The following is a 57671-nucleotide window of genomic DNA, read 5'->3' as shown; positions in this document are numbered from 1 at the left end:
TCGTCCGGCAGGCTAGCCACATACGCCGCCAGTTCGTGGTCCATGAAGGGCATGCGCGCTTCCAGCGACGCGGCCATGGTCATGCGGTCGCCCCGCTCCAGCAGGTTGTCGGGCAGCCAGCTCAGCTGATCGAAGCACAGGATGCGGCGCAAGGCGCTGTTGCCGGCGCTGCCGCAGCCCAGCGAGGGATCGCGCTGGCGCGCCGGCGCCGGCATGGCCACCAGGCGCGCGCGTTCCTGATCGGACATCATGCCGAACCAGCGCGGCATGCGTTCGTGGAACGCTTCCAGGCCCAGGTTGACGATGGCCGTCTTGGCGCGGCGGAAACGGTACGGCAAGGCGCCGATGGCCGGCTCGATCAAGCCCCGGCGCAGCAGGCCCGGCAGCATCTGGTAATTGCCCGCATAGCGCTCGTACACGTGCTTGGGGTAACCGCCGAGGATTTCATCGGAGCCTTCGCCCGTCAAGACCATCTTGACCGTCTTGCGCGATTCCTTCGCCAGCAGGTAGATGGGAATGTCGGATGGCTCGGCCACGGGGGCGTCGCGGAAACGCACGAGGTCGGGCAGCAAGGCGATGACCTGGTCGACGGACACTTCCAGCTCATGGTGTTCCGTGGAAAATTGCCGGGCGATATCGGCAGCATACGCCAGCTCGCTGAAGCCGCCCTCCTTGAAACCGACGGAAAAAGTCTTCACGGGCACGCCCGCATGGCGCGACATCAGCGCCACGACGGCCGACGAATCGATGCCGCCGGACAGGAAGGCGCCGAAGGGCACGTCGGAAATCATGCGGATGCGCACCGATTCATCGAGCTTGTCGAGGAAGGTGGCGACGGGGTCCGCCGGTAGCGGGGCCGCCAGGCGGGGCCGGCTGTCGGGCGGCGTGTAATACACGCGCTCGCGCAGCACGCCGTTTTCCCACGTGGCCGTGGAACCGGGCGCCAGCTTGCGGATGCCCTGGAACAAGGTGGCCGGGCCCGGCACGTAGCGGTAGGCGAAATAATCCCAGATGGCGGCCTCGTCCGCTTGCGGCGCCACGTCCGGCAAGGCCAGTAGCGCCTTGATTTCCGAGCCGAACGCCAGTTTTCCCTCGTGCTGCCACAGGAACAGGGGTTTCTTGCCGAACGGGTCGCGCGCCATGAACAGGCGGTCGTTGCGCGCATCCCAGATGGCAAACGCAAACATGCCGCGGAAATGCTGCACGCACTCCTCGCCCCATTGCACGTAGGCATGCACGATGGTTTCCGTGTCGGATGCCGTGCGGAAATGGTGACCCAGCGCGATCAATTCGTCGCGCAGGGGCTGGAAATTGTAGATTTCGCCATTGAAGATGATTTGCACATCGCCCGTCTCATTGCCCAGCGGCTGGTGGCCCGTGGCGATGTCGATGATGGACAGGCGGCGGTGCAGCAAGCCCACCTGCCAGGCGCCGTCGGCCGTGGCCGCGTTGAGCACGCCCGTGTCATCGGGACCGCGGTGCGCGATGGCGCGCCCCATGGCGTCGAGCGCCGCGGGCAAGCCGGCGACGGACGAGGGGAAGATCAAACCGGCAATACCGCACATATAGGCTCGCTTAAAAAAGGGTTCGGCTAGACTGCCGGCGGCGCCAGCAAGGCGCGGTAGACGCGGCGAAAATCCTGCGCCAGGCGCTCGACCGTATAGGCGCTTTCGATGCGCTCGCGGCACGCTTGTCCCATGCGCCGCAACAGGGCGCGGTCGCCGTCGAGGCGCGCGATGGCGTCCGCCAGCGCCTGGGGATTGCGCCGCGGCAAGAACACGCCATGCACGCCATCCTGCATCACGTCGGCTATCGCGCCCACGGGGCACACCAGGACGGGCGTGCGCGCGGCCATGCTTTCCAGCAACGCATACGGCAAGCCTTCCTGGTGCAAGGTGGGAAAACCGAACAGGTCGGCCTGGCGCCACACGGCTTCCTTTTCCGCGCCAAAGACGGGGCCGAGAAAGCGCACCGCCTCTTGCAAGCCGAGTCCGGCGACGCGCTCGCGCAGCGCCGCTTCCTGGGGGCCGCTGCCGGCCAGCGCCAGCGTGGCTTGCACGCCTGCGGCGCGCGCCAGGCGCAGCCCTTCGAGCAAGTCGAACAGGCCCTTGCTTTCCGCCAGGCGCCCAACGTACACGAGTGACAGCGGACGCTGCGGCACGAGCGGCCTGTCGCCAGGGTCGCTGCCCGCATCGATGGCGTTGGGTATCACGTCGAGCGCCAGCGCGGGATCGAAATCGCGATAGCCCTGCAGTTCGCATTGCGCCAGCAACACCACCACATCGGCCGCGCGCAACACGCGCCGCAGCAAACCCGTCAGCAATGGCTTGCCGTTGAAAAACACCTGCGGCAAGGCGCCACCATGCACCTGGTACACGACGCGCTTGCCCATGGCCTTGGCCAGCAGCAGATACACGATGTCGCGCCAATAGCTGCGCCACTCCATGGACGTGTTGATATGCACGATCTGCGGACGCTGCCTGCGCATGGCCTGCACGAACTGCACGGGGCTCCAGGCAAAACGCAGCAGCTTGTGCAGGCGCGACTCGTTGCGGCCCTCGCTGCCGACCTGGAAGTGCACGAGCTTGTAGTCTTGCGACAAAGAACTATGAAATAGTTGATTCAAATGGGTGGTTACCCCGCTCACCGCATTAAGTGCAGGTCCTAGCAGCATTATCGTAGTCATATTGGTATTATATGTTGTACTTTTGTAATTTAGACGCGAAGACAAATATATTTGCTGCATTGCGCTAACATCTACAACAATTTTCTTCCAGGGAACACCACTCATGGTGCATTCTGAGCGCCGTTTACGTGTTCGGCAACAATTTCTTGCCTGCGCTTCCAGCCATGGGCATCAACGGCGCGCGCCGGCCAGATCCAGGTAGCGCTGCGCCAGTGCCTGCGCCAGCACGCGGTAGCTGCGCTGCGCCTCGATATAGGCGACGCCGGCCTGGGCGCGGGCGCGCGCTGCGGGCACATCGGACAAGATGGCCGCCATCGCCGCGGCCATGGCGGCCGGTTCGCTGGCCGTCAGCCAGCCTGCGCCGCTGGCCGTCAGCACTTCGGCCTGGTCCGGACTGTCATTGCCCACGGCCGGCATGCGCAAGGCCAGGTATTCGAGCAGCTTGGTGGGCGAACTGACGTCGAACAGGGCGCCACGGGGAATATACGACAGCGCGGCGTCGGCCCCGGCCAGCAGGGGCCAGGCCTGGTCCGAGGGCAGCCAGCCCGTCACGCGCACGGCCCCGGCCAGGCCGGCACGCTGCGCATAGGCAAGCAAGTCATCGACGTCGGATGGCGTATCGGAAGCGCCGATCAGCAACAAACAGGCCGCGGGGATGCGCTGGCGCACGATCAGTAAGGCGTCCAGCAAGCGTTCCAGCTGGCGCGACTGGTCGAGCGTGCCCAGGTAAGCCAGCAAGGGCACCTCCTCCCAGCCCTCCGGCCGGACGGGCGCGATGGCTTGCGCCTGCAACACTTCCATGTCGACCCCCATGGGCACGGCAGTGAGGCGCTGCGCCGCGATGCCGCGCGCCTGCATCATGCGCAGCATCGCGTCGCTTTGCACGAACACATGATTGGCGCGCGGCAACACAATGCGGTACAACAACCATTGTTCGAGCAAGCCCTTGCACAGCACCAGGCGCGCGCGCAAGGTGGGGCGCTGCGCCAGGCTGCTGCGCGCCCGTTCGATGCGTCCCTCGCTGATCAGGTATGACACCCAGTAATAGAACGGTATGCCCTTCAGGCGCGCCACCAGCAAGGCGAGCAGGCCCGTGGGCACCATGTCGCGCACCTGGATCGCATCGCAACCGGCGCGGCGGGCGCCCGCCAGGGCGCGCAGGCAAAGCCACTGGAAAGCCAGTTCGCGCAACAGGCGGCTGCCCAGGAAACGCCCGTGGCGTACCGAACGGAAACCCTGCGCCTGCGGCGGCTGTTGCGACGGCATGCCGACGATATCGCATTCGACGCCGTGGCGCGGCAGGTATTTGCCGAACAGCACCGCGACATCGGGACGAAACGTGGGCAGGCTTTCCGGCACCAGTTGCAAAATCTTCAGGGACATAGGCGGTTCGACGACAAAAAAAGGTTGAGGCAGATACAATACGCCATGCGCCGAAGCATATCATGCCCTTACGAAATAATTAATTATATTGCATTAGTAGCATCAAACCAAGCTTGCGCCATTGATGAGCGGCAAGCTGGCCGCAGCGTGACAGGTCTCACACTGAAACAATGCATAAACGTCCATTTTAATGCTATTGTAACAATGCAGTCGATTGCCAATCATTAATTGTGTGACAACGAGCGCCGGAACGGCCCTGGCTGTTGTTTTAATGTGATAATGTTCATTTTTAATAAGGCGCAACAATGATCCACGTGCTGCTGTCGGAAGCGGGAACCTACCACGACATCGTCGAGCATCTAGCGGCGGGCGGCGCGCGCGTGACGCATATCGGGCCGGACGCGCAGGCGCACATGCGCAGCAAACTGTCCATCCTGGCCGCCATGCTGTCGCCGTCGCTGTTGCGCACGCGCAAATTATGGCGCCAGCAAGACCGCCTGCTGGTCGTCGGCTGGCAGGCGCTGCCCGTGCTGGCGCTGATACGCCTGGGCCTGCTACCGCGCCCGCAACGGCTGCTGGTGATGGCTTGTTTCATCCATGGCACGCGGGCCCGCAACGTGATCAACCGGGCCTGGCGCCTGCTCAATTTCCCCGGACTGGAATTCATTACTTTTTCCAGCGGCGAAACGCGCAACCTGACCGACAACGTCGGCATCGCACCCTCCGCCGTGCATTTCCACCTGTGGCGCCAGCATCTCGACGGTGCCACCACGGCGTCCCAGCGGCAAGATGACGGCAGCATCTTCTCCGGCGGCTTTTCCAACCGCGATTACGACCTGCTGCTGGAGGCGGCGCACGGGCTGGAAGCGCACCTGGTGATCGTGGCGTCGGCGCAAAACCAGATCCCCGCGCAAGACCCGGCGCAGACCACGGTCCATCTCGACTTGCCGGAAGCGCAGTTTGAAAAGCTGCTGGCAAGCAGCCGGGTGGTCGCCATGCCGCTGAAAAGCCAGGGCGAAGCCTGTGGCCAGAGCGTGCTGCTGCGGGTATTGCGCAATGGAAAACCGCTGATCGCCACACGCCACGAAGCCATCGAAGCGTACCTGGGACGCGATTACGCCGGCTTCGTTGCCGCCGGCGACAGCGGCGCCATGCGCGAAGGCTTGCGCCGCGCCCTGTCCGACGAGGCATTCCGCGCAGGCTTGGCCGCGCAGGTGTCGCGCGCCTGCGCCCAAATGGAACAGCGCGGCGGACCGGGCCAGGAAATCGAACAATTTCTGCTCGCCAATTAAAAAATCCACTGCCGCAACGACGACAGTGGATTTTCCTTGAACCGGCGGTCAGTTAGGCAATGTCACCACTTGCTTGCCGACCGTCAGCGTGCGGGCCGTGCCGCTTTTGCCCAGCTTGATCAGCGGCTTCTTGCAGCCGACATCGAGCACCGTGAGGAATTCGCCGCTCAGCGCCGCGGCCGACTTGATGAACACCCCATGCTCTTCATAGGTACCGGGCTGCGGCGGAGGTCCCGTGCGCTTTTCGAAACGCGCGCCGGTGCTGACCGGCACCACGCACACCTTGCGGCCCTGATTCGTCACCGAGATGGCGCCGCCGGCGTCGACCACGATAGGCGCATACGTATGGAAGTTCCACTCGAACACGCGCGGCGTGGCCGAGGTCACCTGGTCCTGCACCACCACGGCATCCGTGGTGCGCAGGAACCACAGCTTGCGCAGCGCCGACGTCAGCTGGCCGCCGTAGGCCAGCGTGGCGTCGCCCGCCACATAGTCGACGGTGGCCTTGGGAGCAAAGGCGGTGATGCGGCCGTTGCGCGCCATGGTCGTCTCATAGCCGTCGACCAGCTGGCCCTGGCCATTGTCGAACGTCAAGGCATTGTGCGCCTTGGTCTGGCGGTACCAGGAACTCCACAGCGGCGAATCGTACCAGTCGTACCAGCCGCTTTCCGTCAGCAGGGGCACGCCCGCGCTGGCCAGCACAAAGCCGTTCTGGTCGCCGTGGCTGTGATTGAACGAACCGTAGGGACTCGATTTGAAATACACCGAGGTGCGTTGCAGATTGCCGATGTCGCTGTGCATGGCTGCCCAGCCGATGCTGGGGTAATACGCCGAGTTGCCTGGCGGCGCGGGCGTGGCCACCGTCGCCACCGGCAACGGGTATGGCGCCTGCAAGGTGGCCAGCGAATCGTCGGTGCGGATCAGGTTCTTGTAATACCACGCCGCGGCAGGCGTGGCGAAATGCGCGGCGAAACCCTTCATCATGCGGATTTCAGGCAGCGTCTCGTGCCCGTCGCCAAACACGTGGGTCTGCGAACCGGGCGGCACGAAATGCATCAGGTAATCGAGGAAGCCGCTGGCCCAAGGCTTGGTGAACAGGTCGACCTTGGTCGCGTAGGCAAGCGCCGGCCAGATCTGCAGCGCATAGTCGGCTTCATACTCGGCATACGCCGTGCCGTTGGCAAAACCGCCCTCCGGACCGCTCCACACGCTGTAGGAACTGACAAAGGCGCGGAACGAGAAATCGAACCAGTCCTTCGCCTCCGGGATATCGCCCAGGGACAGCGTTGAAATCAGCGTCAGGAAACCGATATTGCTGGCGGCGTGGGAATCGTAGGGATACTGGTCCAGGCGCCCCGTCTGCGCAGCCAGGTCGAGGTACATCGCATTGGTGCGAACGCGTACCATTTCCAGCCACGCGGCGCGGCGCGGCGCATCGAGGGCGCTGCCCAGGTTGTCGACCGCCTTGATCAGGCTTTGCGCAATGGCGCGGTTGCCCTGGTCATGGTTGACAAAACTGGTACCGCCGTTCGGGCTGAGCGCGGCTTCCTGGTCGCCGCGCGCGATCGCCTCCACCAGATACTGGTTCTCGCCCGTCACGCGATACAGCAGCGAGGCCGCTTCGAGCTGGCGTGCGCTCTGATTCGTGCGCGAAATGACGCGCGCATTCTGCGCCTCGTTGGCGGCCGTGCGCACCTTGCCTGGAGACAATGGCCACTCGGCGTCGGAGACGGGCGCGATCGCCGTCATATTACGTATCACCTCGGTGCTCAGCCAGGTCAGCACCTGGCTGCGGTCGGCGCGCTTGGCCGCGCTCCAGCTCGCAAAAAAGGTCGCGTTATCCTCCAGGCCGCGCGGGCGCGGGCGCAAGACGATGGCGGCGCGCAAGGTGCTGCTTTCCGGCACTTCGAACACTTTCGACGTGGCGTCGATCACAAAGGTTCGCGGGCTCGACCATTCATTGCTCGTGCTGGGACGCACGCGCCAGCTATAGGTGCCTGCCGCAAATTTCTTGGATGGCAGATACCAGTTGCGCGCCGACGTGAAGGTGCTGACCACGGCGCCCGCCAATTTGACTTCAATGACATACGACGCCGGCGACAGCGGATGGCGCGACCAAGTAAAACTGGGGGGATTTTGCGGCTGGATCTGGCGGTTGTCCGGCAAGGTGCGGACGGCCAATGGGTCGGTCGCCAGGGCCCAGTCGGCCTGGGCCTGGCCGCAGGCTGAACAGACGAGCAGCAGCGCCACTTTGACCAGCGTATATTTAGCGAATTTCATAGATTACCTTCTTAACATCAACTATCGAGCAAGATACCGCCGCTGCGTGGGGCATATCATACGCCTCCTGTCGAGGCTGCTTGCGAGACACAGGACGGCCCGCCGTACAAAATCGGGCAAAAGGCGAAGACACTGCTGAAGGCACTGCGAATACCTGTAAGCATATACCTAAAGTATTCTTCCGAACATTAATATTAGTTGCAGCTCAGCTATTAATGTGCGTTTCGCGCCACATTTGCCATTTGACGGCGAGCCGGGTCGGCAGCAAACAAGACAAGGCCAGGGCCACCCACCAGTGGCGCGACATGCCGCCGCCGGCGGCGCGGCGCAACCCGGCCAGCGCCTCGCCGCGGCGGCCCCGCGCCAGGACCGCGCGCGCCACGCTGACGCGCGCATCGGACACCAGCCGCAAGGCGGAACGCCGTGCCGGATTGGCCGCCGGCCAGGCCAGGGCGCGCCGTTCCAGCCGTTCGAACGTGGGCGCCAGCACATCGGCCGACTCGATCGCGCACAGGCTGCCGGCCACCTCGACACGATAGGCCACCAGCTGTGCCGGCGTAAACACCAGGGTCAGGCGCTCGGCCAGCCGGAACCACAGATCCTGGTCTTCGCCAGCCGACTCGCCTTCCGGGAAGCATGGTTGCAAGGGCAACAAATCGCTGCGCCGGATGGCCACCGAATTCGTGCAGAAAAATGGTCCGCCACGGCGGCGCCGCTCGAAAAAGTCGTCGAGCAGGCGCGTCTCGCGCACGGCCCCGCCCTGGTAGCTGAGCGCCGCGGCGCGGCTGTCCGGTATGCGTTCGAAGCCGCAGGCGAAAAACGAGCCGGACGGATGGGCGCGCGCCATGCCCACCATGGTTTCCAGATACACGGGACCATACCAGTCGTCCGCATCGAGAAAGCAGATCAAGTCGCCGCGCGCTTCGAGGATGCCGCGGTTGCGCGCGCGCGAGACGCCGCCATTGGCCTGGCTGACGAGGCGCACGCGCGCATCGGCGCAGGCCCGCACGCGCTGCGCGCCATCATCGCTGGAACCGTCATCGACCACCACCACTTCCCAGTCGGCATGGGTTTGCGCCAGCACCGAGGCCAGCGCCGCTTCGATATACGGCCCCTTGTTATACAGGGGCACGATGACCGAGCACAGCATCAAGCCATCCCCGGCACGCGCACCTTGCGCGCCCTGACGGCCTGCTTGTCGGCCACCGGGAAATACGCCGTCACGATAATGAGCAACAGCAAATGCGTCATCGCCTCGGCGGCAAAGCCCGTCAGCGACAGCGGCACTTCGCTGATCGAGCGGATGGCGATGAGAACGAACAAGGCCATCGACAGGCCCTGGCTGGCCCGCGCCGTGCGCGCGCACGCATACAGCAGCGCCATGGCATACAGCACCAGGCCGATGGCGCCGATGGTGCCGGCGCTGGCCAGGCTCTGGTAAAACTGGCTGTGCGCATGGGTGGCGTATGGCATGCCGATGCTGATGCGGAATGCGTCATCCCACAGCGGCAAGCCGTAGCCGAACACGGGATTCTTGTGCCATTCCTGCAGCGCCACCTGCCAGATCACGTCGCGGCCCGTCAAGCTGATCAAGTCGGAGCCTTCGCTGCTGGTGGCAAAGTGCGCCAGCTTGGCATCGATATTGCCAAACATCACATACAACATGCCAAGCGTACACAGCAGGATGAAGCAGAAGATGCCGACGATCGACAATTGCGGGCGGCGGTAATCGAACAGCCGCTCCTTGATCTGTTCGCGGAAACCGAAATAGGCGACGCAGGCAAAGCACAGGAAGCAGGCGATCCAGCTGGTTTTCGATTGCGCCAGCAGCAGGCTGCCCAGGCCCAGGCCCCAGGCGAACAGGTTCAGCGGGCGCCAGCCATAGGGCTTGCGCCACAGGCACAGCAGGAACACCACCACCATCGGTCCCAGGCTGTTGGCGTGATTGGCCAGGCCCGTATAGCGGATGCTGAGGAAGGGAATCAGACCGTGGTAATTCCGGTTGACGACCATGTTCGGCTTCCAGGCAAACACGGCTGCGCTGAGCACCAGGAACAGCAAGGTGGCGTTGCGCATCGAGATGACGCTCAGGTCGACCTCCTTGTGCGTCATCAGCAAGGCCGCATAGCCGGCCAGGAACATGTACAGGTATTCATGCGATACATTGGTATGGCGCCCCAGCACGGCCGGACTGACGATATTGCTGAGGAAATACACGAACAGCGCCCAGAACAGCAGCATCGGTATCGGCTGCAGCTTGTCGCGCGTAGTCAGGCGGTGCAGAATGCGCTCGCCGCAGGCAAAGATCACGAACAGGGACGTGAGCCGGCCAAACCAGGAGCTGGCCGGGTGCCGCGCCAGCGCCTGCATGCCCATCTGGAGTTCATCGCCCGAGACATCGCGGTTCGACAGGATGGCCGCCACGGCGATCGACAGGAAGACCGGATAGAACACGTACGGCACCAGTCCCGTCTCGCGCTTGCTGCCCCAATGGATGCTCAAGGCGATCACGAACACCACCACCAGCGCGGCGACCACGGCAAACAGGCCAAACAGTATTTCACTCATGTAGTTCTCGCGTATCCAGTAAGTTGTCGCGCGCGCCACAGCGGGCGCGCAAATAGGAGACCACCCTGGCCGGCAGCGGCGGGCTGAAGCGGGCAAGCATGCCCACCGCGCGCGTGCCCAGCAGTTCAGGCCAGGCCAGCACGGCCAGCAGCAGGGTCAGGCCGCCGAACAGCGCGCCGCCCAGGAATGCCGGCAGCGGATGGCTGCCGCCCAGGCCGCCCAGCATGGCGCCGCCCCAGCTGCCGGCGGCGGCCAGCAAGCCCATGGCCAGGCCGCGCGCGGCCAGCGGCGCCAGATCGCCCGGCCCCACCTGCAGGCGCAGGCACGCCACCGTGCCCACCACCAGCGCCCGCGCCAGCAAGGTGCCGGCGGCGATCATGGCGACCACCGCCCCGCCCTGCCCCGCCCACAGCACCAGCGCCGCGCCGGCCAGCACGATCAGCGGCAGCTGCAGCAGGCTTTCCAGATGCTTGCCGCCCGTATTCCATAAGATCGGCGTCGACATGCCCCACGTGATGTACGCGGGCATGGCCAGCGCCAGGATGCTCAGCACGATGCCCGACTCTTGCCACACCTTGCCGTACAACACGCCGATCAAGTCCGGCGCCGTCATCGCCAGCAGCACGAACAGGGGCAGGATGATGATCCAGATGGTCGCCAGCACCGACAGATACGTGTCGCGCAGGCGCGGCAAGTCGTCCTGCAGCTTGGCGCCCGTGGCCAGGAAGGCCGGCTGCAAGGCGCTCAGGAACAGCGAGTTGGGCGTATTGGCCAGGTTGTAGCCGACCGCATACACGCCCACCGCGTGGGCATTCAGGAAGCGGCCCAGGAACACGCGGTCCATATTGTTCAGGCACCAGTTGCACAGATTCGTCACGAACACCGTCACGCCCACATTCGTCGAGCGCCGCGCGCCCTCGTACCACAGCAGCGGCTTGAGCGAGAAACGCGTGCGCGCATACGTCAGCACCAGCGCCGTGGAAGCCTGTCCCAGCCAGGCGCACACGAGGGTCCACACGCCGGCGCCCGCATACGCGAGCGGCAAGCCCACCAGCAGGTAGCCGACGATGTAGCTGATCACCTGGATGATGTTGAGCCAGCGGAAATCGAGGGCGCGCCGCAGCAGGCTGCTGCCCGGCGCCGTCAGCGCATTCAGCAGGCAAGTCAGGCTCATCCAGGCGATCACGGGCGCGATGCGCGGTTCCTTGAAGTACGCGGCGATCCACGGCGCCATGAAAAACAGCAAGCTCATGGCCGCCAGGCCCGTCAGCGCCTGCCACGTCACCGTGAAGCGCACGTCTTCCTCGCTGAGCGTGCGGTTTTGCACCAGCCCCCAGGAAAAACCGAAATCGGCCAGAAAGTTGCTAAATGTCAGCACAATCAGTCCCATCGCAAACAAGCCGTAGTTTTCCGGCCCCAGCAGGCGCGCCAGCACCACTTGCGTGACCAGCTGCAGGCCAAACATGAGGACCGTGCCCATCGCCGCCCACTTGACGGCGCTGACGCTTTTCTTGTTGATGTCGCTGCTCATGATTCTCGCTGTCCGCCACGCCGTGCCGCGCCCGCCGGCGCTTTGTCATCGTTCAAGCCATGCCTCATCCGGGCGGCGCGCCGATCAGGCGGCTGCGCTGCGCCGCCGGCATGCTGGCCAGCAAGCCGGTGACGAAATCGGCCTGCAAGCGGTAGGCGCGCGGCAAATCCGTATCGATGCTCGACACGCGGAACAGCATGGCGTCGGCCACGGTGCCCGTCAGGCCATAGCGCAATTGCTCCAGGCGCTGCTGCATGCCCACCTTGCTGATCTTGTCGCCGATGGTGATCCAGTACGTGATGGGCTCGCTGCGGTTGCCATTCACGGCCAGCAAGCGCTTCACGGGCAGGCTGCCGTAGGCCGAGGCCAGCTCGCCGTATTCGTCGCGCTCGACCTGGAAACCCTGCGCCGCGTAGCACACTTCCGGCTTGTGCACGCCCATGTTGTCGCTCTGGTCGCCGCCGTACGCGATCGACAGCATCACCCGTTCGCCGTGCCCATTGATGTAGGTGCGCGACAAGGTCTGGTTGTAGATCTTGTTCAGGCGCTCCTGGGTTTCCGGATCCACCTGCAGCGGCACGATGGAACTGTCGACGCGCCAGTCGCCGAACGCTTGCGGTATCGCCGCTTCCAGCGAAAAACTCGGGCGCTGGTCGGCCATCTTCACGCCCGGCGCCACGCCGTGGCTGAGGACGGCTGCGCCCAGCAGCAAGGCGCCCAGCAGCATATTCATGCGCAATGCAGCGTTCATGTCGACGCTCCCACGGTTGGTGCGCGGCCCGCCTGGCGCTTGCGCACGATCCACTGCAGCAAGCTGTCGACACTGAGGATCAGCAGCAGCGCGGAAATGAACAGCACCATGCCGGCGAAGCCATGCAGGAAGCCCTGCCCGGCCGCGTCGCCGAAGTAATACGTGATCAGGGTCAGCACCATCACGCGGATGACATTGGCAGTAAAGGAAATCGGCACGATCAACAGGGCCAGCACGATGTTGCGGAACGGCGAGGTATGCCGCACCAGGTTCAGGTAGAACAAGCCCAGCGCTTCAAGCGTCAGCAGGGTCTGCAAGCCGGCGCAGGCGTCGGCCACCAGCAGCTGGTACTGGCCGATCTGCAGGATCACGCCATTGCGGGCGATCGGATAGCCGGCCAGGAAAAGCAGGTGTTCGGTCACATACGAAACCGCCATTTTCATCGGCATGGTCAGGGTCGTCACCAGCGGCAGCGGCAGCGGCACCATGAACAGCATGAAAAAGAAGGGAAACCACAGAATGCGCGCGGCAATCCAGCCGCGCTTGAGCAGCAGCAGGGCCAGGCCGGTGCCGATCAGGGCGAGGATTTCCAGCGACAGGATATGCTGCGAACGGCCCAGCACATACAGCAGCAGCGAAACGGCCAGCAGCGGCCAGCCGGCGCGGGCCGGACGGGCGCCGGCGCTCTGCGCCAGCATCTCGGGCCATTTGCGGTAGATCAACCACAGCGACAGGGCCAGGATGATGGGGCCGTGCGCCTGCTCTTCGGTGGACCAGATGCCGCGGAACAGGCCGACCAGGCTGGGCGCGAGCATGGCCAGGAAACCCAGCGCCAGCGGCAGCCAGTCCGGCACGGCGGAGCGGCCGGCCTGCGCCGGCGGCATGGCGTGGCCTGGCGCAGCCATCAAAAGTCGACCATCACGGAACCGACCACCTGGGCGCCGCTATGCGTCATTTGCTCGGCCATGGCCGCCACTTCCGCCATCGGCGTCTTGTTCTTGCGCGCCACCAACAGCACGCCGCCCGCACGCGCCGCCACGGCCAGCGCATCGGAACCGGTGGCATACGCCGGCACGTCGTACAGCACCACGTCGTAGCGGCTTTCCAGCTGCTTGTTGAGCGTGACGAAGGAGGTACGGCTGAGCAGTTCCTGCGGATTCGGCGGCAAGGTGCCGGCGGACAGCACCGACAGCGCGACAAACGATTCCACCTTGGCGATGATATCGAGTTCGGCGCGGCCGGCCAGCACGTCGGACAGGCCCTGGCGTGTCTTCAGGTCGAAGATTTCCTGCTGGCGCGGCGCGCGCAGGTTGGCGTCGACCAGCAAGGTGTGCTCGCCCAGCTGGGAAAACACCACGGCCAGGTTGGCCGCGAACAGGCTGGCGCCGTCGCCCGGCTCCATGCCCAGCACCACCAGCGATTTGCTGCCGCGGGCGAACCAGCGCAGCATCAGCTGGCTGCGCACGGCGCGCAGGGTTTCCACCTGGTGGCTGAAAGGCTGGTAGGCGGCCACCAGTTCCTGCGGATACTTGCCGGCGCCCGGCTGCAGGTACGGATAGTCGAACTGGCGCGCCAGCACTTGCTCGATATCGGCTTCCGTGATCAGGCCCAGGCGCAGGGCCGCTTCGCCGAAGCGGATGCCCAGTTCCTTTTGCATGCGCAGCACGCGTTCGGCGTTTTCCGGCGTGATCTTGCCCGATTCGAGCAACAGGCCGCCAATGCTGGAATCGGTGCCGCGCGCCAGCGGCGCAGTGGTATTGAGGAGGTGTGGACTTGAAGTCATGATAGGTTCCATCTCAGTTCAGGCGCAAACGGCGCGGCAGCATGCCGCGCATGCGACGCTGTTTAGGTTTCCAGTCGACCACGCCGAACACGGGAATCTGCAGCACTTCGCTCAGGTCCTGGTCGGAACGGATACGGCGGTCCAGCAATTCGGCCAGCAGCGCGATGCCGCAGCCCAGCATGAGGCCGAGGAAGATCGACAGCAGCACGTTGCGGAGAATCTTCGGGCTGTCCGGCTCGATCGGCGCCGTGGCCGGATTGAGCATGGCGATATCGGACTGCTCCGCCTGGCCTTCGATGCGCGTCTGCGACAGGCGCTGCGAGGTCACGTCGAAGGCGCGCTGGGCGCTTTCCACATCCTTGCTCAGCACGCCCATTTCATCGCGCGTCCGGTTCAATTCCAGCACCTTGGCTTTTTGCGCCGCCAGTGCGGCGCGGATCGCGCCTTCGCGCTGCTGCAGGATCTGCGCATTGTTGCCCACGCTTTGCGAGGTGGCGCGCGTCTGCTCGGCCAGGTCGCGGCGCAGCTTGTCCACTTCCGCCTTGGCGCTCTGGTATTGCGGGTGATTGCGGTCCAGGCGCTGGCCCAGTTCGGCCAGCTTGCCCTCGGCATTGCCCAGGCCCAGCTTCAGGCTCTGGATCAGCGGATTCGACGCGACGTCCGGCGATTCGGACAGGTTGCCGCCCTGCGCCATGCGCTGGCGCGAATTGGCTTCCATGGCCTGGCCCTGCGCCAGCACCAGTTGCGCCGACAGGTCGTTCAAGCGGTTCGATTCCACATCGAGGCGGTTGTCGACGCTGACGATGCCATTGTCCTGCTGGTATTTCGACAGGCGGCTTTGCGCGCGCTCGACGTTGTCACGCAGCAATTTGGTCTGGTCATCGAAGTACGTCGTCGCCTTGCGCATCGGGTCGACCTTCAGCTGGATGCTGACCTTTTGATACTGTTCCGCAAAGGCGTTCGACACGGCCGCGACGAATTGCGGGTCGGCGCCCTTGAAGCTGACATCGACCACGCTGCTTTCGCGCGACGGCATCACTTCGAGTTTCTTCAGCAGCAAGTCGGCCAGCCAGTCGCGCACCGTGCCCTTGCCTTGCGCCGCGTCATTGAACTGGGCGATCACGGCGGGGCTGCGCGCCAGTTCCAGCTGGTCGACGACGCGCAAGGCCACGTTCTTGCTGCCGATAATATCGACCTGGGTCGCCATGTAGCCAGGCAGCAACTGCCCCGGCATGGTCATGCCAGTCAAGGGATCGACGCCCTTGTAGTTCAGCAGCAGGGTGCTGGTGGCCTTGTAGGTCTTCGGCAGCACCAGGCTGACGCCCAGCGCCAGCGCCACGGTGATCATCAAGGTCAGCAGCACAATCTTCTTGCGCGCCCGAAGGATCAGCAATAGTTGGGTGAGGTTCATTTGGAAACTTTCAATACAAAAAGGTAGGGAGCCAGTTGCTCTTAGAACAGGCTTTCCTGGACATACACGACATCGTCGACGCGCAGCAGGTCGTCATGCTTGACCGACAATACTTCCATCTGGCCTTCCGCATTGCGGCGCTTGACGCGCACGCCCCGTTCGGTGCCGCGCAAGGTCAGGCCACCGCCCACGGACAGGGCTTGCAGCACAGTCATGTTGCGTTCCAGGCGGAAGGCGCCCGGACGCTGGACTTCGCCATAGATGTAGAACCGCGGCGCGCGTTCCACGTAGATGATGTCGTTGCCGCCCACTTCCATGTCGCCCTTCAGGTCGCCGTTGCGCACGATGTCGAGAATGTCGGCCACGTCGCGCGTGGCAGTGCCGCCGCGCTTGCGGATCACGGTGATCTGGTCGGCGCCGTCAGGACTGACGCCGCCGGCCATGGCCAGCATGTCCATCACGCTGCGCTTGCCTTCCACCGGGTAGCGGCCCGGACGGTTGACCTGGCCCAGCACGGACGCCTGCTGGCTTTGCAGGCTGGTGACGATGATGTTGACTTGCGCCTTGCGCAGGAAGCCGCCGCTCTCGAGCAAGCCGCCCAGTTTCTTTTCCGCTGCCGACGTCGACAGGCCGCCGACGGCCACCGCGCCCACCAGCGGGAAGGTGATTTCCCCCGCTTCGCTCACGCGCGTCTCCAGGCCCAGGTCCGGGTTGCCGTAGACGGAGATTTTCAGCACGTCACCAGCCCCAAGGGGGACATCGGCTGCACCGGCCATGCCTGCGGCGAGGGCCAGAAAGGCCGCCATCATCCAGTTTGCGAGTCGTTTCATGATTACAGATTCCCGTTGGTAGATTGCTGATGTTTAACTACTTGTCGATAAGTCACTTATTTCAAGCCCGCCACGCCGCGCTCGTTGGCTTCATGCGCGCTGTTCGCCGGCGCCGCTGCCGCAGGTGCGCTGGCCGTAGCCGAGGCCGCAGCCGCCGCATCCTTGTTGAAATACTCGATCTTGGCGCTGGCGCGCAGACGCTTCAGCTCCGCTTCGGCCGCATCCTTGTTCTTCTTGTTGGCCAGGAACTGCTCGATTTGCGGCGCCGCCGCGTCCAGGCCCACCGGGCTGTCCTTGATATCGGCCAGGGCGATGAGCAGGCTGCGCTCGCCTTCGCGCACGATGAACAGCTGGCCCTTCGGCATCGATTGCAGTTTGCTGCTCAGTTCGGGCGCCAGGTCGGCGCTGGTGCGCGACACCTGGGTGCGGCCGAACGCGATCTTGTGCTCCTCCAGCCATTGCGCCACGTCTTCCAGCGACTTGGCGCGGTCCATGACGGCTTTGAGCTCATCGTTCAGCGCCGCCGTCGGGATGACCAGCTCGCGCAGATCGAATTGCTTGCGCTGGCTGAAGAACAGCGGGTTTTTCGCGAAGTACTCTTCCACTTCGGCCTTGCTCGGGCGGGTGGCCGCGCCGATGCGCTTTTGCATGTATGCCTGGGCAACGATCAGCGCCTTGGCGCGCTCGATGGCCTGCATGACTTTCGGATCGCGGTCGACCTTTTCCTTGGCCGCTTCGTTCTGCAGCAACTGGCGGTCGATCAGCGACTCGAGCAACTGCTTGCTGGCCGCGGCCTGCTGCGGCGCCTGCACGCCGGCGCGCTGCAACTCTTCATTCAACTGCAAGACGGTGATTTCTTCGCCGTTCACGCTGGCCAGCGCCTGGCCAGCCTTTTTTTCCTTGTTGCCGCAAGCGGACAGGCCAGCAGCGGCCAGCAGGACCAGGGCGGCGCACAACAAACGTGGCGCGGGGCGGGAGTGAATAAAATGATTCAAGCGTGCTCCTTCGGATGACAGGTATGACGGGGGTGGAAAATCCGGCGCAGTATAACGGGCCATGGCCAGGCTGCACTGCACGGATGCCCCGAAAAATAGTTATTCGTCAAATAATTAACAATATTGTAAACATAATACACATAATGCATGACGACAAGCAAAATATTTGCTTAAAAATCTACTAATGAGATATAAAAACAACTATTTCCACAGTCTACTTGATTGCAAAAAATTATGTATTGCGTGGTTCAGACCGACTTTAAAATCGATAGTTGGCGCGTGCCGTCCCGGACGGCCTCCCGTCAGGGTGACGCACGTCCGGCAGGGGCAAGGCCGGATACTGCTCACATCGTGAACCCTTTCCAAGAGGAAAGTAATGGCGCATGGCCGGCACGACTCGTGGCAAGGTGAGCGCGGAGTGGTCGCGTAATGCGCTGGTGCTCTATAGATGCTCCATTTTAACGCGTATTGACTCCGTGCAAAGTATATTCAAACGCTATTTTTTCCTGCGGGCAGCATACTGACGCTCAATGGGCGTTCTCGCGCGCCAGCACCACTTTGACCGTGCGCGCGATAATCCACAGATCCAGCCACAGCGACCAGTTGCGCAGGTAATCGAGGTCGAAATGGATGCGCGCCTCCATCTTGTCGAGCGTTTCCGTCTCGCCCCGCAAACCGTTGACCTGGGCCCAGCCAGTAATGCCGGGCTTGACCTTGTGGCGCAGCATGTAGCCCTTGATCAGCTTGCGGTACTGCTCGTTGTGCACGACGGCATGGGGGCGCGGTCCGACGATGCTCATGCGGCCCTGCAGGACGTTGAGGAATTGCGGCAGCTCGTCGAGCGAGCTGCGGCGCAGGAAAGCGCCGACGCGCGTCACGCGCTGGTCGTTCTTGGTGGCCTGCACCACCGTGTCGCCATCCTCGCCCACCGTCATGGAGCGGAACTTGTAGACGACGATTTCCTCGCCATACAGGCCATAGCGGCGCTGGCGGAAAATCACGGGGCCTTTCGAAGTGGTCTTGACGGCGATGGCGATGACCAGCATCACCGGCAGCAGCAGGATCTGGATCATCAGCCCCAGCACGATATCGCTGCCCCGCTTGACCATGCTGTTAAAGCCCGTGAACGGCGATTCGCGGATGGCGATGACGGGCATGCCGCCCACGTTGTCGAAACGCGCCTGCATCAGGTCGAAGATATAAATATCCGGCAGGAAATACACGGAAGCCGTCGTATCTTCGAGCTCGTCGAGCATCTTGCGGATGCGCGGCTGGGCCGAAATCGGCTGGCTGATGAAGATCATCTTGATGTTGTGTTCGCGCACATAGGAGGCGATATCATCCATGCGCCCCAGCATGGGCTCGCGCATCTTTTCCGGCCAGCGGTCGTCCGTGCGGTCATCGAAAAAGCCGTGCACGTGCATGAACAGGTTGGCATTGCGCTCGACGGTGGCGGCAAACTTCAGGCTGGCGTCGTTGGCGCCGATGATGACCACCGAGCGCACTTCGCTGTCGCCGTCCGGGCGCAGGCTGAACCTGCGCCCGGCCAGGTGCCCGGCCAGCAGCACGAAGGGCGTGAGGACAAACCAGGCCAGCACCACTTCGGTATCGAAATGATAGGCCAGGCCCGTGGCCGAGCCCAGGAAGGTGAGGATCAGCGCGACGATGGTCCAGCCGACGAGGATATCGCGCGCATACGCCAGCATGCGGCCGCTGCGCCAGGTACGGTAGGGGTCGACATGCTGGTAGACCGTCGATGAAATGAAGACGGCCAGTATCATCAGCACCAGCGTATAGCCGGTGAAGGTCGAACCCGACAACACCGTCATCAGGTACAGCAAGCCCATGATGATGATCGGGTCGAGGACGCGCTGGAAAAACGAAATCAGGGGTATATCATTGACAGTCATGTTGATCTTTAAAACTGTACGCTGCCATTGAAGGAAATGCCCTTGGCCCGGTAGCTGCCGCTATCGATGATGGCGACGCCTTCGCGCCGCTCGTGGAACACGCGCACGCCAAGCTGGATTTTCCGGTGCGGTGCATACGTCGCGCCCAGCGAGGCCGTGCGCGTGGTGTCGCGCCCGTCGCCGGGCAGCACCAGGCCGCTGACGGCCTCGAAATCGCGCCGTTCCTGGCGCAGCTGCGCATCCACGCGCACCTTCGACGTGGCCGTCCAGGTCGCGCCCAGGCTGGCGCCCGTGTTCAGGCTGCTCGTCACCAGCGAATTGTCGACGGAACCGAATTCGCGCCAGACGATGCCCGTGAAATTGACCTTGCCCAACGGCTTCCAGTACACGCTCAGCCGGCCATTCGTGCCGCTGGTATCGCGCCCGGACAGCAAGTTGTTGCGGTGGCGCACCCAGCCACCGAGGAATTCCATCTGCGTGATATCGCTGAAATCCCAGAGGACATTGGCCTTGATCTCGTCCTGGCTATAGCCGTTGCCGTACACACTGGCGTCGAACGCGCCGCGGTTCGGATACTTGCCATTCAGGTGGCGCAGCTGCACGCCGACGCGGCTGTTGCTGCGCGCCAGGTAGTCGACGCCAAATTCCGTCGCGTCTTCCACCCAGTTGGAAAACGCCTGCGACGGCAGGTCATACGAGTAGCGGTCGCGCGACAGGCCGCCGCGCACGCGCCAGCTGGGGTGGAAGCGCCACGCGCCATTCACGTACTCGCGGCGCTGCGTGCGCAGATTGCGCACCGAGCTCTGGAAGTCGCTGAACGGCGTCAGGGTCTGCGAATAACTGGCGCCCACATGGCCTTCCAGGTGGTTGGCGATGTGCCATTCCAGGTCGGCCAGGTAATCCTTGCCATCGTAGTCGAACTGGCTGAAGCGGTTGAAGCTCACCTTCGACCACTTGGCCTGGCCCGTCAGTATCTGGCGGCCGATGGGACGGTTGAACAGGAAGCCCGCCTGCAGCATCCTCGACGTATCCGAACGGGGGCCGGAAAAACCCCGCACATCGTCCGGCAGGCGCATCAGGTTGTCGTCGTACGAATAGGACGTGGCAACGAAAGGCTTGATGGTGTCGCTGATATCGGCCACGGCGGCGCCGCTGGCCAGGGTGCCCAAGAGTAACAGCGCAACCGGCAAACGTGGGCTGGCCATGAAGGCGGCGGCAACGGCTTTTTTACGCAAGGAATTCAACATGGATTTTGTCTTTGAAAGATCACACAGTTGATAGGCAATACTACCAGTAAATCCAGTGCCCACCAGAAATAATCCAGAGGCCCAGCACACCGTTCGTCACGCCGTGCGCGAGGATGGGCGACCACAGGGACTGGCTACGCATGTACAACAAACTATAGACCGCACCGGCCACCATGCCGGCCAGCCATAAATTATGCTCAAAGCCAAACAGCAACACGCTGATGGCGAAGGCCTTGGCGCTGGCCAGGCGCGGATCGGCCCGCAAAAAATCCGGCTTGTCGATCCAGCGCAGCAGGAAGGAGCGCCAGAACAGCTCTTCCATCAAGGGCACCACCAGCGCCGCGCCGGCGATGCGCAGCAGCACCAGGCTCCACTCGATGCGGCCATCGGTGCGGGGGTCGAAACCGTCCGGCTTGCCGATGCTCATCCAGCTGGCGTCGAGATTGATCCACAGCAAAAAAACAACAACACCGCCTGCCAGCGCCCCGAGAATGGCACGCGCGCCCAACGGCGTCCACCGTAATTCCGTGTAACTGCGGCGCCAGTACAACAACAAGCCCAGCACGACGCCGATCTTGACGACATACAGCCAGCGCAAGTCCTGCGCGGCAACGCCCAGGCGGCCGAGCATGTCGGCAATGGCAATGAAGGAGAGATAGGCCAGGAATGGCGCTACCCGGGGCAAGGCGGCGCGGTCAAACATGCTGCCACGCATCGGAGGAGGAGCTGCGCGCCGGACGCGGTGGTCCGGAGCGCATGTTTTTCATGACAAACATGCATCCCCCGATGTAATAAATATAATTATATAATTATATCAAGCAGAACCGTTGCCGTGGCAAATAATCCTGACTTAATTACAACAGGGTATGCAAAAAAGCATCAGCTATTCGCGCGCACCTCGATCTGCTCCCACTTTTCCAGCGCTTCCAGCAGTTCGCCTTCGATCTCGGCCACGCGCGCATTCAGGCGCTTGCCTTCGGCTGGCGTCTTCTTGTAGAAGTCCGGATGCGACAGTTCGGCGGCCAGCACCGATTGCTCGTCTTCCAGCTTGGCGATCAGTTTCGGCAACTCTTCCAGCTCACGCTGTTCCTTGTAGCTGAGCTTTTTCTGCTTGGCGGCCGGCGCGGCAGCCTCGACCTTCACGGCCGGCTTGCTGGCTGGCGCCGTGGCGATCGGCAAGGTGCGCACGCGCTCCCAGTCCGTGTAGCCGCCGACGAATTCGCGCCACTTGCCCTCGCCTTCGGCGACGATCACCTGCGTGACCACGTTGTCGAGGAAGGTGCGGTCATGGCTGACGAGGAAGACGGTGCCCGTGTATTCTTCCAGCAACTCTTCCAGCAATTCCAGGGTATCGATATCCAGGTCATTGGTCGGTTCATCGAGCACCAGCACGTTGGCCGGCTTGGCGAACAGACGCGCCAGCAGCAAACGGTTGCGCTCGCCACCGGACAGCGACTTGACGGGCGAACGGGCGCGTTCCGGCGCGAACAGGAAGTCGTTCAGGTACGTCATCACGTGGCGGCGCTGGCCGTTGATCTCGACCCAGTCGCTGCCCGGCGCGATGGTTTCCATCAGGTTCGCCTCTTCGTTCAGCTGCGTGCGCATCTGGTCGAAATACGCCACTTGCAGCTTGGTACCCAGGCGGATGGTGCCCGTATCCGACTGCTCTTCGCCGAGGATCATCTTCAGCAGGGTGGTCTTGCCGGCGCCGTTGGCGCCGATCAGGCCAACCTTGTCGCCGCGCAAGATGGTGGCGCTGAAATCCTTGACAATGACCTTGTCGCCGTAAATCTTGGAGACGTTTTCCAGGTCCGCCACGATCTTGCCCGAGCGTTCGCCGGCCGAGACGTCCAGCTTGACTTGTCCTTGCTGTTCGCGGCGCGCATTGCGCGTCAGGCGCAGCGCTTCCAGGCGGCGCACGCGGCCTTCGTCGCGCACGCGGCGGGCCTTGACGCCCTTGCGTATCCACACTTCTTCCTGCGCCAGGAACTTGTCGAACTTGGCGTTTTCCACTTCTTCGATTTCCAGCTGCTCCGCCTTGCGCACTTGATACGCCGTGAAGTTGCCCGGATACGACAGCAAACGGCCGCGGTCGAGCTCGATGATGCGCGTGGCAACGTTGTCGAGGAAGGAGCGGTCATGGGTAATGAACAGCACGCTGCCCTTGAAGTCGCGCAACAAGCCTTCCAGCCACAGGATGGAGCTGAAGTCCAGATGGTTGGTAGGCTCATCGAGCAGCAGCACGTCGGGCGCCGACACCAGCGCGCGCGCCAGCGCCACGCGCTTCTGCATCCCGCCGGACAGGGTTTTCATGGCCATGTCGCCCGTCAGGTTCAGACGGTCGAGCACGGTTTCCACCTTGTTCGGCAAGCTCCACGCATCGGCCGCATCGAGTTTGACCTGGATGTCGTGCATGCGTTCCATCAGTTCGTCGTCATTGCCCTGGCCAAACTGGCCCGTCAACGCATCGTATTCCTTCAGCCACGCCTGCGATTCGCCCATGCCGGACGCGACGGCGTCGAACACGGACATTTCCGGGTCGAATTGCGGTTCCTGCTCCACATACGCGATCTTGATGCCTTGTTGCATTACCAATAAGCCGTCATCGAGCTTGAACTTGCCCGAAATAACCTTCAACAGCGACGATTTACCCGTGCCATTGCGGCCGATCAAGCCGACCCGCTCCGAGGTTTCCAGTGAAAATTCCGCGTGATCGAGCAGCGCGACGTGACCGAACGCAAGTTGCGCCGATGAAAGAGAAATGACAGCCATAATGAGTAAGAGTGCTCGGGCGCCGTCTCGCGCACACCGCGTGGTGTGCAAAACAGCCGCCGATTGGATGAATGAAGCACGCATTGTACCGATAACTCGGACTTCAATCGCCATCGACCAGTAATTACCGCCTGGATGATCACAGGCTGCCGACGCGCGTTGCGTGGAAACGTGGTGTCGCCAGCAGGAATCGAACCTGCATTTAAGTCTTAGGAGGACCTTGTACTATCCATTGTACGATGGCGACACGCGCAGCGGCATTATACAGGCTAGTTCCTGCCATTGACAGTCCGGCAGCACGTGCGTGGGACAGGCGCCTCAGTGCCCTGCCACCTGGCGCAATGGCGCCGGCAACGCAGGCGATGCCGAAGGCAACAAGGGCAGGATTTGCTGCGCCGCCAGATCGTGCGCCACCGGGTTCCAGTGGCCGTCCATCGGCAGGAAATCCATGCGCTCGCGCTGTTGCGCCCAATGGCGCGCGAATACCGGCTGCATGTCCACCACCTGATGGCCGTGTCGCAGGGCAGTCTCGATGAAAAATGCGCGATCGCCCGCTTTCCAGTTGGGTACCGCCTTCTGCGGCGCATACAGCATGTTCCGGTCCGCGTCGACCAGGAAGATAAAGCGCGTATCGTCAGCGCCGCCCAGCGCGCGCAATTGCGTCATGTAGTACTCGAGCGCAGCGGCGCGGCGTGCATCAGGTGCGCTGGCGGCCGGCTCCTGCGCCACGACAGGAGGACTGCGGCGCAACTGGCTCATCAACCAGTCAGGAAATTTCAAGTTGTAATAGATATAACGGGCCAGGGCCGAATAGGCGACCAGCCGCTTGGCCTTGGACTCGACATAGGGAACATGCACCATCCTGATATCGTTCCCTTCGCTGACAAACATGCTATGGCCCCGCTGCGCCGGCGCCAGGATGTCGAGCATGTCCATCGGCTCGACAAACATCACCACCGTGCGCGGATGCAGCTGCGCACGCGTATGACGGAACACTTCCAGCGCGTCGGCAAAGCCGTTGCCCGAGGCAGAGGCGGCATACACGCCGCCGCCCAGGGCTTGACTCAGCCGGCCTTGCAGGGTTTCCGGGTATTCCAGCATCAGGCTTTCGATAAAGCTGTCGCCGATGACAAGCACGGCCGCGCCATCCTTGAAATCGGGGGAGTTGGTAAAGCCCTGCCGATTCGTCCGGCCATGCCGGGCATTCGCCATGGCCCAGCCGTGCGAATACACGTAGTCCTGCTGCGGCAGATAACGGGCATACGGACGCTGCTCGCTGCTCTGCTCCATGCGCAATCCGGACACCACCGGCATGCATTGCAGGAACGCTTCCAACGCCAGTGCCGTGACCAGCACACCCAGGCCTATCGCAAATATGGAGCGCATATGATTTGTCAGAAATTAAAGTACAAGAATTCAGAAACGCCACGCGTCTCGCTAATTGCCAGCAAGACCAGGCAAAGCATCAACATGGCCCCCAGCAAGACGCTGCCCCGGCCACTGTCCAGGCGCTGCTCCGTCGACAGGCGCAAGCCTCGCCCCAGCAGCTCATACACGTTCGGCAGGAAGAAAACGATGGCGGCGCAGACGCCCAGCCACCACAGGCAGGAACTCAGCTGCATGATGCGGTTCACGCCCAGCATGCTTTCCTGCATGGCGGGCGTCAGCGTGCCGCCGCCCATGGCTTGCAGCACGTCCAGCGCCACCTCGAGGGAACTGGCGCGAAAAAACACCCAGGCCAGCACCACGGCAAAAAAGGTCGCCAGTGCGCCGCCGGCCCGTATCGCCAGGTTGCTGCGCTGGCCCAGCAGATGGCGCAAGGCATGGTTGACGATCAGATAAGCGCCGTGCAAGCAGCCCCAGACCACAAAGGTCCAGTTGGCGCCGTGCCACAGTCCGCCCAGCAGCATCGTGATCAGGAGGTTGCGGTAACGCAAGAATCCGCCCTTGCGGTTCCCGCCCAAGGGGATATACAGATAATCGCGCAGGAAATTGGACAGCGTGATGTGCCAGCGGCGCCAGAAATCGATGATGGAGGTCGCCTTGTATGGCGAGAGAAAGTTAATCGGCAAGATAATGCCGAACATATAGGACAAGCCATACGCCATGTCGCAGTAGGCCGAAAAGTCGAAATACAGCTGGAACGTATAGGCCAGCGCACCGGCCCATGCCTCCAGCATGCTCAAATGGGCGTGATGGAGGTCGAAGACGGGTGCGACGTAGCGCGCGATGCCATCGGCCAAGATGACTTTCTTGAACAGGCCAATCGTGAAGAATGTTAGGCCGACGATCAGGCGCCCGCGGCTGAAGACATGCGATTCGGCCTGCACGAACTGCGGCATCATCTCCTTGTGATGCAGAATCGGACCGGCGATCAGGTGCGGAAAGTAGGTGACGAACAAACCATAGCTTTCTGGCTGGTAATCCTTGACCTTGCCGGCGTGGCAATCGACCAGGTAGGCGATTTGCGTAAAGGTGAAAAACGAGATGCCGATCGGCAGGGTAATCCCCAGCGGCTGGAATGTCGCCCCCGTCAGGGTGGCAATATTGCTGATAAAAAAATCAAAATACTTGAAAAACACCAGCAGCGACAAATTGAAGGCGAGTCCGAGCCACAGCCAGTGCTTTGCCTCGCGCTTGCGGCCCGTCTCTTGACGTTTCGAAACGACTCGGCCAATGCTGAAGTTACAGCAGATTGACAGCAGCAACAGCGGCAGGTAGGCGACATCCCAGTAGCTATAGAATGCAAGCGAGGCCAGCAACAGGAAAATTATGGATAGCCGCAGCGAGTATTTTGACAGGAGAAAGTATCCCAGCAACGCCAACGGCAAGAACACCAGAAAGAACGGAAATGAATTAAATAACACGGTGCAATTCCATAAAGTTGCTTATACGTAACGCGTTGGCAGCCAGCAATGGCAAGTTTATGCTTTTAACGCTGATATTTGTTTATTATTATTCTGAACATGGTGACGAGACGAACTCTTGCCCGCACAACGTGCGGGCATGCGCCGGACTGCCACGGCCAGGCGCGCCGTCGCCGTCAGCCATTCCTGCACACCATTTCCCGCCACGCTGCCGAACCCGTACCAGCGTCCTGCCTTATTTGTGACCCATGGTGGCAAACGGCGGCACGCTGAATTTCCTGCGCCGCGCGACGCCTGCACCAACCAGCAACAAGCCGGCCAGCATGAGTTGCAACATCGCGGGCTCGGGCACGGCGCTGACGCTAAATACTTGCATGGCGCCAAACGTGACGTTCGGATAGGAGCCATACGGCGCGCCATCGAGCAAGCTTGCGCCAAAGATGCCATTGACCGGGTCGATGTACGAATAGCGCGAAGAAATGCCATTGGTGCTCAGGTCCGCCGACATGCCCAGGTCGGCGCCGATGCCGAACGTGGGGCCGGCGTCGATATCATTGAAGGTTTGATACGCCCCCACCGAGTCCAGCGCATAGGTTTTCGGCGTCTGCCGGAAGTACTGGCCCGACGTCAGGTTGAAGATGAAGGCCGTGCGGTCGCGGTCTTCCGGCGTCATGTTGTAGGTACCCGACGAATTCCAGCTTTGCGGGTTGTAGCCGCCCACCAGCCAGGTCTGGCCGGCGGCGTTGCTCGCCTGCATCACGGAAAACGTGCGTCCCTTGCCGTCGGCGGCCAGGTGGAAGTCGCGCGAGGTGTCGCCCGCCGACTTCGTGTAGATGGCCGTCAGCGCCAGCGGCCCTTCGCCCAGCCAGGCGGACAGCTGCGCTTCCTGCGCGCCGTTGAGCAAGGATTGCGCCGAGGCGACAGGAACGCTGCCGATGCACAGCAAGGCACCGGCGAGCAAGGTGACGGGCCGCACCGCCTTGATTTTCAGCATGATTTGTTGTTGCATCGCTCCCCCTGTATATATGCCGCGAATTTTCGGCATATCAATATAGCACAGGGTGATATATTAATTGCATTAATTTATTTCCATTGAAATGCAGTTAAGGCAATAGTTTATTGTAGCCATCATGGCGGCAGCACCGCCGTCACCTCGATTTCCACCCTGGCGCGATCCTCGATCAGGCCAGCCACCTGCACGGCCGTCATGGCTGGAAAATGCTTGCCGATCAGCTCGCGGTACGCCACGCCGATTTGCGGATACGCCGCCACATACTCCTTCTTGTCGAGCACATACCAGTTCATGCGCACGATATGCTCGGGCAAGGCGCCCGCCTCCGCCAGCACGGCGACGATATTCTGCAAGGCCTGGCGCACCTGCCCCGCAAAATCGTCCGTATGGAACCGGCCCTGCGCATCCCAGCCTATCATGCCGCTGACGTACACCGTGCGTCCGCTGGCGGCCACGCCATTTGCATAGCCGCGCGGCCTGGCCCATCCCGGTGGTTGCAGCACTTGCATTGCGTTCTCCTGGTTATTCATACATGTCCCGCCTCGCGCAGCAGTTCGCGCGCGATGATCAATTGCTGTACTTCGCTGGCGCCCTCATAGATGCGCAAGGCGCGGATTTCACGGTACAGGCGCTCGACCGGATGATCGCTGACCACGCCCATGCCGCCGAACAGCTGCACGGCCGCGTCGATCACCTGCTGCGCCGTTTCCGTGGCCGTCAGCTTGGCCATGGCCGCTTCCTTCGTCACCTTGCGGCCCTGGTCGCGCTGCCAGGCGGCGCGGTAGGTCAGCAAGGCAGCCGCCTCGATGCCGGTGGCCATCTGCGCTAATTTTGCCTGCGTCAGCTGGAAGTCCGCCAGGGTCTGGCCGAACATCTGGCGCGCCATGGCGTGGCGCAGCGCCTCGTCAAGGGCGCGCCGCGCAAAGCCCAGCGCGGCGGCGGCCACCGACGTGCGGAACACGTCCAGCGTGGCCATCGCCACCTTGAAACCCTGTCCCGCCTCGCCCAGGCGCTGCGTGGCGGGCACGCGGCAGGCATTGAAACGCAGGCGCGCCAGCGGGTGCGGCGCGATCACCGCGATGCGCTCGGCGATTTCCAGGCCGGGATTGTCCGCGTCGACGATGAAGGCGCTGATGCCGCGCGCGCCCGGCGCCTCGCCCGTGCGCGCGAACACCACGTAAAAATCGGCGATGCCGCCGTTCGAGATCCACGTCTTTTCGCCATCGAGCACGTAGTCGTCGCCATCGCGGCGCGCCGCGCACGCCATGGCCGCCACGTCGGAGCCAGCCTGCGGCTCGGACAGGGCAAAGGCGGCGATGCGCTTGCCGCTGGCCACGTCCGGCAAATAGCGCGCCTTGTTGTCGGCGCTGCCGAACAGGCCGATGGCGCCGGAACCGAGTCCCTGCATGGCGAAGGCGAAATCGGCCAGGCCGTTGTGGCGCGCCAGGGTTTCGCGCATCAGGCAAATGGCGCGCGTGTCGATCTTGCCATCGGTGCCCGTGGCGTATGCCAGCCAGCCGCCCTGCCCCAGTTGCGCCACCAGCGCGCGGCAGGCGGCATCGACATCGGCGCCATGGGCTTCCTGCAGGTGCTGCGCGGCCCAGGCATCGAGTTCGCGTTCAAGTTCGGCATGCCGCGCTTCGAAAAACGGCCAGTCCAGGTAAGTTATATCACGCGTGCTGCTCATGTCAGTCGCCCTCGAATTGCGGTTTTTCTTTCGCCACGAAGGCGTGATAGGCGCGGTGGAAATCGTTGGTGGCCATGCAGATGGCCTGCGCCTGGGCTTCCGCCTCGATGGCTTCATCGACGCCCATGTTCCACTCCTGCTGCAGCATTTTTTTCGTCATGCCATGCGCGAAGGTGGGCCCGCCGGCCAGGCCGGCGGCGAACAGCTGCGCCGCCTCGGCCAGCTCCCCGGGTTCGACCAGGCGGTTGAACCAGCCCCAGCGCTCGGCCTCGCTTCCAGGCAGGGAGCGCCCCGTGTACAGCAATTCTGCGGCGCGGCCCTGGCCAATCACGCGCGGCAGCAAGGCGCAGGCACCCATGTCGCAGCCGGCCAGGCCCACGCGGGTAAACAAAAAGGCCGTCTTGCTGCGCGCCGTGCCGATGCGGATATCGGAGGCCAGCGCCAGCATGGCGCCGGCGCCCGCACAAATGCCGTCGATGGCGGCGACGATGGGTTGCGGACAGGCGCGCATGGCTTTCACCACGTCGCCCGTCATGCGGGTAAACGCCAGCAGGCCGGGCATGTCGAGCTGCGTCAGGGGACCGATGATGTCGTGCACGTCGCCGCCCGAACAGAAATTGTCGCCGCTGCCCGTGATGACCACAGCCTTCACATCGTCCGCATGCGCCAGCGCGCGGAACAGCTCGCGCAGCTCCGCATACGAATCGAAGGTGAGCGGATTCTTGCGCTCGGGCCGGTGCAAGGTCAGGGTGGCGACGCCTGCGTCGACGGAAAATAGAAAATGCCGCGCGGCGTACCCGGCCAGGCTGGCGCGGTTGCCTGGCAGGTCTTGCGGCTGGCCGGGTAGATGGCGCATGCTCAATCCTTTAGGGGGGTGTTATTCAACTGCTGCTTCATGTGCGACAGCAGGTCGATTAATCGGGTTTTGTCGTCCGGTGTCACGCCGTGCAGCAGTTCGGCGATCCAGCCTTCGTGCACGCGCGCCATTTCGTCGAACGCGCGCCGGCCCGCCGGCGTCAGCTTGACGCTGTACGAGCGGCGGTCCTTCGGATCGACCACGCGCGCCACCAGTTTTTCCTGCTCCAGCTGGTCGGTGATGCCCGTGATATTGCCGCCCGTGACCATCATGCGCTTGGACAGTTCGCCCATGCGTAGACCTTCGGGAAAGCGTTCCAGCTGCGCCATCAAGTCGAAGCGGGGCAAGGTGATGCCGAAGGTGGCGCGCAGGCGCGTGCGCACCTCGTTTTCAATCTTGACCGTGCACGAGAGCATGCGCAGCCACAGCTTGAGCGACTGGTGGTGATCCTGCGTCAACCGGCTGGCCAGATCCAGCACGGGTTCGTCCTGCACATTGTCGGGTTCTTTATCCATGGTCTTCATTCCGTTACATGACTTCACCGCCGGCGACGGCGATCGATTGTCCATTCATGGCGGCCGACGTGGGCAGGCATAGCCACGCCACCGCATCGGCCACTTCGCGCGGCTGCACCAGCCGCTGCTGCGGATTGCTGGCCGCCAGTTCCGCGCGCGCCGCATCTTCGCCGCACCCCGTCTTGCGCACGATATTCTGCACGGCCTGGGCCACCATGTCCGTTTCCGTGTAGCCGGGGCAGACGGCGTTGACGGTGACGCCGCGCGGCGCCACTTCCAGCGCCAGCGCGCGCGTCAGGCCGATCACGCCATGCTTGGCGGCGACGTAGGCGCTGACGTAGCGGTAGCCTTTCAAGCCCGCCGTCGACGCCACGTTGACGATGCGTCCCCAGCCCGCTTCCAGCATGCCCGGCATGGCCGCCTGGCAGCAGTGGAACACGCCCGTCAGGTTCACGGCCAGCATCTGCTGCCAGATGGCGGTATCCGTCTTGCCGAAAGGCGCCGCATGCGCCTGGCCCGCGTTATTGATCAAGATATCGATGCGGCCGAAATGCGCGGCGGCCTGCGCGAAACCCGCCTGCACGGACGCTTCCACGGCCACATCGAGCACACAGATGGCCACCCTGCCCGCATGGCCCTCTTCTTCCAGCTGCATGCGCGCGCGCGCCAGCCGCGCGCCGTCGCGCCCGGCCAGGGTGACGCGGGCGCCCGCGTCCAGCAACGCGCCCGCGCAGGCCAGGCCGATGCCGCTGCCGGCGCCCGTCACCAACGCATGCCTGTCGATTATCGCTTGCGTCTTCATGTCATCCTTCCAGCAGCCGCGCGGCTACCTGTTGCGGGGTGAGACCCGTATTGGCGGCCGCCAGCTGGCGCTCGCGCTGCAGATTGCGTTCCAGCTGCTGCTGGCCCGGCCGGTACTGTTTCGGCCAGACAGCTCCGGCGCCGCTGTAGCCGATGCGCGCCGTCTCCGTCAGGGTCCAGGCCGGGTTGGCCAGGTGCGGCCGGCCCACGGCGCACAGGTCGGCGCGCCCGGCGGCGATGATGCTGTTGGCGTGGTCGGCTTCAAAAATCGAGCCGACGGCCATACTGGCGATGCCCGCCTCGTTGCGCACGCGGTCAGCGAACGGCGCCTGGAACATGCGCCCGTAGACTGGCTGTTCGAGCTTGCTGACCTGACCCGAGGAGCAGTCGATCAGGTCGGCGCCCGCCTGCTTGAACAGGCGCGCGATGACGACGGCATCGTCGGGCGTGATGCCGCCATCGACCCAGTCGTGGGCCGAGATGCGCACGCTCATGGGTTTATCCTGCGGCCAGGCGGCGCGCATGGCGCGGAACACGCGCAGCGGATAGCGGCAGCGGTTTTCCAGGCTGCCGCCATATTCATCCGTGCGGCGGTTGGTCAGCGGCGAGATAAAACTCGACAGCAGATAGCCGTGCGCGCAATGCAGCTCCAGCCAGTCGAAACCGGCGACGGCCGCCGCCAGGGTGGCGCGCACGAAATCCTGCTCGATGCGCGCCAGGTCGCTTTCCGTGGCCGCACGCGCCACCTGCGACACGCCGGCCAGGTATTGCTGCTCCGAGGCCGAGATCAGCGGCCAGTTACCCTCTTTCAAGGGCAGGTCGATGCCATCCCACATGGGCCGCGTCGAGCCTTTCGCCCCCGCGTGGCCCAGCTGCAGGGCGATCTTCGCATCGCTGTTCGCATGCACGACATCGACGATGCGGCGCCAGGCCTGCGTGTGCGCTTCGCTGTACATGCCCGGGCAGGCGGGCGTGATGCGCGCATCGGCCGACACGCACGTCATCTCGGCAAATACCAGCCCCGCGCCGCCCATGGCGCGTGCACCCAGGTGCATCAGATGGTAGTCGCCCGCCACGCCATCGACGGCGCTGTACTGCGCCATCGGCGAGACGGCGATGCGGTTTTTCAGCAGCACGCTGCGCAAGCGGAATGGCGTGAGCATGGGCGGCAAGGCCTCGTCCAGCATCGCCACGCCAGCCTGCTCGCCCGCGCGCCGCGCCAGCCATCGCTCGTAATCGGCCACGTAGGCAGGGTCGCGCAGGCGCAGGTTTTCATGCGAGATGCGCTGGCTGCGCGTGAGCATGGAATAGGCGAACTGCGGCGCTTCCATGGCGCTGTAGCGCTCGACGTTTTCAAACCATTCCATGGAATTGCGCGCCGCGCTCTGGATCTTGAGCACCTCGATGGTGCGCAGCTGCTGGTAGGCGGTCAGCGCAGCATCCGTACCGGCAGCGGCGTCGGCATGCTGGCCGAAACAGCGCGCCAGTTCGATGGCGTCTTCCAGCGCCAGCTTGGTCCCCGAGCCGATGGAGTAATGCGCCGTGTGGGCCGCGTCGCCCATCAGCACGACGGGCACGCCATCCTGGCGGTGCACCCATTGGCGGCAGACGATGCGGGGGAAGGTGATCCACTGGGCCGAGCCGCGCAGGTGCGGCGAATTGCTCAGCAAGCCGTGGCCATCGAGTTCCTCGGCGAACAGGGCTTCGCAAAAGGCGATGCCCTCTTCCTGGCTCATGGCATCGAGGCCCGCCGCACGCCACACATGTTCGGGTGTTTCGACGATGAAGGTCGAGGTCTCGCCGTCATACTGGTAAATATGCGCCTGGAACCAGCCGTGCGGCGTCTGGCGGAAGGCAAACGTGAAGGCCTCGAATTTCTTGCGCGTGCCCAGCCAGACGAAGCGGCAATGGCGCTGGTCGATCTCGGGCTGGTAGCTGGCCGCATAGCGCGTGCGGATACGGCTGTTCAAGCCGTCGCTGGCGATCACCAGGTCGGCGCCGTACTGGCGCGCGATGGCCTGGTCGTCCTGCACTTCCGTCTCGAACACCAGCTGCACGCCAAGTTCCTCGCAGCGCGCCTGCAGGATGTTGAGCAGGCGCTTGCGGCCGATGCCGCAAAAGCCATGGCCGCCGGAGCGCACGGTCTCGCCCTTGAAGTGGATCTCGATATCGTCCCAGTGGTTGAACGCCTGCAGGATGGCGCGCGCCGTCGGCTCGTCCGCGTTGGCCAGGTTGCCCAGGGTCTGGTCGGAAAACACGACGCCCCAGCCAAACGTGTCGTACGGGCGGTTACGCTCGATGACGGTGATGCGGTGCGCGGGGTTCTGCTTTTTCATGAGCAGGCTGAAATACAGGCCGGCGGGGCCGCCGCCGATGCAGACAATATTCATGGAGTGTCCGTACGAAGTTTGAAGCGCTGCAGCTTGCCCGTTTCTGTGCGCGGCAGGGAAGGCAGGAAATGGATGGCGCGCGGGTATTTATACGGGGCGATCTGCAGGCGCACGAAGTCCTGCAGTTCGGCTACCAGCGCATCGCTGGCCTGGCAGCCCTCCTTGAGCACCACGTGCGCCTCGACGATCTGGCCACGCTCGGCGTCGGCGCGCCCGACCACGCCGCATTCGGCCACGGCCGGGTGGCGCAGCAGCGCCTCTTCCACTTCCGGGCCGGCGATGTTGTAGCCGGCCGAAACGATCATGTCGTCGCTGCGCGAGCGGTAATAGAAATAGCCGTCGGCATCCATCTCGAAGGTGTCGCCCGTCAGGTTCCAGCCATTTTGCACATACTCGCGCTGGCGCGGGTCGGACAGGTAGCGGCAGCCGGTGGGGCCTTTTACGGCCAGGCGGCCCGTCACGCCGGGCGGCTGCGGCACCCCTGCGTCATCGACGATGCATGCCTGGTAGCCGGGAATGGCCTTGCCGATGGCGCCGCGACGGATGCCCTCGCCCGTGGCGGAAATGAAGATGTGCAGCATCTCGGTGGCGCCGATGCCGTCCGTCATGGCCAGGCCCGTCGCCGCCTGCCAGGCGTCGCGCGTGGCCAGCGGCAGCGCTTCGCCGGCCGAGACGGACAGGCGCAGGCTGCGCAAGTCGTGGCTGGCCGCCAGGAGCGCCATCTGGCGGTAAAAGGTGGGCGCCGTGAAGCAGATGGTGGCACCGTACGCCTCGATGGCGCGCAGCAAGGCGTCGGGCGTGAGTTTTTCCAGCAGCACGGCGCATGCGCCAAAGCGCAGGGGGAACAGCAGCAAGCCACCGAGGCCGAAGGTGAACGCCAGCGGCGGCGTGCCGATGAAGATATCGTCGGCGCGCACCTGCAGCATGGAGCGGGGAAAGCAGTCGCAGATGGCCAGCAGGTCGCGGTGCATGTGCATGGTGCCTTTGGGGACGCCCGTCGTGCCCGAGGTAAAGCTGATCAGGCAGACGTCGTCGGCCGCCGTATCGCATGCGGCAATGGGCGCATCGTGGGCCGCCATGCGCTGTTCCAGTTCGGCGCCGTCGGCGCCAAAGCACAGCATGGGCGGCAGGGACGCTAGCGCGTCAAGTTCCGCGCGCAAGCCTTGTGCGCACAGCACGGCGTTCACTTCCGCCTTGGCCAGGATGGTGGACAGTTCACGCGCGCGCAGCAGCGGCATGGTGGGCACGGCGATGCAGCCGGCTTTCAGCACGGCCAGCAGGCAGGCGGCCATCATGGGCGTATTCGCGCCGCGCAGCAGCACGCGGTTGCCGGGGATCAGGCGCAGGTCGCTGCGCAGCACGTGGGCGATGCGGTCGACCTGCCGCGCCAGCTGCGCGTACGTCCAGCGCTGGCCGTCGGCAAGGATAGCGGTGCGCCCGCCGCCGCCATTGGCCACGGCGGCATCGAGCAGCGCGGCGACGCAATTGAGGCGCGCCGGATACTGCAGTTCGGGCAAGTCCAGGCACAGCTGCGGCCAGAGTGCGCGCGGCGGCAAATGCGTGCGCGCAAAGTCGTCCTGGGGAGATGCGGTGGTAGGCGAAGGGTCGCTGCTCATGCTCATCCTGGCTGGTAGCGGGCGCGTGCACAAGGCCCGGAAGCAGATACTTTAAACCTAAAGTATTTTCCCGGCAAGCAAAAAACAGCAGATTCAGTCGATCCCGTCCTGTTGCCGCAGCAGGCGCGCCTGCTGCGCCACGCTGCGCGCCAGCGCGGCCAGCGCCGTCTGCATCTGGTCGCCATCGAGCACCGAGGCCTGCAGCAGGGCCATCATCCCGGCTTCCGCGCCATGCAAACCCAGGGTGCGGCAACCGAGGTGCAGCCGTTCGAGCTGCTGGCGCGCCTGGGCCGGCTCGCCGCGCGCCAGCAAGGCGTCGACCTGTTCGCTGGCGGCGACTATCTGCCCCTGGAAGCCCGTCAGATACGCCAGCAGGCGTTCGCTGTCGATGCCCAGCCGCTGCAAGGTGTCGCGCGGCGCCTCGGCCGGCAAGGCCGAGACGTCGAAGCAGGCATCGATATGCTGGCGCACCTGCTCCGGCTGGAAAGGCTTGACGATGTAGCCGGCGGCGCCGGCCTGCACAGCGTCGCGCACCGTGTCCTGATCATTGGCCGACGACACGAGCACCAGCGGCATGGCATCGAGCGCGCTGTCGGAGCGGATTTTCTGCAGCAGTTCCATGCCGGACAGGCGCGGCATGCGCAAGTCGCAGAAGCACAGCGACGGGCGCAAGCCGCCTTCGAGCTGTTCCCACGCCGCCGCGCCATCTTCGGCTTCCACGATATCGTGCACGCCGCAGCTGTCGATCAAATGCATCAATACCATGCGCGACACGACATCATCGTCAACCACCAGTACTTTCATTGCTTTCTCCATTGGCGGCAGCGTCTCGGTGCCTGGCCGTATTCTACCCAGTTTCGCCGCGCGCTCCATGGCCGGCATTGCCTATTTTACATTTCCTTGTCCAAAACAGCTATTTGCGCCAACAGTGCGCGCAATTGCGGCAAATGCAGGGCCACCTGCGTCCAGCGCCCGCCGTCCGCCGCTTCTTCCATTTCCGTGCACAGCATGTGCAGCTGCGTTTCATCGAGGTAGGCGGCGCTGCCCTTCAAACCGTGCAGCAGGCGCCCGGCGTTGTCCTTGTCCTGCGCCGCCAGGGCGTCGTCGAGTTCACGCAAACGCCCTTCCAGGTCGGCGACGAAGGCGACGCGGATGCGCCGTTGCAGTTCGCCGCTGCGGATGGACTGGGAAGGCGCCGCGACGGGAAGTGCCGGCGCGATACCGAACAGGGCGTCGAGTTCGGCCTGTCCCCGCGCCGTGCCGCGCGGCGCGTTCGACGGCATGCGCGGCAACATGAAACCGCGCTGCAGCTGGCGCTCGATGGCGCGCGCCAGCAAGCCATGCAGCACCGCCTCGTCGACGGGTTTGCTGAGGAAATCATCCATGCCGACGCCAAGATAGCGGCTGCGGTCTTCTTCGCTGGCGTTCGCCGTCAGGGCCACGATCATCAATTCCTGGTCGCGCACGGGCTGGTCCGGCCAGCCGCCCACACGGATCAGGCGCGTCGCCGTGGCGCCGTCCATCTCCGGCATGCGCCCATCCATCAGGATCAGGTCATAGCGCGTATGCACGCAAGCCGCCACCGCCAGCACGCCGTTGGCGACCACGTCGACCCGGTGCCCCAGCTCTTCGAGCATGACGCGGATGATGATCTGGTTGGTGGGGAAGTCTTCCGCGCACAGCACGCGCAACTGGTGGCTGTGCGGCGCCAGCGCCACCTGCGGCACCAGCGGCGGCGCCACGCCATCGGCCAGCGGCAAGGTGAAGGCAAAGGTACTGCCCTGCCCCGGCGTGCTGGCCACCTCGATCTGGCCATCCATCAGTTCGACCAGCTGGCGGCAGATCGCCAGGCCCAGTCCCGTGCCGCCGTAGCGCCGCGTAGTGCTGGCGTCGGCCTGCTCGAATTTCTGGAACAGCCGCGCCATGGCCTCGGCATCGATGCCGATGCCGCTGTCGCTGACGGTAAAGCGGATCAGGTTGACCTTGCGTCCGCCGCTGCCGCTGGCCACGCCGGCCCGTTCGACGCTCAGGCTGACGCCACCGCGCTGGGTGAACTTGAAGGCATTGCCGACCAGGTTGACCAGCACCTGGCGCAAGCGGGTCGGGTCGCCCACCACGAAGGGCGGCAGGTCGGGCGCGAAATCGATGGCGAAACCGATGCTGCGCGCGGCAGCCTGCTCCTCGAACAGGGTGACGACCGTCTCGATCGCCGCGCCGAGCGCGAAGTCGATGTTTTCGATACTCAGCTTGCCCGCCTCGATCTTGGAAAAATCGAGCAAGTCATTGATGATCACCAGCAGCGACTGGGCGTTGGCCTGGCCGCGCAGGATCTGCTCGCGCGTGGCGTCGTGCAGCTGCTCGTCGCGCAGGGCAAAGCCCAGCATGCCGATCACGCCGGCCAGCGGCGTGCGCATCTCGTGGCTCATGTTGGCCAGGAATTCCGACTTCTGGCGCGTCGCATCCTCGGCCTTGCGCTTGGCCTGGCGCAGGCTTTCTTCGTTTTTCGTCAGGCTGCTGTTGACTTGCGCCAGCTTTTCCGACTGCGCCAGCACTTCGATTTCCTTGCTCTGCAACTCCGCCGTGCGTTCGCTGACCTGCTTTTCCAGTTCATTCTGCTGATGCCGCAGCGCGCGCACGCGCTGGCGGTACGCGCCATATATGGCGCCCAGCAGCAGCGCCGCCATCAGGGTGCGGAACCACCAGGTTTTCCAGAACGGCGGCAGGATCGTGATGGCCAGGGTGGCGCCGCTCTCGTTCCACACGCCGTCCTTGTTGGCCGCCTTGACGCGAAACACGTAGTTGCCGGCATCGAGGTTGGTGTAGGTGGCAAAGCGCCGCCCCGCATCCGTCATGACCCAGTCCTGGTCGAAGCCTTCGAGCCGGTAGGCGAACATATTGCGCTGGGGCGCGGCGAAATGCAGGGCTGCGAATTCCAGCGAAAAGACACTTTCGCGGCTGGTCAGCACCAGGTTGCGCGTGTGGTCGATCGCCGCCTTGAGCACGTGCGCGAACTCACCGCGGCCGATGGCCACCGGCTTGTTGAATATCTGCAGCTCCGTGATGGCCACCAGCGGCGGCACGCGGTTGTCGTGGATATCCTGCGGCACAAACGCCGTCATGCCGTTGAAGCCGCCGAAATACATGGTGCCATCGGCCGCGCGCAGGGCCGCGCCATCGAAGTACGAGCCTTCCACCGTGCCATCGGCACTGTCGTAATTGCGGAACAGGCCGCTGCGCATGTCGAGCCGCGTGATGCCGCTGTTCGTGCTCAGCCACAGCTGCTCGTTGTCGTCGCCGAGGATGCTGGCGACGGCGTCGTCGGCCATGCCATCCTTGCGCACGAAGCGGCGGAAGCGGATCTCGCCCTTGGCGTCGACGTCCATGCGGTTCAAGCCATTGGCCGTGCCCACCCACAGCACGCCGCGCTTGTCCTCGTGCAGGTAATGCACCTCGTCGTGGCTCAGGCTATGCGGGTTTTGCGGATCGTGGCGGAAATGGCGGAAGTGGCCGCTGGCGCGGTCCAGCAAGTCCAGGCCGTGGAAGGAACCTATCCACAAGCGCCCCTTGCCGTCTTCCAGCACGGGCCGCACCATGTTGTCGGACAAGCTGTTCGGGTTGGCCGGGTCGTGGCGGTAGGTGGTAAAGCGGCGGCTGACGGGGTCGAAGCGGTGCACGCCGCCCCGCGTCGAGACCCACAGCATGCCGCTGCGGTCGCTCACGATATTGCGGATCGTGTCGCTATTCGGGTCGCCGGCGGCAAAGCGCATGGTGAAGAAGCGCCCGAGGGCCGGATCGAAGCGGTGCAAGCCCGTCGAACCGCCCACCCACAGCACGCCGTCCGGCGCCTTGTACAGGGTCGTGACCTGCTCGTCGCGCGACATGCCGGGTGAGCTGCGCAGATCGAACAGCCGCGAGCTGCCGTCGCGCGTGTCGTACAGTTTCAGGCCGCCCTTGGTGGCCAGCCACAGCTTGCCATCGCCCGCATCGGCCACGGCGCGCACTTTTTTGTCCGCCAGCGCGCCCACGTCGCCGGGCGCGCGCGCCATGCGCGAAAAGCCGCCACTGCCCAGGTCGACCCGGCTCACGCCGCTGTACCAGGAGCCGACCCAGAAGGTGCCCGCGCGGTCGCGGTACAAGGACGACAGCTGGTTGTCGGCGACGCTGAATTTGTCGCCCGTCTGATGCCGGTATTGCAGGAAGGTGTCGCTCGCGGGCAGCCAGCGGAACAGGCCGTCGGCATTGCTGCCCAGCCAGACGGTGGCGTCGACATCCTGGTACAGGCTGGCCACGCGGATGGCGGAAAAGCCATGCTTCTCGCCGAAGCGCACGCGCGCCTGCGGCGGCTGGCCGGCGCCGCCCAGGCGCCAGCGCTCGGCGCCGGCCATGGTGCCAATCCACAGGTTCTGCTGGCGGTCGATCAGCAGCGACTGGATCACGTTGTATTTCGAGCCAGGCTCCGTGTCGACGGCAAAATGCTCGAAGCGCTCGCTGCCAGGCGCCAGCATGTCCAGGCCCGTTACCGTGCCGATCCACAGGCGCTGTTGCGCGTCCAGCGCCAGCGCCTTGATTTCATTGTCGCCCAGGCTGTGCGGATTGCCCTCTTCATGGTGCCAGGTGCGGAAGGTGCCCGTGGCCGGGTCGAAATGCTGCAAGCCGTCCGAGGTGGCGATCCAGAAGCCGCGCGCGCCATCGTCGAGGATGGCGTGGATATGCCGGTTGCCGTTGCCGCGCTTGCTCTTTTCGGCCGGAACGTAATGGATGAAGGTCTGGCTGGCGGCGTCGAAGCGGTCCAGCCCATTGTCGGTGCCGATCCACAGCTGGCCCTGGCTATCGACATGCAGCTCGCCCACCCAATTGTCGGCCAGGCTGGTCTTGTCGCCCTCGATATTCTTGTAGACGACCATGCGGTAGCCATCGTAGCGGCTCAGGCCAGACTGGCTGCCGAACCACATATAGCCCTGCCGGTCCTGGGCGATGGCCAGCACCGATTCCTGCGCCAGACCCTGGTCGACGCTGAGCTGGTCGAAACGCAGGGTGGGCGCAGGCGCCGCCGCGGCCGGGACGCCCATCAGCAGAATTAACAGTAAAGCAACATCGCAAACACGTCGAAATACCAGCACAATCGTCCTGTCAAAAAAAACGCGAAAAACCCGCACACCGCTCCAGGGGCCGTCTCAGGAACCAAAGAACGCCAGGACATCATCCTTGCGGGCTTGCGTATCGCGCTGTCCAAGACGGATCAGCTCGTTAGTATACGTCGATTCGAACAATAAATACGATGCCAGCGCCGCGCCGCGCGCTTCGGCCGCGCCGATACCCGACAACATGGTGCGGATGGGGCGGGGCAAACTGCCGATATGCCGGCTGGCGATGGCGTCGAGCCGCTCGGACGGCGCGATGACCAGCAATTCCACGGGCCGCAAGGCCGTCTTGCCCAGCAATTCGGGCGGCAGCATCGACAGGGTCAGGTTGATGCGGTTCAGACGCTCGATGTCGACGGCCAGCCCATCGAGGAAGATCGACGACAGCGCGTGGCCGGCAATCTGCGCCAGGCTCGGGTAGCGTGCCGCTTCGGACGCGGCGGGCGCCGGTTCCGTCATCCGTCCCGCCCCCACCACCAGCACCTTGTTCGCGCCCAGGTGGATCGCCGGCGAGATCGGCGCCAGCTGGCGCATGGAACCGTCGCCGCAGTATTCGCGCTGGCCGCCCACGTACAGGGGCACGGCGGGAAAGATGAAGGGGATGGCGGCCGAGGCGAGCAAGTGCTCCACGCCGATCTGGTCCGGCAGGGCCAGGCGCTGCGTGCGCACCCAGGGCGCGATATCCTCGGCCGTCTGGTAAAACGTCATGTGGCGGCTGCCCGAGTACGACGACGCCGTCACGGCCAGCGCATGCAGCAGGCCGTCGGCCAGGGCCGCGTCCAGGCGCGGCAGGTCGAGCATGCGGTGCAGCAGGCTGACCAGCGGCGTGTTGTCGAGCAGGGAACTGGGCGGCGATGCGTGCCACTGGCGCAGCAGCCAGCCGAACGACAGCAGCGACAGCCAGCGCGCGCCCGAGCGGATCACGCCCAGCGAATCGGCCCGGTAGACTTGCTCGACTTCGATGTGCTGCCACACGTCTAGCAGCTTTTGCACGCCTTCGCCGAAGTTATCGGCACGGCAGGCCAGCGCCGTGGCGTTGATGGCGCCGGCCGAGGTGCCGCAGATGATGTCGAACGGATTGCGCGCCGGCGCCCAGCCCGCTTCCCACAAAATCGCCGAAATCGCCTGCAGCACGCCCACCTGATAGGCGGCACGGGCGCCTCCTCCCGTGAGTATCAAGCCTGTTTTATTTTGCATTCCCATGCCGGCAGATTAGCAGGGTCTTGATACTTTGTGGAAAAGTTTCAATCTCCCTTGACCATGCCTTCACGACGTGGATCGGCGCCGCCAAACCAGAAATCCTTGCCATGCGCATTCAGCCGCATGATGCCCTGCAAGCCCGAGTTCTGTTCGATCACGCGCACCTCGTGGCCCATCGCTTGCAGCGCCTCGACTTGCGCGGCGGGCGCGCGGCCCTTTTCCAGCTCCGTCGGGCCATTGCGGCTGCCGAAGTTCGGCAGGCTGATCGCTTGCTGTACGTTCAAGCCCCAGTCCATGGTGCCGACCAGCACCTTGGCGACATAGTTGATGATGGACGAACCGCCGGGCGAACCCGTCGCCAGCACCAGCTTGTGCGTGCCCTTCTCGAACACGAGGGTGGGCGACATGGCGCTGCGCGGACGCTTGCCCGCTTCGACCCGGTTGGCGATGGGGCCGTCGGCATCGCGCGAATCGAACGAGAAATCCGTCAGCTGGTTATTCAGCAAAAAGCCGTCGACCATCTGGCGCGAACCGAACGCGTCTTCCACGCTGGTGGTCATCGACAGGCCGCCCCCAAAAGCGTCCACCGCCACCAGGTGCGAGGTCGACGGGCGCTGCAAGGCGTTGTCCATGCCCCACGCCACCTGCATGCCCGGCGGCGTGCCAGGCATGGCCTTGCCCATGGATTTGTCGCCGATCAGCGAGGCGCGCTGCGCCAGATAGGTTTTATCCAGCATCGAGGCGACGCCATTGCCCGGCAGCGGCACGAAGTCCGTGTCCGCCACGTAGCGGTTGCGGTCCGCGTAAGCCAGGCGCCCCGCTTCCGAGAACAGGTGGATCGCCTGCGCATCGAGCACGCCGTCGACGGGCGCATACGGCCGGATATCCTTCACTTCCAGCATGCCCAGCATCTGCGCGATGGCGATGCCGCCCGACGATGGCGGCGGCATGCCGCACACGGTCCAGGCCTTGTAATCGCTGCAGACGGGTTCGCGCACCTTGGCGCGGTAGCCGGCGATGTCCTGCGCCGTCAGCTTGCCCGGATTGGTCGGATGCGCCGCCACCTTGGCGGCGATGTCGCGCGCGATGCGGCCGTTGTAAAACGCGTCGGCGCCGCCACGGGCGATCTCGCGCAGGGTGCGCGCCAGCTGCGGGTTTTTCAGCACGTGGCCGACGGGCCATGCCTTGCCGTCCGGATCATAGAAATACGCGGCGGCGACCGGGTCGCGCTTCAGGGCCTGGTCCCAGTTCAGCAGGCCGTTGAGGCGCTGGCTGACGGGAAAGCCGCCGTGCGCCAGCTTGATGGCGGGGCCGAACAGGGTCGCCCACGGCAGCTTGCCGTGCTCCTTGTGCGCCAGTTCCAGCATGCGCAGCACGCCCGGCGCGCCCACGGAACGCCCGCCCACCACGCCCGTGGCGCGCGAGACGGGACTGCCGTCGGCATTCTGGAACAGGTGTTCATCGGCGCTGGCAGGCGCCGTTTCGCGCCCGTCGAACGCTTGCACGCCCTTGGCCGTGGAGTACAGCAAAAAGGCGCCGCCGCCGATGCCCGACGATTGCGGCTCGACCAGGGTGAGGACCAGCTGCGTGGCGATGGCCGCGTCGATGGCGCTGCCGCCCTTTTTCAGCATCTGGTAGCCGGCATCGGCGGCCAGCGGATTGGCAGCGGCGACCATGAATTTCTGTGCCGCCCAACCCGATTTCTCCGCATACGCGGTGGCGATTTCCGGCGCCTTTTGCGGCACCTCGGCAAATGCGGGACTGGCAGCGAGGGCTCCCAGCAAGGTCAGGCTCAGTGCCAGCGGCTTCAATATGATCATGGATTCTCCGATAAAAAAAGGACGCACAGCCAGGCAAGGCTGTACGCCCCATACGGGGGTATCCTACATCAAATGCCCGTCAGGGCACTGCCCCTTACTTGGGCTGCATGCGGATGGCGCCGTCCAGGCGGATGGTCTCGCCATTGAGCATGACGTTTTCCACGATGGCTTTCACCAGCTGCGCGTATTCGCCCGGCTTGCCCAGGCGCGAAGGGAACGGCACCATCTTGCCCAGCGCATCCTGCACTTCGGCCGGCATGCCCAGCAACATCGGTGTTTCGAAAATGCCGGGCGCCACCGTCATCACGCGGATGCCGTTGCGCGACAGGTCGCGCGCCATCGGCAGGGTCAGGCCCACCACGGCCGCCTTCGACGACGCATACGCGGCCTGGCCAATCTGGCCATCGTAGGCCGCCACGGAAGCCGTGTTGATGATGATGCCGCGCTCGCCTTCGGCCGTCGCATCCTGTTTCGCCATGGCGTCGGCCGCCAGGCGGCACATATTGAAGGTGCCCACCAGGTTGATGTTGACGACCTTCTGGAACAGGGCCAGCGGATGCGGGCCATCCTTGCCCACGGTTTTCACGGCAGGCGCCACGCCGGCGCAGTTGACCAGGCCGCGCAAGGTGCCCAGCTTCGTGGCTGCCGCCACCACGGCCAGGCCGTCCTCTTCCGACGTCACGTCGCACTGGACGAACACGCCACCGAGTTCAGCGGCCAGCGCCTGGCCCGCTTCCGTCTGCACGTCGGCCAGCACGACCTTGCCGCCGGCCGCCGTCAGCATGCGCGCCGTGGCGGCGCCCAAGCCCGATGCGCCGCCCGTGATGATGAATACATTGTCCTGAATCTGCATGAAATCTCCTGAGTGATAAGGGCCGTGTTCCCGGCGCCTGATGGTTGATACATGATGCCATCATTACGTTTACGTAAACGTAATGTCGGCGACAATTGTAGCCATTTTTATGGTCACCGAGCGAAAACTTGCAGCGCTGGCGAATGAGAAAGTTAAAAACACTGCATGAAAGCGCCATTGCGGTGGCAGATGCGCCCGTTGGCATCGAGCGTGGCGTTGCCCGCGCCGTTGTAGCGCGCGCCTGCCGCATCGCGGCAACCGCCTGAGTCGCATGAGCCGATGGGCTGCGGCGCGCGCGGCATCGGCACGGCCGGGCTGGGCGGCAGGGGCGCGATGGGCACGACCGGTGACGCAGGCTGCGCCGGCATGCGGCCGATCACTTGCGCCACGGAACGGCGCGGCTGCACGGGCGGCGCCGGCATGCGGCCGATCACTTGCGCCACGGAACGGCGCGGCTGCACGGGCGGCGCCGGGCGGCACGGCTCCACCGCCAGCTTGCCGCTGTCGCGCGGGTCGAGCTGGCACACGGGCAAAGGCTCAGTCAAGGACTCGGCAGGCGCCGCCTGCTCCTGCGCCCGGGCATGGCCGCCAGCGAGCAGCATGGAGCACGCCAGTGCCGATATCGTTTTTGCCAGCCTCTTCATGCCGCCTCCCAAGCATCCATCGCAACTTTCATTATTGGCACACGCCGCGCCAGATGCCAGCGCGGGTAACAATTTGTCACGCTTGTACCTGCCATGCGCACAGCGTAACGGTGTTTTATTTCCTTTCAGCACTTTCCTTCTTGCCAGTATGGCATTACAATAAGAACGATTCTTATTCTCATTCGCAGGATGGGAGCGCATTTTTTACTCTTTTCATTCATTCATACCCGAGCCACCCGGAAGGCAGCCAGGAAATAACAACATCCGGAAAGTTCACCATGACCAAGCGTAGTCCCGCCTTCGCAGCCCCCGTTTCCACTCCCGGCCGCTCCATGCATTCCGCCGCCCTGCTCCTGCCCTGCCTGCTCTCGCTGGCCGTCAGCAACGCCTGGGCCGAAGGCAATGTGGCCGCCGATCCCACCATGAACACGGTGGTCGTCACGGCGTCCGGCACGGCCATCGACATCAAGGATGCGCCGGCCAGCATCAGCGTCATCACGCGCGAGGAAATCGAGCGCCAGCCCGTGTATGACTTGAATACCTTGCTGCGCCGTATCCCCGGCGTGACGGGCGGCAACGGCCCCGAAGGCGAAGCGTCGAAGATCAAGCTGCGCGGTTTGCCCGACAAATACACCCTGATCCTGGTCGACGGCAAGCGCGTGGGCAGCTCGAGCGACACGGCTTACCGTCCCGACCTGGGCCGCCAGGACTTGAACTGGATCTCGCCCGACATGATTGAGCGCATCGAAGTGGTGCGCGGACCCATGTCGTCGCTGTACGGTTCGGACGCCATGGGCGGCGTGATCAACATCATCACGCGCAAGGTGCCGGGCAAGTGGAACGGTTCGGCCACGGCCAACTACACGCAACCGCAGGAAAGCGACCGCGGCACGGCGCACCAGCTGGGCGTCAACCTGGCCGGCCCCCTGTCGGACACGGTGGGCATGCGCCTGGGCGTGAGCCAGACGCGCCAGAATCCCGATGAAAAATTCGACAAAGCGGGCGGCATCGGCGGCGAACGCAACCAGACTGTCTCGGGCCAGCTGACCTGGGCGCTGGGCAAGAAACAGAACCTGTCGCTGGACGCCAGCTATGGCAGGCAGGAAGCCAGCGGTTCGAGCACACGCGATGCGGACGGCGAGTCGCTGGTTCCCAGCTGGGGCGCCAACAAGCTGATACGCAAGAGCGTCAGCCTCGGCTACGAAGGCCGCTGGGACTTCGGCAAGACCACGGTCAACCTGTATCACAACGATTTCGACAACCAATTCGTCGGCACGGTGGCCAAATCCAAGGACAGCACGCTCGATGCCAGCCTGGAAAAACGGGTCGGCTGGGGCGGCATCGAGCAAATGCTGGTGATGGGCGGCCAGTGGAAGCACCAGGAATTGACGAACACGAACACCATCGGCACCGTACCCACCGATTACCTGGGCAACACCGTGAGCGGCGCGACCCTGTCCGGCACCACCTCGGCCCTGTTTGCGGAAGATCAATTGTTCCTGCGCGAGGACTTGACGGCCACGGCCGGCTTGCGCCTCGATCACCACAGCAAGTTCGGCAACCATTACAGTCCGCGCCTGTACCTGGTGTACCACCCTGCCCCCGCCTGGACCATCAAGGGCGGCATCTCGCAAGGCTTCCGCGCCCCGAGCCTGAAGGAAAACTCGCCAGCGGCGGCAACCAACTCGGCCGGACGCGGTTGCGGCAGCCTCAAGCCGCTGGGCTACATCAAGGGCGACTGCTACATGGCCGGCAATGCGGACTTGAAGCCGGAAACGAGCACGGCCGGCGAGATCGGCGTGGCGTGGGAACAGAATGGCTGGGATGTGGGCCTGACCTGGTTCCACACGGATTTCAAGAACAAGATCGACTATGCGCCGCTGGGCTTTTACCAGCAGCGCTGGTGGACCAAGATGACGAATATCCAGAAGGCGCGCACCAGCGGCCTGGAAGCGACGGCCACCATCCCGCTGACGAAAAACCTGAACTGGCGTAACAACGTCACCTACATGGCGGAAGCGAAAAACCTGACCACGGGCGCCAACCTGCTGTCGACGCCGAAACTGTCGTGGTACTCGGCGCTGGGCTGGCAAGTCAACGACCAGCTGTTCGGCGAAGTATCGGCCCAGTACACGGGCAAGGAACTCGACGCCGGCAAGCTGGCCGACAAGGCCTACACCATCGTCGACACCGTCGTGTCGTACAAGGTCACGCCGCAATGGACCGTGCGCGGCGGCGTGCAAAACCTGTTCAAGAAGGGTCCGACGGCCGATGGACTGGTCGACTATTACGTGCCGGGACGGCGCATGTTCGTCGGCCTGACGTCGCGCTTCTAAGCGGCTAGTAACGGGGCGGCGGCGTATCGGGCGGCGGCGTGGCGGCATTCGCCGGCACGCTGCCCAGCATCCGCCCGGCCGCGGGCACCTTGTGGCCGCTCGCATACATGCATTTTTGATAAGAATCATCGTAACTGCGCTGCATGCCATGCGAGGAACTGTCGGCCGCGCCCGGGCCGGCCAGCTGCGCCTGCGCGTAGCCACGGCAACTGCCGTCATCGACGCGGAATTGCTCGAGGCTCTTGCCCGTGTCGGGCAAGGCCGTGGCCGACGGCCCTTCCGGCATCACCGTGCAGGCGGCCAGCAGCAGGGGCGCCAGCAGGCCGGCACGCCCCATCAACGCTTTCGTGTTCATCGTCGCCTCCCCGTCAGCGCACGCTGGTCGGCAACACGGCACGCCATGCCGTACTGCAATTTTTCACATAGGGATAATAGCCCTGCGGCCTCGCGCAGTAGTACCACATCTGCGCCGTCGGCTCGCCGCCCTGCTCGATGTACACGGGCGGCGGCTGCACGATCAGGGTGCGCCCATATGGATAGGGATAGCCATACCACGGGTCGCCATACCAGCCAGGCCCGTAGCCATACCACCAGGGAGATCCCACCCAGACGCCCACGTGCGAACGACCATGGAAGTGGCCGTGGCCGCCGTGAAAGCCGCCATGCCGGCCCGGCGCCGCCTGGGCCACTCCCGCCGTGACCGCCAATACCAAGAGCGCCGCCAGCGCGCCGCCCTTCCTGCTGATGCTGTCCATGACATCCTCCCGCCTTCATGCCCAACTGTGACACTCGTTTCATTATTGACAGAGAGCCAGCACAAGCAAAGGCGCCGTAACAATTGCTCACCTTTGATACGCCGAGGATATGGACGGCAGGAAAGTTTCATTTGCGCAAAATACAAACAGCCCCGCGGCGCTGGCCACGGGGCTGCGGGGATGGCGCAGTTTATTGCGCGGGCAAGCTTTGCACGGGTGTCGCCGGCGCCAGGATGGGCGGCGCGGGCGCGTGGATGGGCGCCGGCGCCTTGACCGCCAGCCAGCCCGTGGCCGGCAGCAGCGGCACCAGCAGCAGGGCCACGATATTGATGATCTTGATCAAGGGGTTCACTGCCGGCCCGGCCGTATCCTTGTACGGGTCGCCCACCGTGTCGCCCGTGACGGCCGCCTTGTGCGCGTCCGAACCCTTGCCGCCGAAATGGCCATCCTCGATGTATTTCTTCGCATTGTCCCAGGCGCCGCCGCCCGTGGTCATGGAAATGGCCACGAACAGGCCCGTGACGATCGTCCCCATCAGCAAGCCACCGAGCGCCGCAGGCCCCAGCAGCATGCCCACGACGATGGGCACCACCACGGGCAGCAGCGACGGCACGATCATTTCGCGGATGGCCGACGCCGTCAGCATGTCGACGGCCTTGTCGTATTCTGGCCGCGTCGTGCCTTCCATGATGCCCTTGATGTCGCGGAACTGGCGCCGCACCTCCACCACCACGGCGCCTGCTGCGCGGCCCACGGCTTCCATCGCCATGGCGCCGAACAGATACGGTATCAAGCCGCCGATGAACAGGCCGACGATGACCATGGGGTTCGACAAATCGAAGGTGATGTGCTGGCCCACGGATTCGAGCGCATGCGTGTAGTCGGCGAACAGCACCAGCGCGGCCAGCCCGGCCGAGCCGATGGCGTAGCCCTTGGTGACGGCTTTGGTCGTGTTGCCGACGGCATCCAAAGGATCGGTGATGGCGCGCACGGAGTCGGGCAAGCCCGACATTTCCGCGATGCCGCCCGCGTTATCCGTGATGGGGCCATACGCGTCGAGCGCGACGATGATGCCCGCCATCGACAGCATGGAAGTGGCCGCGATGGCGATGCCGTACAGGCCCGCCAATTGATACGATATCAGGATGGCGACGCAGACGGCCAGCACCGGATACGCCGTGGACTTCATCGACACACCCAGGCCGGCAATGATATTCGTGCCGTGGCCCGTCGTCGACGCTTCGGCGATGTGGCGCACGGGCTTGAAATCCGTGCCCGTGTAGTACTCGGTGATGTACACCATCAGGCCCGTGAGGACGATGCCGACGACGGTGGCGCCCAGCATCTTGTAGCGCATGGCGTCGTCGGGCCACAGCAGCCACGTCACCACGGCAAAACCGACCAGCGACAGGCCGGCCGCCCACCACAGGCCCGTGTACAGGGCCGACATGATCTTCTTGCCGGGGGCCGTCTTCACCATCGAGCAGCCGACGATGGACGCGAGGATGGAGACGGCGCCCAGCAGCAGCGGGTAGATGATGGCCGTGCTGCTGGCCTCTGCCATCAGCAGTGCGCCCAGCAGCATGGTGGCGATCAGGGTCACGACATAGGTTTCGAACAGGTCGGCCGCCATGCCGGCGCAGTCGCCCACGTTGTCGCCCACGTTGTCGGCGATGACGGCCGGGTTGCGCGGATCGTCCTCGGGGATGCCCGCCTCCACCTTGCCCACCAGGTCCGCGCCCACGTCGGCGCCCTTGGTAAAGATGCCGCCGCCGAGCCGCGCGAAGATGGAAATGAGCGAGGCGCCGAAGGCCAGGCCGATCAGGGGCTTGATCAGGTCATGCTGCGTGAGGCCGGGCGCGCCCGTCGTCGCCAGCAGCCAGTAGAACAGGGTTACGCCCAGCAAGCCCAGTCCCACCACCAGCATGCCCGTGATCGCCCCGCCCTTGAAGGCCACGTTCAGCGCCTGGTTGATGCCCAGGGTGGCCGCCTGCGCCGTGCGCACATTGGCCCGCACGGAGACATTCATGCCGATGAAGCCGCAGGCGCCCGACAGCACGGCGCCGATCAGGAAGCCCAGCGCCGTGTGCAGGCCAAGCAGCGCATAGATGGCGATCAATAACACCACGCCGACGATGGCGATGGTGCGGTACTGGCGCGCCAGGTAGGCGGCCGCGCCCTGCTGGATGGCCAGGGCAATTTCCTGCATGCGCGCGTTGCCGGGATCCTGCCTCAGAATCCAGCTGCGCGACACCAAACCGTAAATAACTGCGACCACGCCGCAGACTACCGCAAACCACAAGCTGGCTGCCATATCGTCCCCTTCTGTTTTTATCCGACGTCATTGCCAACAGCTGCAGACCGCACCGGGTAGGCACGCGCAGCCAGGAAAACACGACCTGCAAAAAACCTGAACTACGAAAACGATGCGGCACCGCTGGCGAAAAGCGGGCACAAAAAAAGCGGACACTCAGGTCCGCTTTTCATAAACTGCTTATTCCGCCAGGGCGGCAAATGCGCTGTCGCGGATTTGCTCGACCGGACCGACGCCGGCGATGCGGCGGTATTTCGGTGCGCCTGGCAGGCCGGACTTGGCCCAGTCATTGTAGTAGCCCAACAAGACCTTGGTCTGGTTGTGGTACACGTCCAGGCGCTTTTTGACCGTTTCCGCCTTGTCGTCGTCGCGCTGGATCAGCGGTTCGCCGGTGATGTCGTCGACGCCGTCGACCTTGGGCGGGTTGAATTTGACGTGATACACGCGGCCCGAACCCGGGTGGCTGCGGCGGCCGTCCATGCGCTCGATGATCGAAGCGTCAGGCACGTCGATTTCCAGCACGTAGTCGACATTGATGCCGGCGTCTTTCATGGCGTCCGCTTGCGCGATGGTGCGCGGGAAGCCGTCGAACAGGTAGCCATTGGCGCAATCGGCTTCCTGCAGGCGATTCTTGACCAGGCCGATCATGATGTCGTCCGACACGAGGCCGCCCGCATCCATGACTTTTTTCGCGGCCAGGCCCAGTTCGGAGCCTTCCTTGATCGCCGCGCGCAGCATGTCGCCCGTGGAGATTTGTGGAATGTTGTATTTTTCTTTGATGAAATTAGCTTGGGTGCCCTTGCCGGCACCGGGTGCTCCTAAAAGTATCAGACGCATTGAAAAGTTCCTAAAAAACAGATTTTGGATGGTGGTATGTGTAATTTTTTTTAGATGGTGTTGCTAAGGCTATCTTTCCCTACGAAACTTACCACAAAAAATCCCCGGAACGCCAGTTTGCTATCGAATTGCTATGCCCTGATTGATCAAAGCCAGCAATTCGCGCGGCGCACGTTTCAAAATGTGGTTTTTACTGCAGGCGCACAAAATTATATTTGCACGCCTGCCGTTTTGCGGGTAGCGCTTACAGGGCGCCGTAGTGGGCTTGCACCCTGGCAAGATCTTCCGGCGTATCGACACCGGCGGCCGGGGCGCTATCGGTCACGTGGACGGCGATGGCAACACCGTGCCACAGCACGCGCAGCTGCTCCAGCGCTTCGATGGCTTCCAGCGGCGAGGCGGACAATTGCGGATATTCTTGCAAAAACGCATTGCTGTACGCATACAGGCCGATATGCCGCAGGGGCACGTAGCCTGCCGGCAAGCTGTCTTTCGACTGCGCGAAGCCGTCGCGGTGCCACGGGATGGTGGCGCGCGAGAAATACAAGGCGCGGCCGTTCTTGTCCAGCACGACCTTCACCACATTCGGATTGAACGCGTCGGCCACATCATGCAGCGGATGGGCGCAGGTAGCCATGGGGACGGCGGCGCTGATCTGCGCCGCGCAGGCGGCCAGCAGGGCCGGATCGATCAACGGTTCGTCGCCCTGCAGGTTGACGACGACGGCGTCCGGCGGCAGCCCGAGCGTGCGCGCCACTTCGGCGATGCGGTCCGTGCCCGACGGATGGTCGCTGCGCGTCATGCACACTTCCACGCCATGCTCGGCGCAGGCGGCACGGATGCTGTCATGGTCGGTGGCGACGATGACGCGCGCGGCGCCCGAGAGCAGCGCCTGCTCGGCCACGCGCACCACCATGGGTTTGCCGCCCAGGTCGGCCAGCGGCTTGCCCGGCAGGCGCGTCGAGGCCAGGCGGGCCGGGATGATGACGATGAACGCCATCGTTATTCCACTGCGTCTTGCAGGGTGCGCGCTTCGTCCGCCCACATGATGGGGATGCCATCGCGGATAGGATAGGCCAGACGGTCGGCGCGGCAAATCAGTTCCTGCGCCTTCTTATCGTGTTCAAGCGGACCCTTGCAAACAGGGCAGACCAGGATATCAAGCAGTCGAGCGTCCACGACATTTCTCCACAATTTGTTGGGCCAGCGCGCTATCGATGCGCGCACTGACGGGGACGACCCACAGTCTCGGGTCATCTTTGAGATGTTCAATTTGCGCACATTTTACTGCATCCTTCTCGGTGATCAAGATCACATCCGTGTCGAGGGCGGCAAATGGCTGGTCGAGGAAGTCGTGGTGGTCGGGCAGGGGCAGCTCCGTGAAGTCCAGTCCGGCCCCGCGCAGCATGGTAAAGAAGCGCTGAGGATTGCCGATGCCGGCCGCCGCCACGATGCGCTGGCCGCTGGCCGCCAGGTCTGCAAGGGCCATGCTTTCGCCGCGGTTCAGCAGGCGCTCGGCCACGCCGCCATCGAGCCGCATCTGCACCACCAGCCCGCCTTGCGGCGCGACCTGGCCCACCAGTGCCGGCGCCAGCTCGGGCGCATTGATCACCGTCACGTCGCGCCGCCGGCGCGGCGATTCGCGCAGCGGTCCAGCCGGCAGCAGCCAGCCATTGCCGGCGCCGCGGCCGTCGAACAGCACGATTTCCACGTCGCGCTGCAAGGCGTAATGCTGCAAGCCGTCGTCCGTCACCAGCACGTCGACGTCCGGGTGCACGGCCAGCAGCGCCCTGCCCGCTTGCGCGCGGTCGCGCCCCACCATCACGGGGCAGCCGCCGCGCTGGAAGATCAGCAGCGGCTCGTCGCCCACCTGCTGCGGCGTGGAGGCAGCGCTGACGGCGCGCGGCAAGCGGTCGGCGCTGCCATGGCCGCGCGAAATGACGCCCGGGCGCATGCCCGCGTCGCGCAAGGCTTGCACCAGCCAGATCGTCAGCGGCGTCTTGCCCGTGCCGCCGATGAAAATATTGCCGACGACGACGACGGGCACGGGCAGGCGCGCCGATGTCAGGAGGTTGGCCCGGTACAGGCCGCGCCTGACGCTGCTCAAGGCGCCGAACAGCAGCGACACGGGCCACAGCGCGCACGCCAGCGGGCCGCGCGTCAGCCAGGCGCGGGTAAGAGTGGTTTCAAGCTTGGCGGGAGAGGATGTGGGCATGCGGTGAAGGGTAAAGGGCTGGGGTCTGACCCGGCGGGTCAGTCCCCAATTTTGTTGCCGGTAACGGTAGGAACTTACTTGCCGCCCGCCTGCGCCGCAAACGTCAGCTTTTCATAGCCGGCCAGTCGCGCCGCTTCCATCACGTGGATGACCATCTGGTGCATGGCGAACTGGTCGGCGTTGACCACCACCACGGGCGTCTGCGCGGGCGCCTTGCCGCCATTGGCCGCCTTGGCCGCATCCTGCAAGGCGTCAGCCAGGCCGGCCACGTCGCGGAACGAGACGGGTTCGCGGTTGACCGTGTAGTTACCCTTGGCATCGATGGTGACGTCGAGCTGCTGCGGCTTGTCCTTCGCTTGCTCGGCATCGGCCGTCGGCAAAGTGATCTGCAGCTCCGTGAACTTGCTGTAGGTGGTGCTGACCATGAGGAAGATCAGGATCACCAGCAGCACGTCGATGAACGGAATCAGGTTGATTTCGGGATCTTCACGCCCCTTGCCTTTGCGGAAGTTCATTGGCGGCCACTGTGGACGATGTCGACGAATTTGACCGCTTGTTGCTCCATGTCAATGACGAAGCTGTCGACGAGGGCGCGAAAGTGGCGGTAGAAAATCAGGGCCGGCATGGCGATGGCCAGGCCAAATGCCGTGTTATACAAGGCGACGGAAATACCGTGCGACAGCGCCGCGTTCGACGCGGTGGCGCCGGGCGAGGCAAAAATCTCGATCATGCCGATCACCGTGCCGAACAGCCCCATCAGCGGCGCCAGGGTGGCGATGGTGCCCAGGGTCGTCAGGAAACGTTCCAGCGTGTGAGCCACGCCGCTGCCCGCCTCTTCGATCGATTCCTTCATCACTTCGCGCGGCGCGTCGACATTGCGCAGGGCGGCGGCCAGCACCACGCCCAGCGGCGAGTTGTCTTCCAGCTTGGCCACCGTGTCCGGCGTGATCTTGCCGCTGCGATACACCTGCACCACTTCATCAAACAGCTTGCGGGGCAGTATCTTGACGCGGCGCAAATACAGCAGGCGCTCGATGATCAGGGCCAGAGCGACGATGGAAGCGATCAACAACAGCCAGATGGGCCAGCCAGCGGCTTGAAATATAGCGAGCAAAAGAAACTCCTGATAGAGGAAAGGCGATGGACCGCCCGAACAGCCTGTATTGTACCGAGCGCCGAAGACCGATTGTACGTCCGCGCGGGAATGGCGCAATGTAGCGCGTTGCCGCGCCGGCGGCAAGTGGCGCCCGCATGGCACTTGTCCACACGGCCTGGCGGGCGGGCGCCAAGCGCCCCCGGTTTTGCACACTTTGTGTGGATAAGATTGTGAGCAAGCATGAAGTCCAGCATGCAAGCCCTTGATTTACAAGCGAATTATTGTACTGCGCAAAATACAGGCATAGCAGCTTATCGACAGTAGTCAATGTCATAAAATCAATAATTCAAGAGTTCTGCACATTTACTGTGGACAAGATTGTGCGCAAAGCCAAGGAATTCAATTAAGTCATTGATTTTAAAAGAAATTAAATCAATGAGTAAAAAAGTGGCAGCGAGCACGAAATCGACGCCAGGGAGACCGTCAAAGTTCTGCACACAATCTGTGGACAAGATTGTGTGCAAGCGCAAGGATACGCGCTAAGTACTTTGATTTATATCGTTTTTATTGCCATGCATAAAAATGTGGCAAGCGCTGAAAAGCGGGCTTTTATCGGCCCGATTGCGCTTCGAAACGGCAGTTTTCCACCGCAAAGGCAGTTTCGCACATAAAGTGTGGATAAGATTGTGAGCAAGCGGATTGACTCCATGCAAGAGCATTGATTTTAAAGGAGTTTTTTTCAATGCTGAAAAATGAGGCAGTGCAACGGCCTGGCCGCGCGGTGGAAAAGCAAGCGAAAAAGCGAAATGATTTATGCAGTTTTGCACATATTCTGTGGATAAGATTGTGAGCAAGGCCCACGATGTGATGCTATACCATTGATTTATATGGCTATTTTTATGCTGCGCAAAATTCAGGCAAGCCATGCCATGAGCATTCCAGTGGATAAATCCGGCGCCGCGCCAGAGTTCTGCACATTTTTTGTGGATAAGATTGTGCGCAAGGCCATGCATGGCATACTAAGCGCTTGATTCCTATGCTCTTTATTTCCGTGCGCAAAAATGTAGCAAGGCATTTTTATCAGTCAATGTCGGCTTGCCGGGCCATGTTTGTCCAAGGCAAAAAGTTCCGCACACTTTCTGTGGATAACTTTGTGCGTAAGTGGCGGGGGCTATACTGATGTGCTTGATATTAAAGGTTTTTTTCCCTGTGCACGCAAATCAGGCATATGGGAATTCATCATGAAATCAAATACTTAGAAATAGAACTTGTTGTTTTGCACGATATATGACATAAGCATGACCTCGCCGATAATATGTGGACAGTTCCCTCACCTCCCCCAGCTTGATGATGACCGACACCCCGACTGACAGCGGCTTTGCCGCCCCGCCCGTGCTGACCGTCAGCGCCCTGAACCAGGCCGTCGCGCGCCTGCTCGAGCGCTCGTTTCCCCTGACCTGGATCGCCGGCGAGATTTCCAACTTCACGCGCGCCGCTTCCGGCCACTGGTATTTCACCCTGAAGGACGATGGCGCCCAGGTGCGCGCCGTGATGTTCCGCGGCCGCGCCCAGTACGCCGGCTTCACGCCGCGCGAAGGCGACAAGGTCGAAGTGCGTGCCCTCGTCACCCTGTACGGCGCGCGCGGCGATTACCAGATCAACGTGGAAGCCATCCGCCGCGCCGGCGTGGGCGCCCTGTATGAAGCGTTTCAGCGCCTGAAGGAAAAGCTGGCCGCGCAAGGGCTGTTCGACCAGGAGCGCAAGCGCGCCATTCCCATGTTCGCGCGCAGCATCGGCATCGTCACCAGCCCGCAGGCGGCCGCCTTGCGCGACGTCTTGATCGCGCTCAAGCGCCGCGCGCCGCACGTCAACATCATCCTCTACCCCACGCCAGTGCAGGGCCAGCAGGCGCCGGAAAAAATCGCGCACGCCATCCGCACGGCATCAACCAGGGCCGAGTGCGACGTGCTGCTGGTATGCCGCGGCGGCGGCAGCATCGAGGATCTGTGGTCGTTCAACGATGAAGCCGTGGCATACGCGATCGCCGATTGCTCCATGCCCGTGATCAGCGGCGTGGGCCACGAGACGGATTTCACCATCGCCGACTTCGCGGCCGACCTGCGCGCGGCCACGCCGACGGCGGCGGCCGAACTGGCGGCCACGCCGCGCGCCGACTGGATGGCGTCCCTGCGCGCCGATGCGGCGGACCTGCGCCGCGCCATGCGCCGCAGCCTCGACGATGCGGCGCAGACCCTGGACCGCCACAGCCGCCGCCTGCTCAACCCGAAGGCGCAGCTGCGGCAGCAGCGTTTGCAGCTGCTGGCCCTGTCGACGGCCATGACGCATGCGGCGCGCGCGCCCGTGAACCAGTCGCAGTACGTACTGGAACGCCTGCGTGCGCGCTGGGCGGCCTTGCGGCCCGACGTCGCGGCGCCGCGCGCGCGCCTGGTGGAAATGCAGCGGCGCGGCGGCGCGGCCATGGCGCAGCAACTGACGCAGCGCCGCCACCGCCTCGACGGCCTGGCGGCGCAGCTGGAACTGCTCAATCCCCAGCGCACCCTGGAACGGGGATACGCCATCCTGCGCGATGAAAAAGGCGCGATCGTGCGCTCGCCGGCGCAGTTGCAGGCACGCCAGAACGTCAACGTGCGCCTGGCCGAAGGCAGCGCGCAGATCGGCATCGCCAGCGTGCAGGCGACCCTGGAATAAAAAAGGCCGGGGAAGACCCCCGGCCCAACACCTTCCCTACTGAGTGGACTGCTACTGCGACTGCTCTTTCCCCCTACGCCATCAGAACTTCATCGACACGCGCGCGCCAAAGGTGCGCGGCGCGTTGTAGAAGGCGCCGTAAATCTGCTGCGTGGGCTGGCATGGCATGCCCACGTCCGTGCAGATTTCATTGACGTCCAGCTTGACGGCCTTGTCGGTGGCATTCTGCACGAACGCTTCCACCGTATAGGCCTTGTTCGCCGGCTGGAAGCGCAGGCTCAGGTCCAGCGTCGTATACGCTTCCTGGCGCTTGACGCCGGCATGGCCCGGCACGTCGCCGTTGAACGCGCCCGCACCGACATACGACATGGTTTCGTAGTGCACCGAGGCGCGCGGCGTGAGCTGGCCGCCGGCGACATTGAAATCATGCTCGTACTGGACGGTCGTGGAAAACTTCGGCGCATGCTTCATGGTGCTGCCGCCCACGCTCACCAATGGCGCCGTCGAACCGCAGGACTGGCCATTCGCGCGCGCCGCATCGACGTCGCACGACATAAAATCGTCATAT

Annotated in this window: 47 protein-coding genes and 1 tRNA gene (2 of these 48 only partly in view); 3 read left to right on the top strand and 45 right to left on the bottom strand. The window is 63.8% G+C overall.

The window, feature by feature from the left end; all coding sequences use genetic code 11:
• From asnB to O3300_RS25610, 3 genes are all read right to left on the bottom strand, one after another.
• On the bottom strand, window positions 1–1565 hold the 5' portion of the coding sequence (asnB, locus tag O3300_RS25620; RefSeq protein WP_251350020.1) for an asparagine synthase (glutamine-hydrolyzing). It extends 304 nt beyond the left edge of the window; 1565 of the gene's 1869 nt are visible here — the first part of the coding sequence; it begins with the start codon at window positions 1563–1565; the stop codon falls past the left edge of the window.
• A 26-nt stretch (window positions 1566–1591) separates the two neighbouring features.
• Window positions 1592–2602 carry a glycosyltransferase family 4 protein gene (locus O3300_RS25615; RefSeq protein WP_305054482.1) on the bottom strand — a complete coding sequence of 337 codons (1011 nt, stop codon included), beginning with the start codon at window positions 2600–2602 and terminating at the stop codon, window positions 1592–1594.
• A 255-nt stretch (window positions 2603–2857) separates the two neighbouring features.
• Complete coding sequence (locus tag O3300_RS25610; RefSeq protein WP_305054481.1) at window positions 2858–4069, bottom strand: glycosyltransferase; 1212 nt, start codon at window positions 4067–4069, stop codon at window positions 2858–2860.
• Window positions 4070–4374: 305 nt separating this feature from the next.
• On the opposite strand from O3300_RS25610, the gene O3300_RS25605 reads away from it, so the two are divergent.
• On the top strand, window positions 4375–5361 hold the full coding sequence (locus O3300_RS25605) for a glycosyltransferase (RefSeq protein WP_305054480.1): 987 nt from the start codon (window positions 4375–4377) through the stop codon (window positions 5359–5361).
• Between the two features lie 48 nt (window positions 5362–5409).
• Here O3300_RS25605 and O3300_RS25600 read toward each other — a convergent pair whose 3' ends face one another.
• From O3300_RS25600 to O3300_RS25450, 31 genes are all read right to left on the bottom strand, one after another.
• Window positions 5410–7641, bottom strand: a complete 2232-nt coding sequence (locus O3300_RS25600; protein ID WP_305054479.1) for a heparinase II/III family protein — start codon at window positions 7639–7641, stop codon at window positions 5410–5412.
• Between the two features lie 205 nt (window positions 7642–7846).
• The gene (locus O3300_RS25595; protein WP_305054478.1) at window positions 7847–8791 is read right to left on the bottom strand and encodes a glycosyltransferase family A protein; all 945 of its coding nucleotides are present in this window, start codon (window positions 8789–8791) and stop codon (window positions 7847–7849) included.
• Window positions 8791–10209 (bottom strand): O-antigen ligase, encoded by a 1419-nt coding sequence (locus O3300_RS25590; protein ID WP_099665077.1) that lies wholly within the window; start codon window positions 10207–10209, stop codon window positions 8791–8793. Before O3300_RS25590 ends, O3300_RS25595 begins: the two co-directional genes overlap by 1 nt.
• A complete protein-coding gene (locus tag O3300_RS25585) occupies window positions 10202–11740 on the bottom strand; it encodes a lipopolysaccharide biosynthesis protein (RefSeq protein ID WP_289900038.1) in 1539 nt (512 codons plus the stop codon). The genes O3300_RS25590 and O3300_RS25585 overlap by 8 nt, the downstream gene beginning before the upstream one ends.
• A gap of 64 nt (window positions 11741–11804) precedes the next feature.
• Window positions 11805–12491, bottom strand: a complete 687-nt coding sequence (gene epsI, locus O3300_RS25580) for an exosortase-associated protein EpsI, B-type (RefSeq protein WP_099665079.1) — start codon at window positions 12489–12491, stop codon at window positions 11805–11807.
• Window positions 12488–13396 carry an exosortase B gene (gene xrtB / locus O3300_RS25575; protein ID WP_289900036.1) on the bottom strand — a complete coding sequence of 303 codons (909 nt, stop codon included), beginning with the start codon at window positions 13394–13396 and terminating at the stop codon, window positions 12488–12490. Before xrtB ends, epsI begins: the two co-directional genes overlap by 4 nt.
• A complete protein-coding gene (epsG, locus tag O3300_RS25570) occupies window positions 13396–14274 on the bottom strand; it encodes a chain length determinant protein tyrosine kinase EpsG (RefSeq protein ID WP_077409017.1) in 879 nt (292 codons plus the stop codon). Before epsG ends, xrtB begins: the two co-directional genes overlap by 1 nt.
• 13 nt (window positions 14275–14287) lie before the next feature.
• Entirely contained in the window at window positions 14288–15685 is a 1398-nt protein-coding gene (epsF, locus tag O3300_RS25565; protein ID WP_077400960.1) for a chain length determinant protein EpsF, read from the bottom strand.
• A gap of 41 nt (window positions 15686–15726) precedes the next feature.
• On the bottom strand, window positions 15727–16515 hold the full coding sequence (gene epsE / locus O3300_RS25560) for a polysaccharide export protein EpsE (protein WP_077400957.1): 789 nt from the start codon (window positions 16513–16515) through the stop codon (window positions 15727–15729).
• Window positions 16516–16571: 56 nt separating this feature from the next.
• Window positions 16572–17510: an EpsD family peptidyl-prolyl cis-trans isomerase gene (locus tag O3300_RS25555; RefSeq protein WP_257218705.1), complete on the bottom strand. Its 939-nt coding sequence runs from the start codon at window positions 17508–17510 to the stop codon at window positions 16572–16574.
• Between the two features lie 527 nt (window positions 17511–18037).
• Window positions 18038–19420, bottom strand: a complete 1383-nt coding sequence (locus O3300_RS25550) for an undecaprenyl-phosphate glucose phosphotransferase (protein WP_099665081.1) — start codon at window positions 19418–19420, stop codon at window positions 18038–18040.
• Window positions 19421–19428: 8 nt separating this feature from the next.
• Window positions 19429–20667, bottom strand: coding sequence for an XrtB/PEP-CTERM-associated polysaccharide biosynthesis outer membrane protein EpsL (gene epsL / locus O3300_RS25545; RefSeq protein ID WP_099665082.1), 1239 nt, complete (start codon window positions 20665–20667; stop codon window positions 19429–19431).
• Between the two features lie 40 nt (window positions 20668–20707).
• Window positions 20708–21370: a CAAX prenyl protease-related protein gene (locus tag O3300_RS25540; RefSeq protein ID WP_305054477.1), complete on the bottom strand. Its 663-nt coding sequence runs from the start codon at window positions 21368–21370 to the stop codon at window positions 20708–20710.
• 176 nt (window positions 21371–21546) lie between these two features.
• On the bottom strand, window positions 21547–23439 hold the full coding sequence (locus O3300_RS25535; protein ID WP_305054476.1) for an ATP-binding cassette domain-containing protein: 1893 nt from the start codon (window positions 23437–23439) through the stop codon (window positions 21547–21549).
• 172 nt (window positions 23440–23611) lie between these two features.
• A tRNA-Arg gene (locus tag O3300_RS25530) sits at window positions 23612–23686 on the bottom strand.
• Window positions 23687–23757: 71 nt separating this feature from the next.
• Window positions 23758–24825, bottom strand: a complete 1068-nt coding sequence (locus tag O3300_RS25525) for a hypothetical protein (protein ID WP_305054475.1) — start codon at window positions 24823–24825, stop codon at window positions 23758–23760.
• A gap of 8 nt (window positions 24826–24833) precedes the next feature.
• Window positions 24834–26201, bottom strand: a complete 1368-nt coding sequence (locus O3300_RS25520) for an MBOAT family protein (RefSeq protein ID WP_354669673.1) — start codon at window positions 26199–26201, stop codon at window positions 24834–24836.
• 340 nt (window positions 26202–26541) lie between these two features.
• Complete coding sequence (locus O3300_RS25515) at window positions 26542–27315, bottom strand: PEP_CTERM-anchored TLD domain-containing protein (protein ID WP_305054474.1); 774 nt, start codon at window positions 27313–27315, stop codon at window positions 26542–26544.
• A 119-nt stretch (window positions 27316–27434) separates the two neighbouring features.
• Window positions 27435–27827, bottom strand: a complete 393-nt coding sequence (locus O3300_RS25510; protein WP_099665086.1) for a RidA family protein — start codon at window positions 27825–27827, stop codon at window positions 27435–27437.
• A 17-nt stretch (window positions 27828–27844) separates the two neighbouring features.
• Entirely contained in the window at window positions 27845–29005 is a 1161-nt protein-coding gene (locus O3300_RS25505; RefSeq protein WP_305054473.1) for an acyl-CoA dehydrogenase family protein, read from the bottom strand.
• Window position 29006: 1 nt separating this feature from the next.
• The gene (locus O3300_RS25500) at window positions 29007–29861 is read right to left on the bottom strand and encodes an enoyl-CoA hydratase family protein (RefSeq protein WP_305054472.1); all 855 of its coding nucleotides are present in this window, start codon (window positions 29859–29861) and stop codon (window positions 29007–29009) included.
• Between the two features lie 2 nt (window positions 29862–29863).
• Entirely contained in the window at window positions 29864–30376 is a 513-nt protein-coding gene (locus O3300_RS25495) for a MarR family winged helix-turn-helix transcriptional regulator (RefSeq protein WP_289913501.1), read from the bottom strand.
• Between the two features lie 13 nt (window positions 30377–30389).
• Entirely contained in the window at window positions 30390–31178 is a 789-nt protein-coding gene (locus tag O3300_RS25490; protein WP_305054471.1) for an SDR family NAD(P)-dependent oxidoreductase, read from the bottom strand.
• Between the two features lies 1 nt (window position 31179).
• Window positions 31180–33567: a bifunctional salicylyl-CoA 5-hydroxylase/oxidoreductase gene (locus O3300_RS25485; RefSeq protein ID WP_305054470.1), complete on the bottom strand. Its 2388-nt coding sequence runs from the start codon at window positions 33565–33567 to the stop codon at window positions 31180–31182.
• Entirely contained in the window at window positions 33564–35183 is a 1620-nt protein-coding gene (locus O3300_RS25480) for an AMP-binding protein (protein WP_305054469.1), read from the bottom strand. The genes O3300_RS25485 and O3300_RS25480 overlap by 4 nt, the downstream gene beginning before the upstream one ends.
• A 93-nt stretch (window positions 35184–35276) precedes the next feature.
• The gene (locus tag O3300_RS25475) at window positions 35277–35987 is read right to left on the bottom strand and encodes a response regulator (RefSeq protein ID WP_077400918.1); all 711 of its coding nucleotides are present in this window, start codon (window positions 35985–35987) and stop codon (window positions 35277–35279) included.
• 86 nt (window positions 35988–36073) lie between these two features.
• Window positions 36074–40252 carry a two-component regulator propeller domain-containing protein gene (locus tag O3300_RS25470; RefSeq protein ID WP_305054468.1) on the bottom strand — a complete coding sequence of 1393 codons (4179 nt, stop codon included), beginning with the start codon at window positions 40250–40252 and terminating at the stop codon, window positions 36074–36076.
• A 105-nt stretch (window positions 40253–40357) separates the two neighbouring features.
• On the bottom strand, window positions 40358–41527 hold the full coding sequence (locus tag O3300_RS25465; RefSeq protein WP_034751717.1) for a patatin-like phospholipase family protein: 1170 nt from the start codon (window positions 41525–41527) through the stop codon (window positions 40358–40360).
• A 41-nt stretch (window positions 41528–41568) separates the two neighbouring features.
• Entirely contained in the window at window positions 41569–43344 is a 1776-nt protein-coding gene (gene ggt, locus O3300_RS25460; RefSeq protein WP_305054467.1) for a gamma-glutamyltransferase, read from the bottom strand.
• 94 nt (window positions 43345–43438) lie between these two features.
• Entirely contained in the window at window positions 43439–44197 is a 759-nt protein-coding gene (locus tag O3300_RS25455; RefSeq protein WP_099665094.1) for a 3-hydroxyacyl-CoA dehydrogenase, read from the bottom strand.
• Window positions 44198–44349: 152 nt separating this feature from the next.
• Complete coding sequence (locus tag O3300_RS25450) at window positions 44350–44799, bottom strand: hypothetical protein (RefSeq protein WP_305054466.1); 450 nt, start codon at window positions 44797–44799, stop codon at window positions 44350–44352.
• A 320-nt stretch (window positions 44800–45119) separates the two neighbouring features.
• Between O3300_RS25450 and O3300_RS25445 the strand changes: the two genes are divergently transcribed.
• Entirely contained in the window at window positions 45120–47177 is a 2058-nt protein-coding gene (locus O3300_RS25445; protein WP_305054465.1) for a TonB-dependent receptor domain-containing protein, read from the top strand.
• 4 nt (window positions 47178–47181) lie between these two features.
• On the opposite strand, the gene O3300_RS25440 is transcribed toward O3300_RS25445, so the two are convergent.
• From O3300_RS25440 to O3300_RS25395, 10 genes are all read right to left on the bottom strand, one after another.
• Window positions 47182–47532, bottom strand: a complete 351-nt coding sequence (locus O3300_RS25440) for a glycine zipper family protein (protein WP_305054464.1) — start codon at window positions 47530–47532, stop codon at window positions 47182–47184.
• A gap of 13 nt (window positions 47533–47545) precedes the next feature.
• Complete coding sequence (locus O3300_RS25435) at window positions 47546–47932, bottom strand: hypothetical protein (RefSeq protein ID WP_305054463.1); 387 nt, start codon at window positions 47930–47932, stop codon at window positions 47546–47548.
• 190 nt (window positions 47933–48122) lie between these two features.
• Entirely contained in the window at window positions 48123–50246 is a 2124-nt protein-coding gene (locus tag O3300_RS25430) for a sodium-translocating pyrophosphatase (protein ID WP_305054462.1), read from the bottom strand.
• A gap of 180 nt (window positions 50247–50426) precedes the next feature.
• The gene (adk, locus tag O3300_RS25425) at window positions 50427–51083 is read right to left on the bottom strand and encodes an adenylate kinase (RefSeq protein WP_077400901.1); all 657 of its coding nucleotides are present in this window, start codon (window positions 51081–51083) and stop codon (window positions 50427–50429) included.
• 244 nt (window positions 51084–51327) lie between these two features.
• On the bottom strand, window positions 51328–52083 hold the full coding sequence (kdsB, locus tag O3300_RS25420; protein ID WP_289900017.1) for a 3-deoxy-manno-octulosonate cytidylyltransferase: 756 nt from the start codon (window positions 52081–52083) through the stop codon (window positions 51328–51330).
• 2 nt (window positions 52084–52085) lie between these two features.
• Window positions 52086–52262, bottom strand: coding sequence for a Trm112 family protein (locus O3300_RS25415; RefSeq protein ID WP_010395789.1), 177 nt, complete (start codon window positions 52260–52262; stop codon window positions 52086–52088).
• Window positions 52243–53298, bottom strand: a complete 1056-nt coding sequence (lpxK, locus tag O3300_RS25410) for a tetraacyldisaccharide 4'-kinase (protein WP_305054461.1) — start codon at window positions 53296–53298, stop codon at window positions 52243–52245. The genes O3300_RS25415 and lpxK overlap by 20 nt, the downstream gene beginning before the upstream one ends.
• A gap of 74 nt (window positions 53299–53372) precedes the next feature.
• On the bottom strand, window positions 53373–53813 hold the full coding sequence (locus O3300_RS25405) for a biopolymer transporter ExbD (RefSeq protein ID WP_035825768.1): 441 nt from the start codon (window positions 53811–53813) through the stop codon (window positions 53373–53375).
• A complete protein-coding gene (locus tag O3300_RS25400; RefSeq protein WP_099665101.1) occupies window positions 53810–54412 on the bottom strand; it encodes a MotA/TolQ/ExbB proton channel family protein in 603 nt (200 codons plus the stop codon). Before O3300_RS25400 ends, O3300_RS25405 begins: the two co-directional genes overlap by 4 nt.
• Window positions 54413–54933: 521 nt before the next feature.
• Window positions 54934–55407 (bottom strand): hypothetical protein, encoded by a 474-nt coding sequence (locus O3300_RS25395; protein ID WP_305054460.1) that lies wholly within the window; start codon window positions 55405–55407, stop codon window positions 54934–54936.
• 334 nt (window positions 55408–55741) lie between these two features.
• On the opposite strand from O3300_RS25395, the gene xseA reads away from it, so the two are divergent.
• Window positions 55742–57103, top strand: a complete 1362-nt coding sequence (xseA, locus tag O3300_RS25390) for an exodeoxyribonuclease VII large subunit (protein WP_305054459.1) — start codon at window positions 55742–55744, stop codon at window positions 57101–57103.
• An 81-nt stretch (window positions 57104–57184) separates the two neighbouring features.
• Here xseA and O3300_RS25385 read toward each other — a convergent pair whose 3' ends face one another.
• On the bottom strand, window positions 57185–57671 hold the final stretch of the coding sequence (locus tag O3300_RS25385) for a TonB-dependent receptor (RefSeq protein WP_305054458.1). 1976 nt of this gene lie beyond the right edge of the window; the window shows 487 of its 2463 coding nt (coding positions 1977–2463); its start codon lies beyond the right edge, outside the window; the stop codon is at window positions 57185–57187.

Source organism: Janthinobacterium sp. SUN206 (assembly GCF_030587305.1).
Classification (GTDB): Bacteria; Pseudomonadota; Gammaproteobacteria; order Burkholderiales; family Burkholderiaceae_D; genus Janthinobacterium; species Janthinobacterium kumbetense.
The sequence above is the reverse complement of the archived record's forward strand: the minus strand, read 5'-3'. Positions and strand labels throughout refer to the sequence as shown.

Coding starts and splice junctions, on each gene's coding strand:
- O3300_RS25610 (WP_305054481.1), bottom strand. CDS start 4,069: ATGTCCCTGAAGATTTTGCAACTGGTGCCGGAAAGCCTGCCCACGTTT.
- O3300_RS25605 (WP_305054480.1), top strand. CDS start 4,375: ATGATCCACGTGCTGCTGTCGGAAGCGGGAACCTACCACGACATCGTC.
- O3300_RS25600 (WP_305054479.1), bottom strand. CDS start 7,641: ATGAAATTCGCTAAATATACGCTGGTCAAAGTGGCGCTGCTGCTCGTC.
- O3300_RS25595 (WP_305054478.1), bottom strand. CDS start 8,791: ATGCTGTGCTCGGTCATCGTGCCCCTGTATAACAAGGGGCCGTATATC.
- O3300_RS25590 (WP_099665077.1), bottom strand. CDS start 10,209: ATGAGTGAAATACTGTTTGGCCTGTTTGCCGTGGTCGCCGCGCTGGTG.
- O3300_RS25585 (WP_289900038.1), bottom strand. CDS start 11,740: ATGAGCAGCGACATCAACAAGAAAAGCGTCAGCGCCGTCAAGTGGGCG.
- epsI (WP_099665079.1), bottom strand. CDS start 12,491: ATGAACGCTGCATTGCGCATGAATATGCTGCTGGGCGCCTTGCTGCTG.
- xrtB (WP_289900036.1), bottom strand. CDS start 13,396: ATGGCTGCGCCAGGCCACGCCATGCCGCCGGCGCAGGCCGGCCGCTCC.
- epsG (WP_077409017.1), bottom strand. CDS start 14,274: ATGACTTCAAGTCCACACCTCCTCAATACCACTGCGCCGCTGGCGCGC.
- epsF (WP_077400960.1), bottom strand. CDS start 15,685: ATGAACCTCACCCAACTATTGCTGATCCTTCGGGCGCGCAAGAAGATT.
- epsE (WP_077400957.1), bottom strand. CDS start 16,515: ATGAAACGACTCGCAAACTGGATGATGGCGGCCTTTCTGGCCCTCGCC.
- O3300_RS25550 (WP_099665081.1), bottom strand. CDS start 19,420: ATGACTGTCAATGATATACCCCTGATTTCGTTTTTCCAGCGCGTCCTC.
- epsL (WP_099665082.1), bottom strand. CDS start 20,667: ATGTTGAATTCCTTGCGTAAAAAAGCCGTTGCCGCCGCCTTCATGGCC.
- O3300_RS25540 (WP_305054477.1), bottom strand. CDS start 21,370: ATGTTTGACCGCGCCGCCTTGCCCCGGGTAGCGCCATTCCTGGCCTAT.
- O3300_RS25535 (WP_305054476.1), bottom strand. CDS start 23,439: ATGGCTGTCATTTCTCTTTCATCGGCGCAACTTGCGTTCGGTCACGTC.
- O3300_RS25525 (WP_305054475.1), bottom strand. CDS start 24,825: ATGCGCTCCATATTTGCGATAGGCCTGGGTGTGCTGGTCACGGCACTG.
- O3300_RS25515 (WP_305054474.1), bottom strand. CDS start 27,315: ATGCAACAACAAATCATGCTGAAAATCAAGGCGGTGCGGCCCGTCACC.
- O3300_RS25510 (WP_099665086.1), bottom strand. CDS start 27,827: ATGCAAGTGCTGCAACCACCGGGATGGGCCAGGCCGCGCGGCTATGCA.
- O3300_RS25505 (WP_305054473.1), bottom strand. CDS start 29,005: ATGAGCAGCACGCGTGATATAACTTACCTGGACTGGCCGTTTTTCGAA.
- O3300_RS25500 (WP_305054472.1), bottom strand. CDS start 29,861: ATGCGCCATCTACCCGGCCAGCCGCAAGACCTGCCAGGCAACCGCGCC.
- O3300_RS25495 (WP_289913501.1), bottom strand. CDS start 30,376: ATGGATAAAGAACCCGACAATGTGCAGGACGAACCCGTGCTGGATCTG.
- O3300_RS25490 (WP_305054471.1), bottom strand. CDS start 31,178: ATGAAGACGCAAGCGATAATCGACAGGCATGCGTTGGTGACGGGCGCC.
- O3300_RS25485 (WP_305054470.1), bottom strand. CDS start 33,567: ATGAATATTGTCTGCATCGGCGGCGGCCCCGCCGGCCTGTATTTCAGC.
- O3300_RS25480 (WP_305054469.1), bottom strand. CDS start 35,183: ATGAGCAGCGACCCTTCGCCTACCACCGCATCTCCCCAGGACGACTTT.
- O3300_RS25475 (WP_077400918.1), bottom strand. CDS start 35,987: ATGAAAGTACTGGTGGTTGACGATGATGTCGTGTCGCGCATGGTATTG.
- O3300_RS25470 (WP_305054468.1), bottom strand. CDS start 40,252: ATGGGCGTCCCGGCCGCGGCGGCGCCTGCGCCCACCCTGCGTTTCGAC.
- O3300_RS25465 (WP_034751717.1), bottom strand. CDS start 41,527: ATGGGAATGCAAAATAAAACAGGCTTGATACTCACGGGAGGAGGCGCC.
- ggt (WP_305054467.1), bottom strand. CDS start 43,344: ATGATCATATTGAAGCCGCTGGCACTGAGCCTGACCTTGCTGGGAGCC.
- O3300_RS25455 (WP_099665094.1), bottom strand. CDS start 44,197: ATGCAGATTCAGGACAATGTATTCATCATCACGGGCGGCGCATCGGGC.
- O3300_RS25450 (WP_305054466.1), bottom strand. CDS start 44,799: ATGCTGCTCGCTGGCGGCCATGCCCGGGCGCAGGAGCAGGCGGCGCCT.
- O3300_RS25445 (WP_305054465.1), top strand. CDS start 45,120: ATGACCAAGCGTAGTCCCGCCTTCGCAGCCCCCGTTTCCACTCCCGGC.
- O3300_RS25440 (WP_305054464.1), bottom strand. CDS start 47,532: ATGAACACGAAAGCGTTGATGGGGCGTGCCGGCCTGCTGGCGCCCCTG.
- O3300_RS25435 (WP_305054463.1), bottom strand. CDS start 47,932: ATGGACAGCATCAGCAGGAAGGGCGGCGCGCTGGCGGCGCTCTTGGTA.
- O3300_RS25430 (WP_305054462.1), bottom strand. CDS start 50,246: ATGGCAGCCAGCTTGTGGTTTGCGGTAGTCTGCGGCGTGGTCGCAGTT.
- adk (WP_077400901.1), bottom strand. CDS start 51,083: ATGCGTCTGATACTTTTAGGAGCACCCGGTGCCGGCAAGGGCACCCAA.
- kdsB (WP_289900017.1), bottom strand. CDS start 52,083: ATGGCGTTCATCGTCATCATCCCGGCCCGCCTGGCCTCGACGCGCCTG.
- lpxK (WP_305054461.1), bottom strand. CDS start 53,298: ATGCCCACATCCTCTCCCGCCAAGCTTGAAACCACTCTTACCCGCGCC.
- O3300_RS25405 (WP_035825768.1), bottom strand. CDS start 53,813: ATGAACTTCCGCAAAGGCAAGGGGCGTGAAGATCCCGAAATCAACCTG.
- O3300_RS25395 (WP_305054460.1), bottom strand. CDS start 55,407: ATGCATGGCCTTGCGCACAATCTTATCCACAAAAAATGTGCAGAACTC.
- xseA (WP_305054459.1), top strand. CDS start 55,742: ATGATGACCGACACCCCGACTGACAGCGGCTTTGCCGCCCCGCCCGTG.